At 61.4% G+C, this 41852-nt stretch carries 34 protein-coding genes (1 of these 34 only partly in view); 20 read left to right on the top strand and 14 right to left on the bottom strand.

The annotated features are described in order from the left end of the window. On the top strand, positions 1-230 hold a 230-nt coding region (locus ACILSR_RS20850; protein ID WP_395751724.1), incomplete at its 5' end, for a hypothetical protein. A 45-nt stretch (positions 231-275) separates the two neighbouring features. Here ACILSR_RS20850 and ACILSR_RS20845 read toward each other — a convergent pair. Next, positions 276-1841, bottom strand: coding sequence for a hypothetical protein (locus tag ACILSR_RS20845; protein ID WP_395751723.1), 1566 nt, complete (start codon positions 1839-1841; stop codon positions 276-278). A 136-nt stretch (positions 1842-1977) separates the two neighbouring features. Between ACILSR_RS20845 and ACILSR_RS20840 the strand changes: the two genes are divergently transcribed. Beyond that, positions 1978-2436 (top strand): YhcH/YjgK/YiaL family protein, encoded by a 459-nt coding sequence (locus ACILSR_RS20840; RefSeq protein ID WP_395751722.1) that lies wholly within the window; start codon positions 1978-1980, stop codon positions 2434-2436. Between the two features lie 6 nt (positions 2437-2442). On the opposite strand, the gene ACILSR_RS20835 is transcribed toward ACILSR_RS20840, so the two are convergent. Next, positions 2443-3711: a DUF1501 domain-containing protein gene (locus tag ACILSR_RS20835; RefSeq protein WP_395751721.1), complete on the bottom strand. Its 1269-nt coding sequence runs from the start codon at positions 3709-3711 to the stop codon at positions 2443-2445. 6 nt (positions 3712-3717) lie between these two features. Beyond that, the gene (locus ACILSR_RS20830; protein ID WP_395751720.1) at positions 3718-5958 is read right to left on the bottom strand and encodes a hypothetical protein; all 2241 of its coding nucleotides are present in this window, start codon (positions 5956-5958) and stop codon (positions 3718-3720) included. An 89-nt stretch (positions 5959-6047) separates the two neighbouring features. On the opposite strand from ACILSR_RS20830, the gene ACILSR_RS20825 reads away from it, so the two are divergent. The 5 genes from ACILSR_RS20825 to ACILSR_RS20805 all read left to right on the top strand — a co-directional run bounded on the left by ACILSR_RS20825 (position 6048) and on the right by ACILSR_RS20805 (position 14057). Beyond that, positions 6048-8660 carry a PSD1 and planctomycete cytochrome C domain-containing protein gene (locus tag ACILSR_RS20825; RefSeq protein WP_395751719.1) on the top strand — a complete coding sequence of 871 codons (2613 nt, stop codon included), beginning with the start codon at positions 6048-6050 and terminating at the stop codon, positions 8658-8660. Next, the gene (locus ACILSR_RS20820) at positions 8660-10111 is read left to right on the top strand and encodes a DUF1501 domain-containing protein (protein WP_395751718.1); all 1452 of its coding nucleotides are present in this window, start codon (positions 8660-8662) and stop codon (positions 10109-10111) included. The genes ACILSR_RS20825 and ACILSR_RS20820 overlap by 1 nt, the downstream gene beginning before the upstream one ends. Before the next feature lie 23 nt (positions 10112-10134). Then, a complete protein-coding gene (locus tag ACILSR_RS20815; RefSeq protein WP_395751717.1) occupies positions 10135-11394 on the top strand; it encodes an MFS transporter in 1260 nt (419 codons plus the stop codon). Next, a complete protein-coding gene (locus ACILSR_RS20810) occupies positions 11391-12647 on the top strand; it encodes a hypothetical protein (protein WP_395751716.1) in 1257 nt (418 codons plus the stop codon). The genes ACILSR_RS20815 and ACILSR_RS20810 overlap by 4 nt, the downstream gene beginning before the upstream one ends. A gap of 129 nt (positions 12648-12776) precedes the next feature. Further along, positions 12777-14057, top strand: coding sequence for a PP2C family protein-serine/threonine phosphatase (locus tag ACILSR_RS20805; protein WP_395751715.1), 1281 nt, complete (start codon positions 12777-12779; stop codon positions 14055-14057). Here the strand turns inward: ACILSR_RS20805 and ACILSR_RS20800 are convergent. The 6 genes from ACILSR_RS20800 to ACILSR_RS20775 all read right to left on the bottom strand — a co-directional run bounded on the left by ACILSR_RS20800 (position 14026) and on the right by ACILSR_RS20775 (position 20604). After that, positions 14026-14775, bottom strand: a complete 750-nt coding sequence (locus ACILSR_RS20800; RefSeq protein WP_395751714.1) for an anti-sigma factor antagonist — start codon at positions 14773-14775, stop codon at positions 14026-14028. The two genes, ACILSR_RS20805 and ACILSR_RS20800, sit on opposite strands and share 32 nt — an antisense overlap. Positions 14776-14787: 12 nt before the next feature. Then, complete coding sequence (locus ACILSR_RS20795) at positions 14788-15600, bottom strand: ABC transporter ATP-binding protein (RefSeq protein ID WP_395751713.1); 813 nt, start codon at positions 15598-15600, stop codon at positions 14788-14790. An 11-nt stretch (positions 15601-15611) separates the two neighbouring features. Next, the gene (locus tag ACILSR_RS20790; protein ID WP_395751712.1) at positions 15612-16544 is read right to left on the bottom strand and encodes an ABC transporter permease; all 933 of its coding nucleotides are present in this window, start codon (positions 16542-16544) and stop codon (positions 15612-15614) included. Between the two features lie 3 nt (positions 16545-16547). Then, positions 16548-17762 (bottom strand): STAS domain-containing protein, encoded by a 1215-nt coding sequence (locus ACILSR_RS20785; protein ID WP_395751711.1) that lies wholly within the window; start codon positions 17760-17762, stop codon positions 16548-16550. A 7-nt stretch (positions 17763-17769) separates the two neighbouring features. Next, positions 17770-19707 carry an ABC transporter substrate-binding protein gene (locus ACILSR_RS20780; protein WP_395751710.1) on the bottom strand — a complete coding sequence of 646 codons (1938 nt, stop codon included), beginning with the start codon at positions 19705-19707 and terminating at the stop codon, positions 17770-17772. A 93-nt stretch (positions 19708-19800) separates the two neighbouring features. Next, a complete protein-coding gene (locus ACILSR_RS20775; RefSeq protein WP_395751727.1) occupies positions 19801-20604 on the bottom strand; it encodes a helix-turn-helix domain-containing protein in 804 nt (267 codons plus the stop codon). 114 nt (positions 20605-20718) lie between these two features. On the opposite strand from ACILSR_RS20775, the gene ACILSR_RS20770 reads away from it, so the two are divergent. The 4 genes from ACILSR_RS20770 to ACILSR_RS20755 are packed head-to-tail and all read left to right on the top strand — an operon-like array spanning position 20719 to position 27565. Then, positions 20719-23862 carry a PSD1 and planctomycete cytochrome C domain-containing protein gene (locus tag ACILSR_RS20770; RefSeq protein ID WP_395751709.1) on the top strand — a complete coding sequence of 1048 codons (3144 nt, stop codon included), beginning with the start codon at positions 20719-20721 and terminating at the stop codon, positions 23860-23862. Between the two features lies 1 nt (position 23863). Then, complete coding sequence (locus ACILSR_RS20765; RefSeq protein WP_395751708.1) at positions 23864-25261, top strand: DUF1501 domain-containing protein; 1398 nt, start codon at positions 23864-23866, stop codon at positions 25259-25261. A 33-nt stretch (positions 25262-25294) separates the two neighbouring features. Beyond that, complete coding sequence (locus ACILSR_RS20760) at positions 25295-26455, top strand: hypothetical protein (protein WP_395751707.1); 1161 nt, start codon at positions 25295-25297, stop codon at positions 26453-26455. Positions 26456-26485: 30 nt separating this feature from the next. Beyond that, positions 26486-27565: a sialidase family protein gene (locus ACILSR_RS20755; protein WP_395751706.1), complete on the top strand. Its 1080-nt coding sequence runs from the start codon at positions 26486-26488 to the stop codon at positions 27563-27565. A 122-nt stretch (positions 27566-27687) separates the two neighbouring features. Here ACILSR_RS20755 and ACILSR_RS20750 read toward each other — a convergent pair whose 3' ends face one another. Then, positions 27688-28689, bottom strand: coding sequence for a hypothetical protein (locus ACILSR_RS20750; RefSeq protein WP_395751705.1), 1002 nt, complete (start codon positions 28687-28689; stop codon positions 27688-27690). Here ACILSR_RS20750 and ACILSR_RS20745 point away from each other — a divergent pair. The 4 genes from ACILSR_RS20745 to ACILSR_RS20730 are packed head-to-tail and all read left to right on the top strand — an operon-like array spanning position 28669 to position 32120. Continuing rightward, complete coding sequence (locus tag ACILSR_RS20745; protein ID WP_395751704.1) at positions 28669-29049, top strand: BlaI/MecI/CopY family transcriptional regulator; 381 nt, start codon at positions 28669-28671, stop codon at positions 29047-29049. The two genes, ACILSR_RS20750 and ACILSR_RS20745, sit on opposite strands and share 21 nt — an antisense overlap. Positions 29050-29073: 24 nt before the next feature. Beyond that, positions 29074-30018 (top strand): M56 family metallopeptidase, encoded by a 945-nt coding sequence (locus tag ACILSR_RS20740; RefSeq protein WP_395751703.1) that lies wholly within the window; start codon positions 29074-29076, stop codon positions 30016-30018. 45 nt (positions 30019-30063) lie between these two features. Next, positions 30064-31455: a sulfatase gene (locus tag ACILSR_RS20735; protein ID WP_395751702.1), complete on the top strand. Its 1392-nt coding sequence runs from the start codon at positions 30064-30066 to the stop codon at positions 31453-31455. Beyond that, positions 31452-32120, top strand: coding sequence for a TVP38/TMEM64 family protein (locus tag ACILSR_RS20730; protein ID WP_395751701.1), 669 nt, complete (start codon positions 31452-31454; stop codon positions 32118-32120). Before ACILSR_RS20735 ends, ACILSR_RS20730 begins: the two co-directional genes overlap by 4 nt. A 9-nt stretch (positions 32121-32129) precedes the next feature. On the opposite strand, the gene ACILSR_RS20725 is transcribed toward ACILSR_RS20730, so the two are convergent. The 4 genes from ACILSR_RS20725 to ACILSR_RS20710 all read right to left on the bottom strand — a co-directional run bounded on the left by ACILSR_RS20725 (position 32130) and on the right by ACILSR_RS20710 (position 38201). After that, positions 32130-34643: a glycosyltransferase gene (locus ACILSR_RS20725; RefSeq protein WP_395751700.1), complete on the bottom strand. Its 2514-nt coding sequence runs from the start codon at positions 34641-34643 to the stop codon at positions 32130-32132. 69 nt (positions 34644-34712) lie between these two features. After that, positions 34713-35054, bottom strand: a complete 342-nt coding sequence (locus ACILSR_RS20720) for a hypothetical protein (RefSeq protein WP_395751699.1) — start codon at positions 35052-35054, stop codon at positions 34713-34715. Positions 35055-35060: 6 nt separating this feature from the next. Beyond that, positions 35061-35666, bottom strand: coding sequence for a helix-turn-helix domain-containing protein (locus tag ACILSR_RS20715; RefSeq protein ID WP_395751698.1), 606 nt, complete (start codon positions 35664-35666; stop codon positions 35061-35063). Between the two features lie 198 nt (positions 35667-35864). Continuing rightward, positions 35865-38201: a hypothetical protein gene (locus ACILSR_RS20710; protein ID WP_395751697.1), complete on the bottom strand. Its 2337-nt coding sequence runs from the start codon at positions 38199-38201 to the stop codon at positions 35865-35867. Between the two features lie 88 nt (positions 38202-38289). On the opposite strand from ACILSR_RS20710, the gene ACILSR_RS20705 reads away from it, so the two are divergent. The 5 genes from ACILSR_RS20705 to ACILSR_RS20685 all read left to right on the top strand — a co-directional run. Beyond that, positions 38290-39159, top strand: a complete 870-nt coding sequence (locus tag ACILSR_RS20705; RefSeq protein WP_395751696.1) for a helix-turn-helix transcriptional regulator — start codon at positions 38290-38292, stop codon at positions 39157-39159. A gap of 62 nt (positions 39160-39221) precedes the next feature. After that, positions 39222-40211 (top strand): glycosyltransferase, encoded by a 990-nt coding sequence (locus ACILSR_RS20700; protein WP_395751695.1) that lies wholly within the window; start codon positions 39222-39224, stop codon positions 40209-40211. Positions 40212-40505: 294 nt separating this feature from the next. Next, on the top strand, positions 40506-40823 hold the full coding sequence (locus tag ACILSR_RS20695) for an ArsR/SmtB family transcription factor (RefSeq protein ID WP_395751694.1): 318 nt from the start codon (positions 40506-40508) through the stop codon (positions 40821-40823). A gap of 4 nt (positions 40824-40827) precedes the next feature. Beyond that, a complete protein-coding gene (locus tag ACILSR_RS20690) occupies positions 40828-41310 on the top strand; it encodes a DUF6428 family protein (RefSeq protein WP_395751693.1) in 483 nt (160 codons plus the stop codon). A 10-nt stretch (positions 41311-41320) separates the two neighbouring features. After that, a protein-coding gene (locus tag ACILSR_RS20685; RefSeq protein ID WP_395751692.1) for an MIP/aquaporin family protein crosses the window boundary here: on the top strand, positions 41321-41852 show its 5' portion. It continues 140 nt past the right edge of the window; 532 of the gene's 672 nt are visible here — the first part of the coding sequence; its start codon is at positions 41321-41323; its stop codon lies beyond the right edge, outside the window.

The following is a 41852-nucleotide window of genomic DNA, read 5'->3' as shown; positions in this document are numbered from 1 at the left end:
TGGCGGGAGTTGAAAACGGGGTGCAATGTCCCCTGCATCGTTTGGTGCATGGTCGTCGGGTGCTTTTTGTGTCGCAACTCCAAGTAACCACGCTCTCAGCTCCAAACGATGCTTCTTTTAACTTCGGTATCCGGGTTGAAGCTCGCCTGTCCATCCGCCGTTGTCTGACCCTAAGCCGCCAAAGCAAGGTGGCAGGCTCCAAGAAACAGGCCGAAAAAGATGAGCTTTAGATCAATCGGTTCATAATCACCGCAGAAGCGCGGCAGATTCGGATTTCATTCGTCCCATGACTGCGTGTTTTGCGTGAACCAGTAGCCATGGCTGGACACCAGGCGGCCTTTGGTTCCGCCACCGGCCAGGAAGCCACGCGTTTGGCGGACCGAGTAGCTCCAACTACCATCTTTCTCCGGGCTGATCTTGATCTCGATCTTGGTGCCATTCTTCTGGGTGGATTTCAGCTGGTAGCTGCTGCCGTAAACCTCGTCCTTTCCCTGTTTGAAGGCACCGCTCACAGCCTCCGAAAAGGGCACCGCAGTAGGCAGGCTCTTTTGGATCTGCGCCATCACCTCCTTTTCGGGATCGGCATCGTTGAGTTCAAAGAAGAGCGGCTCCTTGGAATCCAGAACATTCTCACTGACCAGATCATTGATCATTTCGACCGGAAAGTCCCCCGCTTTAACTCCGGACAAAGGTCTTTCCAGTGAGGCAAGGGCCGCTTCATTGCCTCTGCCAAATGCGCGCTGCGCTGCTTTCCGGATCAGGCCATGGTTTGCCCGTAGTGAAGGCTTCTTTTCGAGCATGGCGGCCATGAATCTTGGATTGCTTGACGTCGCAGCGCGTTCCAGCAGCGTGTCAGTATAATCATCTCCGGGATTGATGGCGGCGGCGGGGTCCACCCCTGCATCCATCATTGCCGTCATCAGGCTGATGTTCCCCACCCAGCATGTTTCTGCCGCGAGCGGCATCAGGTCCGCCTGGCGAAGTTCCGCCTTTGGCGGCGCTGGGACTGGGTTGCGCAGGGCTGGCTGCCGGCCCTCCAGCACCCACCAGCCATGGCGTTGAATCAATCTGCCCGTGATTTTCTCCACCGGCATTGGGACAGCTTCCACCCCTGAAGTCACTTTCACCGGACGTCCTTCGAGCTTGCATACCACTTCCCATCCATTTTGGGCGGGAAGTGGTTTCGTGGTCACCCCAAGACGCACGCCCATCTCATCGGAGATCCGGTTGGAAAACCACACGCGGGTGTCACCATGAGTCACCATGCGCGTCGGATCGTGCTTCGCCATCGACATCGGGAATGTTTGGTCACGCCTTCTTGCGATCGCTTGAGTAAACCCATCCGGCGGCTCCGCATCGTTCAGGGATACAAACACCTGCAGCGGTTCAGGGATGCTGAATAAATCACCCAGAAAGTCGATGGCAGCGCGAGGCATTTTTTCGCCCTCTTCTGGAGGATCAGTGGGCACTTGCAGCATTTTCGCCAGGTCGTCCCGATTCAGGGCCAGCGCCAGATCAATAGGGCGGACATTCTCCGCAGAGGCGACGGCCGGAATTGCTCCACGGTCTCTCAGCCAGGCGATCATCTCGTCTTTGCCCCAGGCGACGGCAAACATTAGACCGGTGAAACCAGGGTCGGATTCATTCTCATCCACATCCGCGATACTTTGATCAATCTCCAAACCCGATTGCAACAAAGCAGCATACAGGGAAGTGTTGCCATCCGCGAGCGCTCGTCTTGCCGCTCGCCTTAACTCAAGCGAATCTGCCGCACGAGCCATCCCGCTCATATCTGTGATGATCGACACAAGAAATATGCAAACGATGCATGCGGCTCTCATGGGCGGAGGATGCGCAGCCTCGCAGGCATAGTCAATATGAACTCTTCTTACGTCATATGAGGCGCCTTGGACAGATGCGTTGTCTCCGAGATTGAAAGGTTGCTTCAGGAATGATGTTCCGATACAGCATAGGGCCATGATCCTCGACACCCTCGAAAACTCCGCCCGGTACGAGTCCCTGAACTCCCGCTTCGCCAAAGCCTTCGCCTACCTCCGCACCGTGGACGGCACCCAGCCTCTCGGTCGTTTTGACATTGATGGAGACCATTGCTTTGCCCTCGTGCAGACCTACGAAACGAAGCCACAGGACAAGGCCAAGTTCGAGGCGCACCGCAAATACATCGACATCCAGTTCATCCACAGCGGCCGCGAGACCATCCTCTGGGCACCGCTCGCCGCCATGCTGGAGGAAACCATGGCTTACAATGAGGAAAAAGAGGCCGCCCTCTGGAAGCTCATCCCCGATGTCACCCCGCTCCACATCAGCGGCGGTCACTTCGCCATTCTTTATCCGCAGGACGCCCACGCTCCCTGCGTCGAGTGGGACAAGCCGGAGCAGGTGTTTAAGGTCGTCATCAAAGTCGCCGTGGAGTGACGCGCATCAGCCCCACAGGCCCTGCAGTACTTCTTCTTTCTTCACGCCGAGCGGAAATTTTTTGCTGAACGGGTGATCCTCGATCCCCGCAAACTGCCTCAGCGCGTGGTGAATGTGCTCGGGGCGCACTCGAATCCCCCGGTCCTTGTCGATGGCGAGTGATTGAGCGTTCAGCGGCACATGCAGCTGCCCATCATCCGTGGCACCGATCACCCGGTTCCCTCGAATGCCAGCACCCAGGAACTGGATGGAACCCACGGACCAGTGGTCTTTTCCGTTGCCTTTGTTGTAGGTGGGCGTGCGGCCCATCTCGCTTTGAATGATCACCACCAGATTGTCGCGAATTTTGAGCTCCTCGGCACGCCGCAGCAGGTAGGCGATGCCCGCGAGAAACTCCGGAATCAGCTTCATCTGGTCCGCGTCATTGTTCGCATGACTGTCAAACTGGCCGATGCTGAGATTTGCGGAAACGCAGACGCCCGCCTTGAATGAAGCCAGCGTGATCTCGGCCTGCTGTGACAGCCGCTCCTTCGGAATGTTCTTGGGAATGTAAGGCGTCACGCGTTGCATCGCCTTCGAGTTGATCTGCGCCGAGTAGAGCATGCTCTGCGCGCGCTCCACACGCGGGAGACGTGGCTGGGAGGCGCGGCCTGCCTGCTGTTCATCCAGCGCCTGGTTGATGCTCTCCAGCACAAAGTCCTCATGGTAGGGAGATCGGACATTGCCATCCACAAAGTCTGCGTTGGCGATGCGCTGCAGCGACTGCGGATATGGCACGCGCGACATCGCCACCACGTTCCCGGTGTTCGAGTAGTTGCCGAACGTCAGGTAGGAGATCGGACACGCAGGGCCTTTGCACGCCGCCACCAGCGCGGCAAAGGTGGGATAGGCGAGACTGTCCAGCTTGCCGGTGGCCATGTAGCGCGCGCCGGGCGCGTGATTGTTCACGGAGTAGTCGAGACCGTTGAGCGTGACCAGTTCGCTGCCAAACTCCTTGTAAAAATCCTCGTTGCTCATCCCCGCGGCAATATGTTTCGCCGTGGGCGCAAACTTGTGCGCTCCCTGCGTGAGAATGTCTCCTTCCTGATAGAGGCGGTTGATTTCATGGATGCCCTTCGGGTCCATCAGGTAAGTCGTGTCCCAGCCGCCGGAGGCGTTGAACACAACGTAGTACGGCCCTTCATACGCTTCGCCTTCCTTCGTTGCGGCGCGCCCACCGGGGCAGGCCAGTCCCAGTCCCGCCAGCGTGCAGCATTTCAAAAAGTCGCGTCTCATGGTGGGTTATTCGTAGAGGAAGTCGTACTGGCGCAGCAGGTAGGTCACCACGGCACGCCAGGCCCGCACGGTGTAGTGCGGATCGGCCACGGGCTGCTCCAGGCCTTGGCGGCAAAAGTAGTTTTCCTCGGCGGCATGGCGCTGCTCCGCCGCATCTTTGACGATCCCGGCGAAGAGCTGAAAGCTGCGCTCCACCTCCGCCTCATCCACCCGCCCCAGCAGGCGCTCATGCAGATGCGTGAGGGTGCGGCGGATTCGTGCATCAGCATCGGCGGTGCCAGGCACCACATCGGGTTCCATGTTTGCAAAGAGCAGCCGCTTCCCTGCGGGCCGGCTGAAATCCAGCGCGGTTTCCTTGCACGCCACGTCATTGGCGATGATGCGCTGGAGCGATCCCATCGCTCCGCTCGGGTCCGCTGCTCGTTCCGTGACCTCCTTCGAATCAATGCCGCCATACAGCATCGCCAGCTGATCGTTCAGTCTGCCCCACGGGCGGCCAAACACAGCGGCGATTTTCCGCTCCAGCTGTTCGGGGGCGAGCATGCGCACGATGCCCACATCATCCAGCTCGGCCTGTCGTTCGGGTTTCAGAGCAGCGGTGGTGAGCCCGTTTGCACGGTAGAAGTCCGTCGCCACCCAGTCCTTGAACACCTGTTTCAGATTAAAACCGGTTTTAGCAAACTTCCTGGCGATGGTCTCAATCACAGCCCGCTGTTCCTGATGGGCGCGGTATTTTGCGGCGAAGCCGGGATCATCCAGATCCTTGGGCGGCAGCAGCACTTTGCGTCCGGTGAGAATGTAATAAACATGCTCGACCATCGCGACGGCAAAGCGCGGATCTTTGGCGGTATGCTCGCCGAGCCACTGCAGGGCCCGCCAGCGCTCGCCTTCAGGCAGTATCTCTCCCTCGCACCCGGCGCCAAACATATCCGTGAACCATCCCTCCTTGCGCTTCCCATACACGCCTTCAAACCGCCAGTAGTCCTGAAACATCCCCGCGATCGGATCGAGCGTCTTGTGGCACACCACGCATTCAGCCGCTTCCATGGTCGGCACCTTGTACTTGGCGGTCGTGGCAGCAGCGTCAGACACCCGGGCCGCCAGCTCCAGCACATCCACTCCCAGAAAATGCTGGAAATACATGCGAGCACGCAGGCGGTTGCGGTTCGTCTCAGTCGTCGGGTAGCGGCGCAGGTACTGAAAAGTGCTGAGCAGGCCCGCATGCGGATAAAATCCCGTAGCGCTGTCCTGGTTGTCCGCCTTGTTGCGCCCTACCAGCGCATTCAGCTTCACCGGAATGTATTCAAAGGGGTCTTCGGCATTTTTAAACCGCGCTTTGATCTCCTCGAAGTTGCCATAGCCACGGGAAGTGTAGGGCGTGACCATGATGTAGTCTGCCGTCACGATTTCCGTGAAGGGCCGGTCGTTGCGCACGATATGCTCGATCAGCTTCATCGGTTCGCCCAGCAGCGCTTCACGATACTGCCGCGCGAGTTTGTAGCCCGCCTGCCGCCGTTCCTTTTCATCCTGGATGTGGCTCAGGTCGTAGGTTTGAAACCAGTTCCGCGTCTTGCTGAAGTGATCGTAGGAAAGTATGTTGCTGTCTCCGCCGTCCGCGCCCAGAGTTAGGAAGATGTCGTTGAAGCCTTCGCGCAACCGGTCGTAAAAGGCGTCCTCCTTCATCACGGCATCCAGGATCTCGGAAAACGCCCCTGGCTTGTTCAGACGTTTCAGTTCCGCCTCCGTAGGCAGCCTTCCTGACAGCGACAAAGTCACCCTGCGCAGAAGGCGTGCATCATCCAGCATGGAGACACCTGCGAAAAACGGTGGCGCTTCTTTTGCCGGCGTGGGGGACTGTGGCAGGTCCACTTTTTTCACAAACGATTCCAGAATGCGGAACCCCGTGGATCCCGGCTTGAGCACCTCTTCGCCTTCGTGCTCCAGCTTGCCGGTGGCTTTCAGCAGCAGCCGAGACTCGCCATCCTTCAGCAACTTCGCCATGCGGCTGAATGCGGCCTCGTTGTGAATTAGAGAGGCGTGACGCCCCGGCGTTTGGTCCCGCGCCGGGTCCTGCAGCACAAACCGGCTCTCCTCGGCGTCGCCTCCTGCTTTGTGGCATTTCAGGCAGGCCTGCACTCCCACCTTGGGCCAGACTTCGTCGGAAAAATAGGTGCCGGCCTGCGCTGGAGAGATCAGGGCCAGGGTCAGCAGGCCCAGCGCTGGAGCTCGGCTGGTGGAAAGTTTCATCGCGGCAGGTGTCAAACGCGCCGCGATTGGGGGTACTTTCCCTGGCAATACATCCCGTTTCCACTGCGTAGGTTATTACCCCCCCCTCAATGAAGCTGTCGTCTGCCGTTTTTCTTTGCTCTCTCGCCGTCACCGCCCGTGGTGCGGAGCGCCTGCTCACGTTTGAGAAAGACGTGCGGCCCATCGTCAAAGCGCACTGCACCCACTGCCATGGCGAGGAGGAGAAACCCGAGGGTGGCGTGGATCTGCGCCTGCGCCGCTTCATGGATCAGAAGCTGGATGGCGGCAGCCAGGTCATCGTGGCAGGGCGTCCGGAGCAGAGCGAGCTGGTGCGCCTGATCAAAAACGGCGAAATGCCCAAGAAGGGCAAGCAGCTCTCCGCGGCCGAGCTGGCGACTATCGAGCAATGGATTGCCCAGGGGGCTAAGACGGCCAAGCCGGAGCCACTGGCGCTCGCGCCGGGGCCAATCATTTCGGACGATGACCGCGAATACTGGGCCTTTCAGCCGGTGAAGCGCCCTGCCGTGCCCAAGGAGGTGGACAACCGCAAGGTGCGCACGCCGGTGGACGCCTTCCTGCTCAAGTCGATGACCAAGCAGGGCCTTACCTTTGCCCCTGAGGCTGACCGCCGCACGCTCATCCGCCGCGTGACGCTGGATCTCACCGGCCTGCTGCCCACGCCGCAGGAGGTGGAGGACTTTGTGAATGATAAGTCCCCGCTGGCCTACGAGCAGCTGGTGGAGCGGCTGCTGGCCTCCAAAAACTACGGCGAGCGCTGGGCGCGCCACTGGCTGGATGTGGTGGGCTACGCCGACTCCAACGGCTACTCTGAAGCCGACTCCGTTCGCCCACAGGCCTGGCGCTACCGCGACTACGTCATCCGCGCCATAAATGCGGACAAGCCCTGGGATGAATTCATCCAGGAGCAGCTGGCCGGAGATGAGCTGGCAGGCGCCACGCATGCGGACTATCAGCAGGCGGTGCTGGATCCGCATCGCACGGACCAGCTTATCGCCACTGCCTTTCTGCGCATGGCTCCGGATGGCACCGGGGACGCACCGGATGATGCCAAGCTGGCGAAGAACCAGGTCATTGCCGAGCAGATGAAGGTCATGACTTCGTCGCTCATGGGGCTCACGGTGGCCTGCGCGCAGTGCCATGACCACCGCTATGACCCCATCACGCAGGTGGACTACTACCGCCTGCGCGCTGTGCTGGATCCTGCCTACAACTGGGAGTCTTGGCGTGCGCCAGCGCAGCGCCTGTATTCGCTGTATTCCCCGCAGGAGCGCGCCAAGGCCGCCGAGATTGAGGTGAAGGCCAAGGAGATCGAGGCCGAAGCCCGCGCGATGAGCAAAAAGTTCCTGGATGAGATTTTCGAGGTCGAGATCAAGAAGGTGCCCGAGGCCGAGCAGGCCGCCTTCCGCGTGGCCCGTGACACGCCTGTGGCCAAGCAGACGCCGGAGCAGAAGGCGCTGATCAAAAAATATCCCTCCGCGCTCGCCACCTACTCGCTGGATCTCTACGACAAGAAGAAGCAGGACATCGTGGATGCCAAGATGGCCGAGGCCAAAAAGCTGCGCGAGACGAAGCCTGCGGAAGGCTTTGTGATGGCGCTGACGGAAGTGAAGGGGCAGGTGCCGGCGACCAAGCTTTTCAATCGTGGTGATCATGACCAGCCCAAGCAGGCGCTGACTCCGGGAGAGCTCAGCATTCTTGCCAGTCCGCAGATCGAGCCCTTCAAGCCGGTGCCTGTGAGCAGCGGCTCCAGCGGACGTCGTCTGGCCTATGCGCAGTGGCTCACCAGCGGCAAGCACCCGCTCACAGCCCGCGTGCTGGTAAACCGCTTCTGGATGAATCACATGGGGCGCGGCATCGTGAATACGCCGGGAGATTTTGGCCGCCAGGGCGAGCTGCCCACGCATCCTGAACTGCTGGACTACCTGGCCGATGAGTTTGTGAAGAGCGGCTGGAAGCTCAAGCCTCTGCATCGCCTCATTCTCCTGAGCAGCGCGTACCGCCAGTCTTCCGTCAATCAGGACTCGCTGCAGGGCGATCTCGAAAACAGATTCTATGCGCGTTTCAAGCTGCGCCGACTGGATGCTGAGACACTGCGGGATTCCATGCTCGCCGTCACGGGTACGCTGGTGCAGAGCAGCTACGGTCCGCCGAGCGGCATTGGCCGCGATGCCCAGGGCCGTGTCGTCACCGGCATCGACAAGAGCACCATCACGCTCAACAAGGTCGATCCCGGCGGCTCAGATGATTTCCGCCGCTCCATCTACGTGCAGGTGCGCCGCAGCAAGCCCGTCACGGTGCTCGACACCTTTGATGCACCGATCATGTCGCCGAACTGCGAGCTGCGTGCGCAGACCACCGTGGCCCCGCAGTCCCTGCTGCTGATGAACGACACCTTTGTGCTCGACAGCTCACGCCGACTTGCCGACCTGCTGCAGGCTGCTGCTCCCGGCAACCGCACGGAGCAGATCAAGCGCGTGTGGGAGCTGCTCTTTGGCAAGCCCGCCACCCAGTCTGATGTCGCCCGTGGCATTGCCTATCTGGACGAGCAGACCAAGGCGCTCGTGCAGTATCATCATGACATCCAGCATCCAAAGGGCGTCGTGCCCAATCCGCCGCAGGAGGCCATGGCCAGCTTCTGCCAGATCCTTTGCAGCTCAAACCGCTTTCTCTACGTCGAATAATGAACCGCCCCCAGCTCTGCTCCCGCCGTCATTTCCTGCATGCCAATGGCTACAGCCTTGGCACGCTGGCGCTCGCCTCGCTGCTTGAGAAGGACGGCCTGCTCGCCGCCCCTGTGAAGCCTGAGAGCTTTACGGGCGAGGTGCGCTACGACCTCACGCCGAAGAAGCCGCACTTTGAGCCGCGTGCCAAGGCCATGATCTCCCTCTTCATGATGGGCGGCCCTTCGCAGATGGATCTCTTTGATCCCAAGCCCATGCTCACCAAGTATCACGGGCAGAAATTTCCTGGAGAGATCAAGTATGACAACCTCGCGCAGGCATCGTCGAAGTGCTTCGGCTCGCCGTGGAAGTTTGCCAAGCACGGCCAGTGCGGCATGGAGCTCAGCGAGCTGCTGCCAAACCTGAGCAAGGTGGTGGATGAGATCACGCTCATCCGCTCCATGACCTCCGGTGTGAGCAATCATGCGCAGGGGCTGTATGCCATGAATGCGGGACGCATCACCGCAGGCCGCCCTGCGCTGGGCTCATGGCTGACCTACGGTCTGGGCAGCGAGACGGACGAACTGCCCTCCTACATGGTGCTCTCCCATCCCGGTGGCCTGCCCACCTTCAGCGGCGAGCATTTTACGAATGGCTGGCTGCCGGCGCTCTTCCAGGGCACGCTGGTGCGCGCCACGGAGCCGCGCATTCTCAATCTCGATCCTCCTGCCTCGCTCGCGGGTGCACCGCAGAAGCGCCAGCTCGATCTGCTGCGCGCCTTCAACGAAGACCACCTTTCCGCCCATCCTGGCGAGCTCGACCTGCAGGCGCGCATCTCCAGCTACGAACTCGCCGCCAAGATGCAGACCGCCGCCAAGGAGGCGCTCGACATCTCCAAGGAGCCTGAGTACGTCCGCAAGCTCTACGGCGTGGACAATCCCATCACCAAGGACTACGCCACGCGTTGCATCATCGCGCGTCGCCTCGTGGAGCGCGGTGTCCGCTATGTGCAGGTGCTCAATGCCGGCCAGTCCTGGGACCAGCATGGCTCGCTCATCACGGCGCTGCCGAAAAACTGCGAGGCCACCGACCAGCCCAGCGCGGCGCTGCTCATCGACCTCAAACAGCGCGGCCTGCTGGACACCACCGTGGTCCACTGGGGCGGCGAGATGGGCCGCCTGCCCGTGCTGCAGAACGACGCCGGACGCGAGAAATGGGGCCGCGACCACAACACCTACGGCTTCAGCATGTGGATGGCTGGCGGCGGCTTCAAGAAAGGCTACGTGCATGGTGAGACCGATGAGTTTGGCCACAAGGCCATCATCGACGAAGTGAAGCACTACGACTACCACGCCACGCTGCTGAAGACCTTTGGCCTGGACCACACCAAGCTCACCTACAAGCGCAACGGCCTTGCCGCCTCGCTGACGGACAACCAAGGGGCGAAGGTGGTGGATCAGTTGCTGGCCTAGTCTTTTGCTTCTTATCATCCAGCATGAGCGCCGAAACAACGAATCCATTGCATCGTTCGGCGGCGTGGAAATGGACCATCTGCGGCCTGCTGCTGCTCGCCTCGGCGATCAACTACATGGACCGTCAGACGCTGGCGAATGCGGCGGTGCGCATCACGAAGGAGTTTCGCCTTTCGCAGGAGCAGTATGGGCACATCGAGGCCGTGTTTGCCTACGCCTTTGCGGCGGGTTCCATTGTCTTTGGCTGGGCGGCGGATCGTTTTTCTGTGCGCTGGCTTTATGCCATCGTGCTGACGATGTGGTCGCTGGCCGGGCTGGCCACGGGCTTTGTGCACAATGAGCAGGAGCTGCTCTGGTGCCGCATGGCGCTGGGTTTCTTTGAGGCCGGTCACTGGCCCTGCGGCATCCGCACCACGCGTGCGCTGCTGGACGCGCGGGAGCGCTCGTTTGGCAACAGCGTGCTGCAGAGCGGCACCTCGGTGGGAGCTATTATAACGCCGCTGATCATGAGCGCGCTCATGACGTCCGAGCTTAGCAGCTGGCGCACGGCCTTTCAGGTTGTGGGCATCACCGGCTTTGGCTGGCTGGTGCTTTGGTTTGCGCTTGTGCGCAGAGCAGATCTGCCTGCGCCTGGGCGTGATGAGAAGTCAGCACAAGCAGAAGGCGCGGGTCTTTGGAGCCCTGTCTTCATCCGCCGCATGCTCATCGTCTTCGTGGTCATTGCCTGCATCAACACCACCTGGCAGATCCTGCGTGCCTGGCTGCCGAAGATTCTTCAGGAAGGTCGTGGCTATTCGGAGGCGGAGACGCTGTGGTTCACCTCGGCGTGGTATCTTGCCACGGATGTCGGCTGCATCGGTGCCGGGGCGCTCGCTGTCTGGCTGGGGCGGGGCCGGATGTCTGTGCATGCCGCGCGGGTCATGGTCTTTGCCGTCTGCGGGCTGCTGTGCGTCACCTGCGCACTGACTCCCTGGCTGGCGCATGGCTGGGGCCTGCTGGCGGTCTTCATGCTCGCGGGAGCCGGGGCACTGGGGGTGTTTCCTTTGTATCATGCCTTCACGCAGGATCTCTCGGGACGCCATCAGGGAAAGATCACCGGGATCGCCGGAGTCGTGGCCTGGGTGCTGCCGGCGCAGGCGCAGCAGTTCTTTGGCAGGCTGGCGGATCGCACGCACTCGTTTGACCAGGGGCTGATGCTGGCCTCCTGCCTGCCGCTCATCGCGGTGCTGCCGCTTTGGTTGTTTTGGGAAAGCAAATCCGACTCACCCTCATCCTCCTCATGAGCACTCTATCCTGGACCCGTCGTTCCTTCCTCATGGCCGGTGCCGCCACTGCAGTGGCAGCGCAAGCTGCTCCCACAGCCGGCCGCAAAAAGATCGCGCTCATCGCCACGGTGATGTTCAAGAACTCGCACGCGATGCATTTCGTGGACCGCCTCGCCATGGGCTACGTGTGGGCCGGGCAGTGGCTGCCGCCGCGCACGGATCTCGTCTCGCTCTATATTGCGCAGTTCCCTGACACCGACCTCGCGCGCGGCCGCTCGGAGCGCTACCACATCCCCATCTATTCCAGCATCGCCGATGCGCTGACACTCGGCACCGGCAAGCTCGCGGTGGATGGCGTCGTTCTCATCGGTGAGCACGGTCAGTATCCTGAAAACGAAAAGGGGCAGACGCTTTACCCGCGCTACGAGTTCTTCAAAGAAATCGTCAAAGTCTTCGAGGCGAGCGGCCGTAGCGTGCCTGTCTTTAATGACAAGCACCTCTCCACGGAGTGGAGCAAATGCACCGAGATGGTGGCCGATGCGACGCGGCTCGGCTTTCCCTTCCTCGCCGGCTCTTCATTGCCCGTCACACGCCGTCTGCCTGCGGTGGACATCCCGTGGGGGGCTCCGCTGTCTGAGAGCGTGGCCGTTGGCTATGGCGGCATCGAGAAATACGACTACCACGGCCTCGAAACGGCGCAGTGCATGTCCGAGCGCCGCCGTGGTGGCGAGGCTGGAGTCAAAAGCGTGCTGGCCCTGCGTGGAGAAAAAATGTGGAAGCATGCGGCTACGCGTAAGAACACTCAGCGCCTTCTCGCCGCCGCGCTCTCCCGCAGCCACACGTGGCCTGTGGAGGGATATCCGCTGGAGCCCGTCAGCTTTGACTGGGCGCGCAAGGCCTTCCCAGACGCCTTCGCCTACTTCATCGAGCATCGCGACGGATTCCACACCACGCTCTTCATGCTGCCGGTGCGCGACTTCAACTACGCCGGCCTCAACAGCGAAACGGGAGAGATCACCTCCTGCCAGATGTTCCTGCCCATGCCGGGCTCCAGCTCCACCACGGCGGACTTTTTCAATCCGCTCATTCATCACATCGAGGACATGATTCTGGAGAACCGCGCCCCCTATCCCGTGGAGCGCACTCTCCTCACCTCCGGCATTCTCATCGCCGCCGTCGAGTCCCTCTATCGCAAAGGCGAGCTCATTCAGACTCCGGAGCTGGACGTCAAATACACCGTGCCCAAAGAGTCCCTCTTCTGGCGCGAATGAGTTGCAGCCACCCCTCACTCATGGGAAACAACCCATGTGATTCCACCCTCCCACCTCCCTTCATCCTCACTCGCGCCTTTTGCGCCAGATGAAGCGAGTCAGTGCTCTTGGATGGAATCTCTGCAAGCCGTGCTCCTCTCACCCGGCGAGGTCCTTTTTCGCGAGAGCGATGCCGCAGACGCCATGTTCCTCATCGAGTCCGGCACGCTCGCCGTGGTGCTTGAAGTCGAAGGCGCAGGCCGCTCCGAGCTCCGCCGCCTCGGCCCGGGCCAGTTCCTCGGCGAGATGGCTCTCTACCGCTCCGAACCTCGCACCGCCACTGTGGAAGCGGTGGGCGACGTCAAACTCTGGCGTCTCACCACGGAAAAACTGCGCGAAGTCGAAGCCCGCCATCCTCACCTCGCCATCGCCCTTCACCGCCATGTCGCTTCGCTGCTCGCCGAGCGCGTCTCCTTCAGCAACATGGAGCTCAAGGAACCGCTCGCTCGCCTCGCTCACGCACTCCGCGGCCTCGCCACCAGCGATTTTTCCGACACCGGCTGGAACCGTTCCGGTGTCTCACAAGAAGCGAAACGCAGCGATGAAGTCGGCGCCGTCGCGCAGGCGACGGAGTTTCTCTTCAAACACCTCCAGGAGCACATCGCCGCCCTTCAGCAGCAGACTGCCGCCCGCGAAGCCATCGAAAGCGAGCTCCGCATCGCAGGCGAAATCCAGTCCAGCCTTCTCCCACCACCGCTGAACGCAACCGAGCGCCAGCGTGTGGATTTCTCCGCCTTCATCAAACCCGCACGCGAGGCCGGTGGCGATCTCTACGACGGCTTCTTCCTCCCCGATGGCCGCTTCTTCACCCTCGTGGGCGATGTCTCCGGAAAAGGCGTCTCAGCCGCCGTCTTCATGGCCCTCGCCGCCATGGCCGTACGAACGCTGGCTCCCGAAGTCAACGATCCCGGAGCACTCCTCGCGCAGGTAAACCGCCTCCTCTGCGAACGCAATGAGACCATGCAGTTCGTCACCGCCTGTGCCGTCTTTTTCGATCCCTCTACCGGCGAGCTCACCTGGGCCAATGCCGGCCACCCGCTCGCCGCAGTCATCTCCGCCACTGGCAGTCTTACCTGGCTCGACGGCCCGCGCGCCGCACCGCTCGGCGTGTTTGAAGAAACTCAGTTCGCCACTCAGCGCCACCTGCTCGCTCCGCTGGAAACTCTTCTCGTATACTCAGACGGCGTCTCGGAATCCATGGATGCGAAAGGTGCCCTGTTCGGCGGCGGCCGTATTCAAGAATGCCTGACTGGAGGCTCAAACGACAGCGCTCAAACCGTGGAGCGCATCGTCGCCGCAGTGCTGGCTCATCAGGCTGAAGCACCCCAGGCAGACGACATCACTCTCGTGGCACTACGCCGAGTGCCATAAGCAGGCCCGAGACATGGAAGACCTCATGCACCGCCGGTGTGAGCGACCTGAAATGCGCTGCCCCGCCAGCCGCTTTCAGCTTCTTTGCCGCGATGATGAAAACCCGCAGCCCCGCGCTGCTCACATACTCAAGATTTGCCAGATCAAACACCAGTGTGCGCACGCCGGAAGCGATCAGCCCAGCCACTTGCTGCTCCAGCTCCGGACTCGAAAGCCCGTCGAGTCTTCCTGAGAGCGAAAGCGTGGCCGAAGACTCCAGCCTTGAGGTGGCGATGTGAACTGTCGCCGCGCTTCCCGCCCCGCTGCTCAGCTTCCGTTCAATAGAGAAAATGTTCTTTCCATCGCTGTGCTCATACTGGCACACATCCATCAGCTTCTTCACCAGATGCACCCCCAGTCCGCCCACCGGCCGCGCTTCCAGTGGCAGTTGGGTATCCAACTCCGGCCGTGCCAGCGGATCATAAGCCGGCGCATCATCCGTCACCACCGCACGGATGCGATCCGCCGCAGTCGACTCCAGCCTCACCGTGAATGACCGCGAAGCATCACACCCATAGCCATGCGTGATCACATTCGTCACGATCTCCTCCAGCGCCAGATGCAGCGACGACACATCCGCCGCACTCCCCGGTGTGCCCGCGCAAAAAGAATCAATCATCTGCATGACCCGCGCCAGTTCGGCGAGATCAGCGGCAATAGTGAGAGTCTCAGATTTCACGGGCACAGCAGATCAAATATAGAGCTCGCTTAGCATCGCCGCCGCGCTTTCATCCAGCAGTTCACGACGGCGCACTTCATCAAAGCGGTCCAGCAGATCCTCAGGCCGCAGGCGCTTCTTCTCGGCACCACGAATGTCATGCAGCACGCGCCCGCGATGCATCATGATGATGCGGTCGCCCAGGCTCACCGCCTGCTGCATTGAGTGCGTCACCATCAGCGTGGTCAGCTTGTCGCGTTGGATCACCTCATCACTAAGCTGGATCACTTGATCCGCGCTCTTCGGGTCCAGCGCCGCCGTGTGTTCATCCAGCAGCAGCAGCTCCGGCTTCAGCCATGTCGCCATCAGCAGCGTCAGCGCCTGCCGCTGCCCCCCGGACAGCGACCCGATCGCATTATCCAGCCGACCCTCCAGCCCCATCTTCAGCGTGGCAATCCGTTCCCGCAGCGGCTTCATCAAATTCGGTGCCAGCGCCCACCCCAGCCCGCGTGTATGACCACGCTTGCTCGCGAGTGCAAAATTCTCCGCAATCGACATCGTCGGTGCTGTGCCGCTGAACGGATTTTGAAACACCCGGCCAATCAGCTTCGCCCGCTTGTGCTCCGGCCACTTCGTCACGTCATGCCCCGCCAGCTCAATCTTCCCTTCATCCACATAAAACGATCCCGCCACCGCATTCAGCAGCGTGGATTTGCCAGAGCCGTTCATGCCCAGCACGATCACAAATGACCCCGGCTCGATCATCAGATCAACACCTTGCAGCGCACGGACTTCGTTGACCGTGCCTGGATTGAAAGTTTTGCGGATGCCGGAGAGCGCAAGCATGACGGTTCAGTTCAGGTGGCAGAGGAGGTGGGCCGGCGTTTCATCTTTTCCAGCAGCCCCGGCAAAATCAAAGCGGCGAGAACAAACAGCGCTGTAATGAGTTTGAGATTGTTTGGATTCAGCCCCCACCGCAGCGCGATCGCCACCAAAAGCCGAAACAACACCGAGCCCATGACAGTGCCGATGATCGTGAGGCCAAGGCTTCGTGTGTTGGTGAGTGCTTCACCAATGATGACGCTCGCAAGACCCCACACAATCATGCCGATGCCCATCTGAGCATCGGCGAAGCCTTGATACTGGGCGAGCAGGGCGCCGGAAAGCGCGACGAGGCCGTTCGAGAGCCCAAGACCGAGAATGATATTGCGCTCCACATTGGCGCCTAGAGCACGGATCATCTGCGGATTGTCGCCCGTGGCGCGCATCGCCGTGCCGAGTTGCGTGCGAAAAAAAGCGAACATCACGCCTCCTGCAGCGGCCGTAAAACCAAACGCCAGGATCAGCACCGCCGCATCTGCAGCGGCCACTGGCCATCCCAGGATATGAATCGTTTTTCCACCTGCCAGCCATTCGCCAAGTTTTTCGCCATAGCTCGTAACAGTCGTGGCTTGCATGAGGGGTACATTGCTGCGTCCCATGACATTCAGATTCACCGAGTAGAGCGCCGTCATCACCAGGATGCCTGCCAGCATCGCGTTGACTTTGAATTTCGTGTGGATGAATCCCGTGGTCATTCCCGCCACCGCGCCGCCAAGCGCTCCCGCAATCGTTGCGAAGATGGGATTCGTGCCTTGAACCAGAAGAACCGCCGCAATCGATGCGCCGAGCGTGATGGAACCATCGGTGGTGAGATCGCGAATCGAGAAAATCCGAAACGACACCAGCACCCCCAGCGCCAGAAGCGACAGGATGAGTCCGATGATCAATGAGCCAATGAGAAGTGTCATGCTTCAGGAAGTGATGATGGGCGCGATCCACACCGCGCCCCGGTAAAGCTCGCTCTCGCCCGCGCCGTTGAATCCGCGTGGATCGCAGATCAGGTGCAGCACGCTTTGCAGCGACTGCCCGTCAAACAAACCCGCCACCGCAGGCTGCAAATCAATGCGTCCTTTGCGCAGCGGCCGATATGGAAACACCGCCGCATGCAGATGCCCCAGCAGTTCGTTGCCCTTAGCTAATGGCCTCAGCAGCGCCTCAAAAACAGTGCCCGGCTTCGCCACCACACCCACAATCAAAGACGTCGTGTCACGAAACGACCGCTCGCTCGTAAACGACAGCCAGTCACGAATCTGCGGAAATTCAAAGCGCTGCCCCTGCGTGCCTGCATCGGCCACCGGCGACTGCCTCAGCGTCGCCCCCACCAGCCCCGCCGTCTCCGTCACCGCCACGACCACCGCCGCATTCGCTCCGCTGGATTCCAGTGCCGTCTGCATGAGCTCCGTGATGCCAATGCGCCGGTCCTCATCATTCGCTTCAAACCGCAGCAGCGATGCGAACGCCCCCTGCGCCGAAAGTCCCAGCACAAGCTGCCCCTCCGGCACCAGCGCTCCCTCGCTCAGCATGAAGTCCGGCCTGCTCGACCCATCCGCCGGCTGAAACGCCGCCACACCCGCCACCGCCAGCATCTCACCGCAGCGTCCGGCACTTTCCGCAAAATTGCCACCCAGCGCCCCAATTCCCAGCGCCACGGTATTGCCGTCAAAGCGCCGCGTCGCCGGCTGCGTATGACTTCCCTTGGAAAGCAGGGCCGCATCACCTACGCTCTCAATCTTCATCCCGCCGCCACCCAGCGCAAAAAGCTCATACGCCGCGCTCGCCGAAGCAAACTCCTTCCCCGCATCCTCCGCGCTTTCACTCGCCGCGATCTCAGACGTGATCAGCATCTGCAATCCCGAAAGCTCCAGCACCGATCGTACCGCTTCCGATGGGCGGATCACCCCGAACAGTCCGTTGATCGCCTTCAGTTGCTTGTAGCACGCCAGCAGTACACGAATGCCCGCGGAGCTGATGTAGCTCACCGCGCTCATGTCCAGATGCAGCCGGTGCTCGCCTTCGCGCACCGCACTCGAAAGCGCGGACTCCACAGGACTGCACCAGTTCGCATCCAGTCTCCCCGCAAGATGCAGGATGATCAGGTCACCGGAGGTTTGGCGGGAGATTTCCATGGGTCACTTACTTCATCACTTTGTCCACTTCCTTCAGCAATTCCGGTGGCAGCGTCATGCCCACCGCCGCCGCATTCGCCGGGCTCGCGCTGTAAAACAAACGCGGCGGCAGCACAAAAGGCATTTTGGAGGGGTCTTCACCACGGATCACCCGCTCGATCATCTCTGTCGTCACCTCGCCGCAGTTGTGGTAATCCCGCCCCAGCGCAATCGGCGCACCGAGCGGCACCGTCGTGCTGTTCAGGCTGATCAGCGGCTTCTGCGTCTGCCGCGCCGCCTTCGCGATCGCGTTAAATCCCGTGCTGCTCAGGTTGTCCGAAATCTGCACCACCGCATCAATCGGCCGCGATACCAGCGAGAGCGAGGCATCCGCCAGATCGCTCGACGTGTTCACCGCGATGCATTCCAGCGTCAGCCCGCGCTCCTTGCACAGCTTTTCAAACGACTCCTTCAGATCCACCGAGTTCGCCTCCGCCGGACAGAACAAGGTGCCCAGTCGTTTGTACTGCGGGAAGTACTTCTGAATCATCGTCAGCGCCTCGCTCACCGGTGCCAGCACGGAGACGCCCGTCACATTCGGTTTGTGCTCCGTGAAACTCTTCCCCGCACCCGCCACCACCGGATTCGCGATCACCGAAAACACAATCGGCCGGTCGCGCACCTTTTGCAGCGCAGACTGCAGCGTCGGTGTGGAAAGCGGTACCACGATGTCCGCATTGTCCGTCAGCACTGCATCAAAAATCCCGTTCAGCGAGGCGATGTCTCCCTGCGCGCTGCGGTAGCTGATGGTGTAATCCTTCCCCTCCACCAGCTTGCTCCGCTTCCACGCCTCCTTCATCCCCGCCATCGTATCCTCCGAGGGACCCGATTCGATATAGTTCACAATGGCGATCTTCCACTTCTTCCCCGAAGGATTCGGTACCGTGGTGGAAATAATCTGCTCCGCACCATTGTCATCAATGAGCAGATTCGCGCGCTTCTTCACCTCTTCGGAAACTTGCCACGGCGTGTGCAGCCCCTTCGTCGCCTGCAGGTTCACCGCCAGCATCTCCGGCATCACATTGACGATCGGCACCTCCGCCGGTTTGCGCCCGCTTAGAATCTCACCCGCCAGCACTCCCGCCAGCCGGCCCACCTCCGGATAATCCGCGCCCAGATCAAACAGCGCTCCCTTCTTCACATTCGGCGGAATCACCGTGAACACCGGAATGCCACCCTTCTTGGCCGTGGCGATCATGCTGTCCGCCGCTGTCATCACCGTCACATCACCACCCATCCAAAACGCCTCAACGCCCCGCGCCACCAGCGCCCCCGCCGCCTCGGCCACACCCGATGAATTGTCCACCGTCGATTCCATCAGCTCGATCCCCATTTCTCCACAAACCTTGCGCGCCAGTTTCACCTGCGCCTCCGAGTTCGCCTCCGCCGCATTCCACACCACGCCCACCTTCTTCAGCGCCGGGTTCATCTCGCGCGCGATCTTAAACGCCTGCGGAATCGGCTGCATCGTCCCAAAACCGGCCAGATGCGCTGGATGTTCCAGCGGGTTCGTCTTGCTCACACCCACACCTGCCACCGATGGGTCGGACACCAGTGCAAACACATGCGGCGTCCCTCCCGCCTTGTTCGCATTCGCCACCGCCTGCAGAGACACCGTGCTGATCGTCATCAGCAGGTCATACCCGCCGCCCGCCATCTCCTTCGCGATCGTCTGAGACACCGCATTGTCACCTTCCGCATTGTACAGCTTCAGCTCCAGATTTTTCCCCAGCTCCCAGCCCTTCTCCTTCAGTCCCGCAATCATCCCCTCGCGCCCTTGATCGAGAATCGCCTGAGACGCATGCTGCAGCAGCGCCACCCGCATCGTCCGCCCGCCTTTCGGCGCCACCGCCGTCTTCACGCGAGATCCCAGATCAGACAGCAGCAGCACAGCCGCAGCGGCCATGATCAATAAGGTGCCCAGCAGGAGTCGGCGCAGAGAGTGAACCATCGGCCCCCACCAAGAGCAGGAAGCACGCGCAGTTCAACGCCATTTCGATCAATCCCTCATTCCACCGTCCTTTGGATGCGCCTCTGGCAAGGCGATTGCTCGTGCAGACTGCACCCGCGCCTGCTGCTCACGCCGGTACCGCAGCGGCGTGGTGCCGGTGAATTTTTTGAACCGCTTCACAAACGAGCTCGGATCATAAAATCCGCAGTCCAGCGCGATCTGCGCGATGCTCCTGGCGCTGTGCTGCAGCGTGTCCAGCGCATGAAACATCCGCACCTGCTCCACAAAGGCATACGGCGTCATGTTCATCCGCTGCTTGAAGATGCGCGTGAAGTGGCTCTCCGAAAAGCTGCACCTCCTCGCCAGCTGCACGACCGTGATCGTCTCGGCGAAATGCTTTGAGATGTATTCGATCGCCGGCAGCAGGCGGTTCAGTTCATCGTCCTGTCCCATCACATCATTGTATTCTTCGTTGATCGTGATGAGGCCGGCCACTTTGCCACTGCGGTCGCGCAGCGGATACTTGCTCGAATAAGCCCATTTCATCGCATGGGCGAAAAATCCCACCGCGTGCACCTCGTTTAGCAGCGGTCTGCCTTGCTTGAACACCTGCAGGTCATTCTGGCGGAAGCTCTGCGCGATGATCTTCGGAAACAAATCGAAGTCCGTCTTGCCCACCACATCCAGGTTCTCCGGCAGGTGGACCGCCCTCCGCAGCGCCTGGCTCATGTAAATATACCGGGAGTCGAGATCCTTGATCATGAACATAGCTCCCGGAATGCGTTCCAGCGGGCCCAGCAGCTGGCGCACGTCGCCCACTTCTTCGAAAAACTTCTTCTGCAGTGTCTTCATCACGAATGGTCGGATATTACCATTTTTTGAAGGGATGGCCACACAGAGGTGCGTCTCTCGCCACGTTGGTTCAGCTGCATAAGCTTTCTTCCCCTCGCCTGATTCCCAAGACTGATGAAGTCACTCGCCGTCATCGCATGCTTCCTCGCCGCCTCGGTCACGAGAGCGCAGGACATCTTCATCTCCAGGGTGGAGCCCCTTTTGAAGCTGCGCTGCTTTGAGTGCCATTCGCACGGTCAGAAAATCAAAGGCGGCCTCGCGCTCGATTCCAAGTCCGGCTGGGAAAAAGGCGGCGAGAGCGGTCCTGCCATCGTTCCCGGCAAACCGGAGGCCAGCCTGCTCATGCAGGCCCTCAGCCATGCGGAGAAGGACATCAAAATGCCGCCCAAGAAAATGCTCCCTGCATCGGAGATCGCGGTTTTTGCCGAATGGATTCAGCAAGGAGCGCCTGACCCGCGCGCCTCAGTGACTCAAACTGCCAGCGACCTCTCCGCAGATGACACCTGGGAAGTCGAGTTCCACAAACGCCTCGACTGGTGGAGCCTCAAGCCCATGCGCAAAGTCGAGCCGCCATCAGTGGACGACCCCGCATGGTCAAAGGAGCCGGTCGATCGTTTCGTGCGCTCCGCGCTTGCCACCGCCAATCTCCAGCCAGCACCGCCTGCCGATCCGGCCGTGCTCCGCAGACGGCTCGCTTTCGTCCTTACCGGTCTCCCGCCACCCACTACCACGCCCTCATCGGACGAGGCCTACGTGGACATGCTGTTGCAAAGCCCCGCTTTCGGCGAGCACTTCGCGCGCCACTGGATGGACGTGGTGCGCTACACGGACACCTACGGTTACGAATGGGACAATCCCGCCAAAGGCGCCTACGAATACCGCGACTACCTCATCCGCGCCTTCAATGACGACTTGGGTTTCGACCAGTTCCTGCGCGAGCAGCTCGCCGGAGACCTCCTGCCAAAGCCACGCATCCATCCAGCTTCGCACACCAACGAAAGCCTCATCGCTCCCATGTTCTACCATCTGGGCGAGCACCGCCACGGCAGCAGCCTCATGTTCAATGGCATTCACCAGGAAATGGTGAACAACAAAATCGACGCCTTCTCCAAGGCATTCCTCGCCACCACCGTCGCTTGCGCACGCTGTCACGATCACAAGCTCGAGGCCGTCTCCCAGCACGACTACTATGCCCTCGCCGCCCTCTTCACCACCCCGCGCTGGACCTCTCGAGTCATCGATGCACCTGAAGCGAATGCCGCCGCCATCGCAAAGCTCAAAGACTTGCGCACCGCCATCACCGCAGAGCTCGCACTCGCGTGGCGGCAGCCCTTGCAGCCATCCTTCCTCAAACAATGGGCTGGTGCGCATGCCTCCGCGTTAATTGGCACCGGTGCGCCGCTCGCGGCACCCGCGGAGCTTTCCACCAAAGCCACCGAATGGCGCAAATCCCGCGCCGCTGCACAAAAAGCCAACACCGCTTTTAAACCCCTAGCAGATCCCGCCAAAGCAAAGCTCCCCGCCGGTTGGGTGGTTGAAGGTGAGGGTCTGCAGCACGGCTTCGTCCAGGATGCCACACCCCTCATTGCCTTGGAAGGAGATGCCGTAGTGTCACGCCTTCTGCCTCGCGGCTGGCACACGCACGCCTTGTCATCAAAGCTGCCCGGCTCGCTCCGCATGCCACCTGAGCATCTCGTCCCGGGAAAATTGGTGAGCCTGGACCTCGCGGGCGGAGAGTTCGGCGGTCAGCTTGTGGTCGATGATCATGCGTTTCAGAACGAAACCATCACCCTCTACACCAACGTCACTCCCGCCTGGAAAACCTTCGCAGACGCCGCGTTGAAAAATGGCGTGCAGCAGGTCACCGTGGAGTTCGCCACTTCTTCGTTGAATCCGAATTTCCCTCCGCGCACCGGTCTCGCCAAGGGCCTCAAGAGCGACGATTTCGGCTACGACAAACGCAGCTGGCTGAGCATCTGCGGCATCGTCTCGCACGACACGCCGGGTGCCCCGCAGGATGAGCAAACTGCATTCACCGGTTTGTATGAAAATACCGTCGCTGCAGCTCCCTCCGCAGACCCCTGGGAGCGCATCGCCGCCTGGCTCAATGCCGCAGTTTCACGCTGGTGCGCCGGCAAAACACAATCCGGCGATCAGCCCGTTCTCGACTGGCTGCTTTCCAGCGGCCTGCTGCCAAACAAAGCCGAGCCCGGCAGCAAACTTGCGCACCTGCTTGCCGAATACCGCAGCATCGAGGCCTCCATCGCCTTTCCGCGAACCGTGAACAGCATGGACGAGCGCGAAACCGTCCACGCCAGCTACCCGCTGAACGTTCGGGGCAATGTGGACGTCTCCGGTGCGCTCGTGCATCCAGGATTTTTGAAAATGCTGGATGCCCGCGCTCAGGTCTCAGATCGCCGCGCTCTCGCCGAGTCCTTGCTTGCCCCCGAGCATCCCCTCACCGCCCGTGTTTATGTCAATCGCGTCTGGCAGTGGCTCTTCGGGACCGGACTCGTTGCCACCCCGGATGACTTCGGCCGTCTTGGCGACAAGCCCTCGCATCCCGAGCTGCTCGACTGGCTCGCGCGCGAGTTCATCCGCGAGGGATGGTCCACCAAGAAGCTCGTGCGCCGCCTCGTGTTAAGCCAGACCTTCCGTCAGTCCGGCCTGGTCACCGCCGCCGCGCGCGAACGCGACCCCGACAACCGCCTGCTCCACCACTACCCCACGCGGCGCCTCGAGGCCGAGGCCATTCGCGACTCGCTCTTCGCGATCTCCGGTCGTCTCGATCGTCGCCTCTATGGCCGCCCCGTCCTTCCGTTTCGCTCTGCCGAAGACGCCGCCAAGCGCCTCTTCAGCGGCCCGCTCGATGGCGGTGGCCGCCGCTCCATCTACCTGCAGATGTCCATCATGGACCCGCCAAAATTTCTCGTCGGCTTCAATCTTCCGGACCTCAAACTCCCCACCGGCAGGCGCGATGTCACCAATGTACCCTCGCAGGCCCTCATCATGCTGAATGATCCCTTGGTGAACGAAATGGCAAAGTCCTGGGCAGCTGCTTTTTCAAAGCAGTCCTCCATCGGCCGCGAAGATCGCCTGCGCCAGATGTTCAGGCAGGCCTTGAATCGCGAGCCAGATGCCGCTGAGTTGGCACGCTGGACCACCGCTCTGCAGGATTTCGGCGGAGACACGCCAGATGCATGGGAGCGCCTCGCTCATGCGTTTTTCAATACCAAGGAGTTCATCTACTACCGCTGACATGCAGCCGCCAGACCACGATCATCGCCTCTGCTCGCGCCGCCACATTCTGGCAGGTGCCTCCGCGGGCTTCGGCATGCTCGCGCTGCGTGCCATGGCGGGCATGCCCATGCAGCGTCGCGCCCGCGCAAAGAACATCATCTTCTGCTTCATGGATGGCGGTCCCAGCCACGTGGACACGTTTGATCCGAAGCCGATGCTCAAAAAGTTTGAGGGCAAGCCCATCGGCAGCGCAGCCGTGACCAAACGCTCTCAATCAAACGCGGGCCGCGTCTGGTTCGGCAGCCCTTGGGAGTTCCGCCAGCGCGGGCAGAGCGGCCTGTGGGTCAGCGAGCTTTTTCCCCACATCGCGCAGGTGGCGGACAAGCTCTGCGTCGTGCGCTCCATGGTCGGCGAGCTCCCGCTTCACGGTCAGCAAAATCTGCTGCTGCACACCGGCCGTATCATCGGACAGGCGCCCAGCTTTGGCTCCTGGGTCTCCTACGGTCTCGGCACCGAAAATCAAAACCTCCCCGGCTACGTCGTGCTCAACAACGACTGGGTGCCAAACGGCGGCCTCGAAAATTTCGGCAGCTCTTTCCTTCCCGCCAGCCATCAGGCCACCATGGTTCGCGCCAAAGGCGTGCCTGTCGATAACATCACTCCGCATGACGCCGCCCTCATCCAGCGTCGCAAACTCGCGCTGCTCGCGCAGCAGGATGCCGCCTTTGCCTCCGGTGCTTCCGACTCCTCCATCATCGAGGGCGCTATCGCCAATTACGAAACCGCCTTCCGCATGCAGAGCGCGGTGCCCGCCGTCGCAGACATCGCCGCCGAACCTGAATACATCCGCAAACTCTACGGCGTGGATTCCACCGATGAGCACCAGCGCTTCTATGCCACCCAGGCGCTTCGCGCACGTCGCCTCGTGGAGGCTGGCGTCCGCTTCGTGGAGATCACCTGCCCGAGTTTCGATGGCAACAATTCTCCCTGGGATCAGCACGGACAGATCCTTCAAAACCACGCCAAAAATGCGCGCATCACCGATCAGTCCGTCGCCGCTCTCATCAGCGATCTGGATCAGCGCGGCCTGCTGGATGAAACCATCGTCCTCTGGGCCGGCGAGATGGGCCGCACCCCTCACACACCCAAAATCAGCAGCGCCTGCGGCCGCGATCACCATGTGAATGGCTACAGCATCTTCATGGCCGGCGGGGGCTTCAAAGGCGGCATGATTTTCGGTGAAACCGACGACTTCGGCAACGCCGTCGCCAGCGATCCCGTGGACATTCACGACATCCACGCCACCCTTCTCCATCAGATGGGTGTCGATCACGAAAAACTCGTCTTCCGCCACGGCGGTCGCGATCAACGTCTCACCGATGTGCACGGCCGCGTCATGCGCGAGTTGACAGCCTGATTTGCCAGACCGTAATCACTTCCAGACACAACCATGAAATACCTCGCTGCATTCCTTCCATTGCTGGCCCTTCACGCCTTCGCTGACGATCCCGTCGCCGCCTGGTCCAAAGACGTCACCATCAAGGCCGTCTCCCCCATCGAGGGCCGCCACACCACCCACAGCTACTACCTCAACAATCCCGAAAGCCCGGACGGCACCCGCGTTCTCTTCTTCACTTCCACGGATCCTCAGGGCCAGCTCGGCGAGATCCGCATGATCGAGCGTGCCACTGGAAAAGAAACCGTCCTTGCCGACAACATCCACACCGAGGACGCCCACCGTGTCGCCTGCCAGCAGTGGATCTCCGGTGGCAAGCGAGTGGCCTATCACGAAGTCATCGACAAAAAATGGCGCGTCGTCGTCATCGATGTCGCCACCCTCGCCAAGACTGTCATCGCTGAAAATCACCAGGTCGGCTTCGGCCAGCCCGAAGGCGATCTCGTCCCCATGTACGGCTGCCATTGGAACCCCGGCCCCTATCGCGATCTCGAAGTCTGGGACGCCTCCACCGGCAAGACCACCACCTATGCCAAGATCAGCGAGGTCGAGTCCAAATACGGCGACTGGCTGAAGCAGGAGTTTGCCGGCAAGCCCTGCTCCGTCTTCTTCCCCGTCCTCAGCCCGGATCTGAAGCGCGTCTTTTTCAAAGTCGCCGCCGGCAATGGCGGAGACAATTACATGTCCAGCGGAGCCAGCCATCGCCAGGGAACCGTTGTCTATGATTTCGAAAAAGCCGCCTGCGTCTGGCAGCGCAACAAGTGGGGCCATCCCGCCTGGACACCCGACTCCAAGCACATCTTCGAGGCGGGAAACATCATCTTCAATGTCGATGACATTTCCGCCAGATACGACCGCCTCAAAGACGTCCCCGTGCTCAGCGGCACTCATCCCTCTGTCAGCCCGGACGGCACTCTCATGGTCACCGATGGCATGAGCAAGAACGTCGGCGGCAAAGGCGACGAATGGGGCATACAGGTCGCCGACATGAAGGGCGGCAAATGGGTCCTCCTGCACAGCTTTGCGCAAAACGGCGGAGCCAGATCCTGGCGTCGCAATCACCCGCACCCCATCTTCAGCGCCGACGGCAAACGCATCTACTACAATGTCAGCGACGGCCCCTTTACCCGCCTGATGGTCGCGGAACGTCCGTAATGTGCCCGGCGCTGGCAGCGTTGGTAGCGCATGAAAATCATCGCCGCAGCGCTGCTCGCATTCTCATTCGTCCCTCTGCACGCCCAGGAGGCGGAGCCCGCAAAGCTGCAGCGCGTCGTCGCCATTGAAAACGTCTGCGCCTGGCCAAACCTCACCCTCCTGCCAGACGGCACCATCGTCGCCATCCTCTTCAATCAGCCCGGCCACGGCACCTTGCAGGGAGACGTGGACTGCTATGCCAGCACCGACGGGCTGAAGTGGGAAAAGCGCAGCACCGTCACCCAGCACGAGCCGGACACCATCCGCATGAATCACGCCGCCGGTCTCGCTAAGAATGGCGACCTCCTCGTCCTCTGCTCCGGCTGGACCAATGTGAAACAACCCCTCCGCCCCAAGCAGGCGGACTTCCGCGATGCCGTCCTTCGATCCTGGGTCCTCCGCTCCAAGGACGCCGGACGCACCTGGAGCAAGAGCGATGTTTTTCCTGCCACCGAATCCGACGAATGGACCGAGCACATCCCCTTCGGTGACATCTGGACCGCACAGGACGGCACGCTGCGCACCTCCTGCTACCAGGGCCAGCTCACCGATCCCACGAAATCATCCAAGACCAAAGGCTGGCGCTCCTGGTGCTTCCGCAGCGATGACGACGGCCTCACTTGGAAACCCCAGTCCATCATCGGCCCCACGCACAACGAGACCGACATCTTCCCCCTCGGCGGCAAGAGCTGGCTCGCCGCCGCCCGCACTGCGCAGATGGACCTCTTCCGCAGCGATGACGACGGCGCCACCTGGAACTCACCGCTCAAAGTCACCGACCGCAACGAGATCAACGGCCACCTCACCCGCCTCGCCGACAAACGCCTGCTCCTCAGCTATGGCGTCCGCATCAAGGATCGCCACGGTGTCTGCGCCAAGTTCAGCAGCGACGACGGCAAAACCTGGAGCGCTCCCATCCGCCTCGCCCGCAGCGATGTCAGCGACTGCGGCTACCCCTCCAGCATCCAGCTTGCGAATGGCAAAATCGTCACCGCCTACTACTCCAAATCCGCGCCCGAGTGCGATCACTATCACACGGGCGTTGCCGTTTGGGAGGCTGCGGCACCCTAAAAATTCACGACAAAGATCGGCGCACGTTCCGCTTGGAGGAGAGGGATCATCCTGATCCCTCAATGCTCCGCTTCGTCTATAAGTTCCTCCGCAGCCACAAGGTCTCCTGCGGCTTCACATCATCACCGCGCCCCCGGAAACGCATTCGCACCCCCACGCGCCTGCTGCTCCTTCAGCAGCTCCGCTTTCACCCGCGCCTCGTCTTCTTCAAACACGGCCATCCCGATCACGCCTACATTGCCTGCTGCTCCTTTGCTTGCAGCCTTGGAGCGCGCCACGCTGCCAAACACAAACGCTCTCGCGGTCGTGCTGTTTTTTCGGAAGCCATCCACGTCATAGCTTTGCTTGGGTCCCAGCACAAAACCTGCCTGGCTTGGACTGGCTGCCTGGCCGGTAAGAACGTTCAGGCCATCCACGCTCAAGACCACCAGAATGCGCTTCTTCGTGCGGTTTTCGAGCCTGATGTCGTAGTGGCTGCCGTTCTGCCCGATCACGATGCGCTTTCCGCTGACGTCATAGTGTTGGAACACATCGCCGTAGCGCACCAGGCCCACTTTCAGACGTTCGCCCGCTGCTGAGAACAGGCCGTTGTGCTTGCTCAGGCTGCCGCCCAGGACTTCCACCATGGTTTTCGCTCCCGCCTCATCATTGTAATGAAACGAGTCCACGGCATCCGGCGTGTCGGATTTGCGGATCAACCGAGCATCCTCCAAAACGGAGTACTTCTCCTGACCCGCTGAAGTGCCCAATCCTGGACGCTCCTGGACTCGGGAGGATGCCAACTCGCTCGAGGCACGGCTTGCGCTTGCGGACTCAGGTGCATCCATGGCAGGTGCCATGACCGGCGGCGGAGGTGGCGGCGCCGGAGACATCATCGAAGAACATGACGCCATCATCGCGGCGGTGAGTGACACAGAGCAGCAAGCAAACAAACGGCGGAGTTGGGCTGGGTTCATAAATGCAGAAATATCAGCATTTGGATTTCTGGCAAGATTAAATGCTGAAAAATATGCATTTAATCCGAGAGCCTGTAAAAACCGCCTGCGTTCACAGTGTTCGCATTCCTCGCTTGCCATTCCATCCAAATGCAGCATTTTCAGCACATGGCAGCCAAAGACGATCAACTTTCCAAACGCGAGCGCCAGGCCATGGACATTGTCTTCCGCCTTGGCAAGGCCACGGCCGAGGAGATCCAGGAGGAGATGCCAGACCAGCCCTCCTACTCCGCCGTCCGCGCCCTCCTCAGCATCCTCGTCGGCAAAAAACTCCTCAAGCACACCCGCGAGTCCCGCCGCTATGTTTACGAGCCCGCCATCTCCCGCGAGAAGGCGCGGGACTCCGCCCTTCGCAAGCTCATGCGCACCTTCTTCGATGGTTCCCCCGGCAAGCTCATGGCCTCCCTTCTCGATGCCAGGGACCGCAAGCTCCCGCCCGAAGAAATCGCCGCCATCCGCAAATTGCTCGACGATCAGTCGCGTTCCTGATTCAATCCAAACACGTTCACCGTCATGACCGCCTTTTGGATCGCCATCGCTCTCAAAGCCACCCTGTGGGCGGCCCTCATGAGCACCGCCGCACTCGTGGTGCCCGCGCAGCATCCTCGGGCACGGCGTTTCCTGGCCCTGCTCGGCATGTGGGGGCTGTGGCTGGTGCCTTGGCTGCCCATGCCGTGGCCGGGCCTGTCTGTGGCTCCTATTGCAGTCGCTCCATCCGGGGCTTCTTTACCCGGCGGATGGCTCCTGCTGCTTACATTGGTCTGGGCCTTCGGCAGTTTGCTGCTGCTGCTTCGCGTGGTGCGTGACGTCAGCGGCATCCAGCGCTTGGTTCGCCACTCCACTAAGTGCACGCTGAATGCCGGCGCTGCCGTCGAGGTGCGACTCACTTCAGAAATCGAAGGCCCCTGCATGACCGGCTGGCTGCGTCCCTGCGTGCTCCTGCCATTGGAGGCTGTCTCATGGCCGGAGGACACGCTCCGTGCCACCCTGCGCCATGAATGCCAGCATGCACGCCAGCGGGACGGACTGCACCGCTTCTGCGCGGCACTCGTTCGTGCTGTCTTTTGGTGGAATCCTGCCATGCATGTCGTGTGCGGCATTTACGAGGCGGAATCAGAGATCTGTTGTGATGAAGAGGCCGTCTCATCCTGCAGCAGGCGTGAGTACGGCGAGATGCTTCTCGCCCATGCCACTTCGCAGACTCCGTCGCAAACATTCGCCATGTCCTTTGCCCGTCGTTCGGGCCTGCGCGTCCGTTTGCAGCGGCTGTTTGAGACACGCCGAGCCTCCCGTTGGGCCGTCTCCACTCGCTGGCTCACCGCATGGCTGCTCATCCTTGGCGCCACCTTTCTCATGGCTTCCATCCGCGTTATGTCGCCAGCGTTGGCCCACGGAATTTCGCTCAAAGACGAGGCTCGGCTGCGTTTAATGGCAGACCCGTTTCCGGGTGCGCCCTGATTGGCCTCATGCGCCAGTGGGAGGCGTGAATCCTGCCCTCACTCCATGAAAACTCTCTGCCTGCTTCTGTTGTTCTCGGTCAGCAGCCTCGCTGCAAAGCCAAACATCGTCTTCATCTTCGTGGACAACTTCGGCAACGGCGATCTCGGCTGCTTCGGCTCAAAGCTGCATCGCACTCCCAATGTAGATCGCCTCGCCGCTGAAGGCACCAAGTTCACCAGCTTCTACGTCGCCAGCGGCGTCTGCACCCCAAGCCGCGCCGCTCTCATGACCGGATGTTATCCTCGCCGCATCGGCATGCACATCAGCGACACCGGCGGCGCCGTCCTCCAGCCCGTCGCACGCAAAGGGCTCAATCCCTCGGAGACCACCATCGCCGAAGTTTTGAAAAGCGCAGGCTACGCCACCATGGCCATCGGCAAATGGCACCTCGGCGATCAGCCGGCCTTCCTTCCCACACGCCAGGGCTTCGATGATTTTTTTGGCATCCCCTACAGCGATGACATGACCAAGGACAAGAAGCCGGACATCTGGCCGGACCTCCCGCTCATGCGCGGAGAAAAAGTCATCGAGGCCCCTGCGGACCGCGATCATCTGGTCAAACGCTGCACCGAAGAAGCAGTTCGTTTCATCGAGCAGCACGCCGCCTCCCCCTTCTTCCTCTACCTGCCGCACACCATGCCCGGCTCCACCGCGCACCCTTTTTCCAGCGAAAACTTCCGCGGCAAAAGCGCCAATGGAGACTACGGCGACTCCGTGGAGGAGCTCGACTGGAGCACCGGCCAGATCATGGCCGCTCTGCAGCGTCTTAAGCTCGCGGACAACACCCTCGTCGTCTGGACCTCCGACAACGGCGCCGTCAGACGCACTCCACCCCAGGGCAGCAATGCCCCCTACCGCGGCTTCGGCTATGACACTTCAGAAGGAGCCATGCGAATGCCCTGCATCATGCGCTGGCCTGGCAAAATCCCCGGCGGAGCCGTCAACGACGCCCTGTGTTCGACCATGGACATGCTGCCGACCTTCGCCAGTCTCGCGGGTGCCGCCCTCCCGCCGCATAAGATCGATGGGCACGACATCACGGCGCTTCTCTCGGATGCAAAAAGCACCCGCTCCCCCTGGGATGAGGACGGCTTCTTCTACTACCGCATGCAGCAGCTTCAGGCCGTGCGCGCGGGCGACTGGAAGCTCTACCTGCCCCTCGATGGCAAATTCAAAAACCTCAGTCCCAAACGTGAACCCTTCCCGCTTCAGCTCTTCGATGTCCGCCATGATGTCAGCGAAGAGCACGAAGTCTCCGCGCAGCATCCTGAAGTCGTGCAGCGCCTCACTCAGCTCGCGGAAAAAGCCCGCGCCGACCTCGGAGACGTCGATCGCCCCGGCTCCGGCCAGCGCGAGGCAGGCATGGTTGGGAAAGCCGCGCCGCTCTTGCCATGAGGCTATTGCCTGCTGTGTTAGTCCGCATGACCCGTGGCAGCCGCTCGCTCCTCCTACTCACTCTCATCATCCTCGCCGGGATCATCATTCCCTTCATGATCTGGGGAGATCAGTTTGATCAAACCCTCAGTCTCAAAGGCGCTCGCACGTGGATGGAAAGCTACGGCTCCTGGGCCTGGGCGGCGGGCATCCTCCTGCTCATTGCGGACATCATTCTGCCCGTGCCCTCCACCGTCGTCATGTCCGCCCTCGGCTGGATGTACGGCTGGTTGCTCGGCGGCCTCATCAGCGCGGCTGGCTCCATGCTCTCAGGCATCATCGCCTACGCCGCCTGCCGCTGGCTTGGTCGCGGTGCTGCTCGCTGGATCGCTGGTGCGGAGGGCCTGCGCAAAGGCGAGGAAATCTTTGAGCGCCGCGGCGGCTGGCTCGTCGCTCTCTCCCGCTGGATGCCCGTTCTGCCGGAGGCCATCGCCTGCCTCGCCGGACTCTCCAGCATGCGCTGGCGCGTCTTCCTCCCTGCTCTCGCCTGCGGCTCCATTCCCACCGGCTTCGTCTTTGCCGCCATCGGCCACCTCGGCCAGAGCGAGCCCGCCTGGGCCTTTGCCCTCAGCGCCATCGTCCCCATCGTCCTATGGCTCGGCGCCGCGCGTGTGATGAAGCGCTAGCTCTACTTCCTACCGCATCTCCTCCAGCCCCGCTCTCTTTGCCGCCAGCCGCGCAAGCCGGTGCATGTCCCGGCGCATCACCCACACTCCCAGCGGCAGCAGCAGGCCGATGGCCAGGGCTGCCAGAGCACCCAGCACCAGCAGCGCATGCAGTCCCGCCACCATCAAAATCGTCGCCACCATCAGCCACAGCAGCAGGTTCCATCCCAGGCTGCGCCGTGCGCGTAGCAGCAGCCGCACCCGCGTGAGGCAGCGCCCGTCGGCATGAAACTCCGTCACACTCAGAAAGGCCCGTGACACTTCGGCCCATGGCCACGCCTCCACGTCAAACCAGCGCCAGCCGTCGTCATCCCGGAAAATCACGTGCGCCGTTCGAAATTCCTTCCGCAGTTCCTGCAGCCAGGCTTCGCGGGTCGTTCCCTTCTCACTCCAGAAACTCAGCGTGCCCAGGTTGAGCGTGATCTTATGCGGCCGCGTCGGGGGCATGATGTTCGGCAGCAGCGGGTGCCGGCTCGGCCTCGCCCCCAGGGCCACCATGCCACGGAGCCGCGCCCATTCCCGCACCATGGGCTGCAGAAAGCTCAGCCACCACAGCAGCAGACGGTCTTCCATGCGCCGGAGATTTGCAGCAGCAGCATTGCGCACACTCATCTGCCACGCCGACCACAGGGCAAAGCTCAGAAGCCCCGCCGCCACCCATGGCAGCCGGCACAGCAGCGCCAGCAGCAGCAGCGCCACCCAGAGCAGGCCGGTGAACCACTCCCACCAGCGAAAACTCGAAGAGGAGTAGATCACCTGAAACGCCCCCAGCCCAAACGGCCCGTGAAAAATGCTGCCTTCCACCGGATGATCCGCCGGGTGTTCATCTCCGTAGATGCCTCCGCGCCACCGCGCGCCTCCGAGAAATCCAAAGCGCTCGGCATGGTGCTTCATCAGCAGCGCCTCCGCTTGTCCGTAGCCGCGCTGCTGGGCCAGATAGGCCTGCAGCGTGAAGCGCCGGTGATGCCACACCATGGCCCCCGGCACAAACAGCAGCCTGCCCCCTGCTTCCCGCAGCCGCCAGCACACATCCACGTCATCTCCTGCCGTCTTAAATTCCGCCCGGAACCCGCCGATGCCCTCCAGCGCATTCTTCCGAATGGCAAGATTGCAGCCCGGCAGATGTTCCGCCTCCGTGTCATCCAGCAGCACATGCGCCGGCGCGCCCGGTGCCGCCGCCACCACTCGCTCGATCCGGTTGCGCGGCGGCGGTGGTATGTTCGGCCCTCCCGCCGCGACCACGTTTTCTTCCATAAACGCATGGCTCAGGTGCAGCAGCCAGTTCGCATGCACCATGCAGTCATCATCCGTATAGGCCAGGATCTCTCCCGTGGCCAGCTGCGCCCCCAGATTGCGCGCCGCACTCAGCCCCGAATGTTCCTGGTGGTGATAGCCCGCCCTTTCAAAACCCTTCACGATCTCAGCCGTGGCATCCTTTGATCCATCATCAATCACCAGCACCTCAAAATCCGGATAATTCAGCGCCACCAAGGATTCCAGGCACTGGCGCAAAGTGGCGCCTCCATTCCTTGTGCAAACCACCACCGAAATGCGCGGCGGCACCGCAGGCGGCGCCCAGCTCGCTTTCAGCTCTTTCTGCACCGCGCACGCGGGCCGTTCCTTCCTCTCACCATCCACCAGGCCAAACTTCCACCCTGCCACTTCCTTCCCTCCTCGGTGCCACTCGTCAGTGTACGCGAACCACACCCCGCCTGCGCACCCTCCCTTCAGCAGGCATTCATGCTGCCAGCGCAGCACCTCCGTCTGCCTCTCCACGCCATGCGTTGCCACATCCAGCCCAAACTCCGTGATCAGCAGCGGCTGGTTGCCGGCAAGATTTTGCAAGCTCGCGAGGTAGGCGCTGAATGCAGCCGCAGATTCCAGGTACACATTCACCGCCAGAAAGTCCGCATTGCGCGGCACCAGATATCCGGTGGACGGGTACGTCGCATAGCTCACCAGTGTCTGCGGAGCATTGCGTCGCGCTGTCTCGATCAGTCTCTCGATGAATGCACGCACGCGCCCCGGCTTCATCCAGCGCACCAGTGTTTTCTCGATCTCATTGCCCACCAGAAACGCGGTGATGCAGGCATGCTCTCCCAGCCGGGCCGTCGCAGCACTGACCCGATTCTCGATGTCACGGCAAAGAGAGGCGCTCGCCAAAAAATCCACGTGCTCGCTCCACGGTATGCCCACGATCAGCCGCAGCCCCAGCGCCTCCACCTCGCGCAGTACAGCCTCGGTCGGGAGCTCATACAGCCGCACCGTGTTAAACCCCAGCGCAACGATGTGGCGCAGGTCCGCGGTCAGCTGGGCGTCTTCAGGAAAAGGCTCGCTTCGGGAGTTCGGCTTGAACGGCCCATAGCTGACCCCTCGCATGAAGTGTGGAGTGCCATCCTCCAGTCGCAGAAACTTCCCCGCCGCCATCACACGCTGCCCGTGAGACACAGGCGGAAGTGTGGAAGTCGGTGGAGCAAAAGTCATGCAGAGGCGTAAGTTTCACGTTCGGAGGGCCCGAACTGTGAACAGGTACGTGACTGAGGCCAGTTAGATTCAGGCCTCGGAAGCTTTCTCGGCAGAAGTCTGGCCCGGGGTGGTGCTTTCCACCGTGTCTGGCTCCGTGATCTCCATTTCCACCCAGCCGTCGCCTTCACGCTCAAGACGCCGGTTGTTGATGAACATCACAATGCAAAGTCCCAGGAAGGCCGTGCTGGTTTCCAGCACAAACGGAGTCGAAAAAAATGCGAACAGATAGGCCAGTCCCTGCGCCACGATTTCACGCGCCGTCTCGTTCACATACGCGGCAATGCCGACGGCAAGGATGATCCCGAGAGAGCCCAGCAGCGACTCGAGCCACCACGGGGATTTGGAAGGAGAGTTTTTTGGAGCAGGCATCGTGGATCAGTTGGCGGGCGTGACCTTATTCGTAGCAGGCGGAAAATCCACCGGTTTCGGTTTCACATTCGCCATCTCCACTTTGCCTTCGGGAGTCACCAGCGGAGCGGGTGCCGGGGGTTCATCATCATCCACGGGCAGCGCCTTCAGCGCGGCAGGCTCCTCCTGGTTGTGCAGATCAGCCACATGCTTTCCCCACATGGCAGTGCCAATCAGAATGAATGCAAAAACCCCCAGAGCCGCAGGCAGCGGCGATTGAATGGACCTCACCCGGCCGCCGCCTGCTGCAGGAGCGGCACCGCGCTCCGCGTAGGGGTCGTTCTCACGCAGCCAGGGCCCCTGTGTCTGGGTCAGGTAACGGTAATCACGCTCTCCACCCAGCGCTCCTTCAGGAAGTTCCTCCAGCACCTCGGACGCATCCACGCCGAGGAAGTCGGCATACTGACGGAGGAACGAACGCGCATACGTCAGACTCCCAAAAGCCGCGATATTCCCAGCCTCCAGATAACGCAGGCGCTGTACTGGAATTCGTGTTTCATGCGCGGTGTCCTCAATGGACAGGCCGCGTTTTTCACGCGCGGCGTTGAGGATCTGTCCGAAGGCGGCGGTCATGGTCGTTTGTGATACGGCGATTGTGACATCGCCGGATGTGGAAGCGATGAATTATTTTATAAACCGCAGTGGCGGCAAGGGAGGCATCCCGGACGTTGATGACCAGTGTTCCAGTAATCAAAGCAAGGATTACTAAAAAACCGTGCCATCCTGTCACATCAGGCCGCACACCCACACCATTTTAGGACCAAACCGCCCTCACTCATACTTCAGCTGCGCCGTCGCTTCGCATGCTGCATTCGCAGTCACCCGCACCCAGCGTGCCTGCACCGCTGGTTCAAACTCCAGCTTCAGCTCCGCCCCTTTCGCCACCGCCGCCTCCCGGTACGTCACCCACAAACCGGTCCCCGTCAGATCCAGCTCCACCTTCATCTTCACATCATTTGCAGCATCATGGCTCAGCGTCAGCGTCCGCTTGTCATAGCCCCACATCAGATACGGATCGCTCGCCTGTCCCTCCTTCACCTTCGTGTTCTTCCACGGCCCGCCCTCGCCTCGCGGCTTGCCCAGCTTCCATAGATCATCGATCGCCCCCGCCCACAGCGCCGCCTTGCCGTCGTCACTGCGCAGGATGTGTTCGCTTGCGGGCGCATCCGTCTTCACACCGCTCATCAGAAACAAACCGCGATACCCGCCGAAATCCGTCACCCGCAGATCATGCGAGGCCACCGGCCGGATCTTCGCGAAGCCATCCGCATTCTCCGCAGGCAGCTCAAAGAAAGTGCCGCAAGCGCTCAGCATGTCGCGCTCGGTGGCCACCTCACGGCACACCCGCAGTTCGCCCGCATTCGTTGCGGCATCCAGCGCCGTTGTCGCACGCGGCAGCCTCCACCGGCGTCCGCGATCATCCACCACCAGCACACTCGCCTCGTCCAGTGTGATGACCTGCTTTGGAATCGCCACTTTCGTTTTCACATACGCCTCTGCTTTCGCATCCTCCACCCGCTTCAGCTTCAGGTTCGCATCCAGCTCATAGTAGCCTGCATCCGCCGCGAAGCTCAGCGTTCGCGTATTCTCACCACGCGCACGGAACACTCCCGTCTGCATCTTCTTGTCTCCGGCCCGTGCCACGCCCTCAAACATCGCATCTGCTTCGTTGCTTCGCGCATCGCCGTTCGTCAGTGTGATGATGACGCTCATATCCTTGCTGTCATGGTCGGCCGCCAGTTGCAGCCACTCAACGTTGCTGGTGTCGATGTCTTCACGCTGGGCGCTTCCGCTCGCGTGATCCACCCGCCACACGCTGCCGTGCTTCCATCCCGCCACTAGAAACGGGTCCGCCTTGTCACCCGCTTTCACACTCTCATGCAGCCACACCGCACCGCTCGCATGCGCAGGCCCCAGCTTGTCCGGTGTCTCGGTGCTCGTGAACCACAAGTTCGACTGCGACTGCCCCACACTGTCGATCCCGCCCTTCACCTTGCGCTTGTTCAGAAACTCCGACTTCGCCGAATCATCGCAGCCAAACACCAGTCGTTCATTCCATCGGCTGAAATCACCGATCACCTTCATGTACGCACTGCGCACCCGGATGCCCTTCGTGTTCTCGGCTGAAAACGTCCGCGGAAATCTCCAGAACGCCCCGTGCATCGTCATCAGCAGATCATCCTCGCCGATGTCACGGATGCGCGGCCACTCCGTGTTCCATCCATGCGCGCCGTCATAGCTGTGGCTCACCTTCGGCAGCCGAAACGACTGCCATTTCCCACCATCCAGCAGCATCAAGATCAGCGACTTCGCATCCCACCCGATGCTCCACACCGGTGCGTTCACATCACTGCCCTGGATGCCGCCCGGCCCCGTCACTTCTGTAAATTGATTCCGCCTCACCAGCTGCCAGTCTTCACCCGGTTTGTACCATTCACCCAGCGCACCGCTTGGCGTCGTCGGGTCCGTCAGCACTCGTTTGTCGCGGTCGCCGTTGTTCGCGTAAATGAGCCGCCCCTGCGCCGAATACAGCCCTTTGCCATGATATCCCGGCAGCTGCGACTCCAGCTTGGTCAGCGGTGTCTCAACCGTAAAACCCTTCTTCAAAGGATTGCCATCACGAATCAGAGACGTCACCGCCAGCGAGTCCACATCCACTTCATAGAGCCCCTCCTCCATCGTCGCATAATAAATCTTTCCCGCCGGATCGCTCAGATGCCGCGCATTGCCCGTCAGTCGCCCCGGCATCTTGTGTGGCGAGATCACCCGCACCTTGCGCTCCGCGTCGATCACATACGGCCCGATGAAAAGCTGCTTCGACTCCGCATGGATCATCCGGTTCGCCGGGGTTCCACCCACGCTCTCCGGTCTCACCACCTGCTGCAGCTCCGGCGTGATCTCATACAGCTTGTCGCTCGAGCCAAACGGAAGATGCGGGCCATACGTGACCACCCACAGCCGGTCTGCCCATGGCACCACCGCGCCAGTGCCGCACTCCCCTTCGTTGTTAAACATCGCCAGGCCCGGATAGATGCCGCTCACGCGGCGCGGTTCTTCAGCAGCAAGAATGCCGGTGCATGCCACCAGCAGCAGAAGGTTGGATTTCATGCCCGGATCAAACCCACGCCTGCTTCCCTGGCAACCGTCGTCAGTTATGCCGCATTGAAATCCCTTACATCCCCCGCAAAGCTACACCATGCCCAAACCGCAGGCCCTCTCACTCCCCGCCGATGTCTGGCGCACTCTTCGCCATGAGTGGCTGTGGGTGTATCGCGGCCCGGTGCCGCAGTGCGGCGTTTGGTCTCCCGAGATCCCCGTGCCAGCGGGTGTCTTCTTCGTGGAGCGCGGCGAGGTCCGCATCCAGGCCGATGGCAAAGAAATCCTCGTGCCGCTCGGCCACGCCTTTTTTTCTTCGCCTCATCTGCGTCGTCATTGGTTTGCGCCCGGCACGCGTCTGCTCTCCGTTGGCCTTCGCAGCCAGTGGCCGGATGGCACCTCCCTCTTTCGCAATGCGCTCAACTTCGCCGCTGCTGCCCCGGCATTGCAAAAAGCCACCCAGCAGCTCTTCGCCAGCATTCACGGCGCGCGAAAAACCGTCACCTACCGCCAGGCCATCGAGCCCGCGTCCCATTCCGCTACCGCATGGGCCGCGCGCGAGGCCGCATTCACCACCTGGTTTTCTGCATGGATGGAAACCTTGCAGCAGTTCCAGGTGCAGCCCGTTCCCCAGGCCCGCTCACGCCGCCGTGTCGATCAACTCATCGCCTGGCTGCAGGCGCTGCCGCTTGATCACACCACCCCGAGTCTCCCGCCCGATTTCCCCATCGGCACCCGTCGGGCCGAGCAGCTCCTGCACCAGCACCTCGGCCTCGGCCTGCGCACCTTCATGGAACGCCGCCGCCTCGATGTCGCGCGCGAGCGCGTCATGGCAGGTCAGGACACCCTCAAGGAAATCGCTTTCGGCCTCGGCTTTCGTCACGCCTCCCATTTCACCGCCTGGTTTCGTCGCCACACCGGCGTTTCCCCTTCTCAGTATCGCCTGAGCGGAATCGGGCAGGCCGCCTGACCAGGAAAGTCGATTGCTGGACTCGTTCCCATGGCCTCTCTTACCGGCCGCCCCAACCCTGCATGCAACCAGACGTCTCCCTCATCATCCCCGTTTTCAACAACGAGTCGTATCTGGATGAATCTCTCTCCGCCGCGCGTGCTCAGGAAGGTCTGTCACTGGAAATCATCATCATCGACGACGGCTCCACCGATGCCTCGTTGAGCAAGATCAAGGCTCATGCCGAAAAGGATCCCCGCATCGTCGTAATCGCGCAGCCCAATCAAGGCGTCTCCGCCGCACGCAATGCCGGACTCGGCCGCGCCTCCGGCAAGTGGGTCGCTTTCCTCGATGGAGACGACTGGCTCGCTCCCGGCTCTCTCGCTGCGTGGCATCAGCAGGCAGAGCAGGGGACTCTCGACTGCCTCCTTTGCAACGGCTTCAGCTTCAAGACCGACCCCCAGGCCTTCCTCGATACCAAGCCTCTCGCCATTCTCCGCAAGCAGCCCTGGGACAGCACTCTCACCGGTGCCGAGTGGATGGTGCAGAGTGTCAAAACACGCGAATGGCCCCACTACGTCTGGCTGCAATTTTGCCGCCGCAGCGTCCTTGAGTCAGCCCAGCTTCGCTTCCGCCGGGACATGATCCACGAGGACATTCCCTGGACCATCCAGCTCGCCCTCGCCGTCAAACGCCTCGCCTTCTCCCAGCCTCCCCGCTACGGTTACCGTCGCAATCCCTCCTCACTTACTCAATCGCGCGATGCCGCCAAAGTCCACCATCGTATCGCCAGCTATCTCAAAGTCGGCGCACTGTTAAAAGAACTCGCCACTGGCCAGCCACCCCCCGTGCGCAAAGCCTTGCACAAACAGATCCTCCGCGAGATGGGCCACTTCCTCGGCCTCATGCGCAAAGGCAATGTCTCCCGTGCCGACCGCAGCCAGTTCGCCGCCCAGTTCCTCGCCGCAGGCCTTCCCGGCATGATGTTCAAAAGCTGCTCCAACTACCGCGAAGCCGCCGCCACCCTCAAAGCCTGGTACCTCTGCCACATCTGGAAGCGCCAGAAAGCCTGACGAAATCCACGGCGGCCGAAAAGAGGTCTCCCTCTCCCCGCCCCTGACTCACAAACGGCTACGAAGAAACTTCCCTCCGGGGAGAGGGCTGGGGTGAGGGGCCGCGCTTTATTGCCGCGCGATACTCTGACACTCCGCTGTCGCAAACACCACAGCCCACCTCTCCGGCGTCCCTTCCGTCCTTTGAGTCCTTTCTGTCCTTCAGAACTCCCGCCGCCTTCTTCCCCTACGCCCCCCATCAAAACCGCTTGCCTCCGACCAACTGCTTGGCTAAATGACCAAATAACCAAACAGATGCCCGCCAGCAAAGCCACCGTCACCAAACGCGCCGCCGTCATCAAGGCCCTCGCTCATCCCTCCCGTCTTCTCATCGCCGAGTCCCTCATGGAGGGCGAGATGTGTGTCTGCGATTTGAAGGACCTCGTCGGTGCGGACATGTCCACCGTCTCCAAGCATCTCACCCTCATGCGCGAGGCCGGCGTGCTCGTCTGCGAAAAGCGCGGCCTCAACATCTACTACCGCCTCGTTTGCGACTGCCTCGGCGACTTCCTCCGCTGCGTCGATCAGCTCTCTCGCCGATCACCCAAACCGAAAGCCAAAACCTGCTGCTAGTCTCATGAACATCACCGCATTCCTCGCCGCACTCCGTTCAAACCCGGACAAGCCCGTCTCACTCCTCCTGCCAGACGGCGGCTTCGTTCCCGCGCACTTCCACATCACCGAAGTCGGCCACGTCATGAAGCGCTTCATCGACTGCGGCGGCACGCGCCGCACCCTGGAAACCTGCCTCCTGCAAACCTGGGTGCATGAGGATGTGGACCATCGCCTTCTGGCCGGAAAACTCGCCGCCATCTTCGACAAATCGGGCGATGTGCTTCCGCATCACGACCTTCCCGTCGAAATCGAATACGAAGACTACGTCGTCGCACAGTTCCCCGTGGAAGGCTCCGAGATCCTTGACGGCGCTCTCACCTTCCGCCTCGGCCTGAAGCACACCGACTGCCTCGCCCGCGGCATCTGCCTTCCCGGGGAGTGTGCTCCCGCGCCAAAGGCGGCCCTGCCTGCGACCTGCTGCACTCCCGGCTCCAAATGCTGCTGATCTCCCACCCATGAAAAAGAAGCTCCTCGCCGAATGCCTCGGTACCTTCACCCTCGTCTTCGCGGGCACCGGCGCCATCGTCATCAATGCCGCCAGCCACGGCTCCATCACACACATGGGTGTCGCCCTCACCTTCGGCCTCGTCGTGCTCGCCATGGTCCACACCTTTGGCGATGTCAGCGGCGCGCATTTGAATCCCGCCGTCACCCTCGCCTTCGCCGCTGCCCGCCGCTTCTCCTGGCATGAAGTCCCCGGTTACCTCGCGGCGCAAATCGTCGGTGCATGCACCGCCAGCTTTTTGCTGCACACACTCTTTCCACAGGACGCCACGCTCGGCGCCACTTTGCCCGCTGGTTCAGACAGCCAGAGCTTCATCATGGAGCTGGTTCTCACCTCCATCCTCATGCTCACCATCCTGAGCGTCTCCACCGGCGCGAAGGAAAAGGGCATCACCGCAGCCATCACCATCGGTGGTGTCATCGCCCTTGAAGCCCTCTTTGCAGGCCCCGTCAGCGGTGCCTCCATGAACCCCGCCCGCTCCC

The sequence above is a fragment of the Prosthecobacter sp. genome, assembly GCF_044222565.1.
Lineage (GTDB): Bacteria > Verrucomicrobiota > Verrucomicrobiia > Verrucomicrobiales > Verrucomicrobiaceae > Prosthecobacter.
The sequence above is the reverse complement of the archived record's forward strand: the minus strand, read 5'-3'. Positions and strand labels throughout refer to the sequence as shown.

Excerpts from the sequence above, each read along its gene's own strand:
- ACILSR_RS20810 (WP_395751716.1), top strand. The coding sequence starts at position 11,391 with ATGAGCACTCTATCCTGGACCCGTCGTTCCTTCCTCATGGCCGGTGCC.
- ACILSR_RS20845 (WP_395751723.1), bottom strand. The coding sequence starts at position 1,841 with ATGAGAGCCGCATGCATCGTTTGCATATTTCTTGTGTCGATCATCACA.
- ACILSR_RS20785 (WP_395751711.1), bottom strand. The coding sequence starts at position 17,762 with ATGGAAATCTCCCGCCAAACCTCCGGTGACCTGATCATCCTGCATCTT.
- ACILSR_RS20780 (WP_395751710.1), bottom strand. The coding sequence starts at position 19,707 with ATGGCCGCTGCGGCTGTGCTGCTGCTGTCTGATCTGGGATCTCGCGTG.
- ACILSR_RS20830 (WP_395751720.1), bottom strand. The coding sequence starts at position 5,958 with ATGAAACTTTCCACCAGCCGAGCTCCAGCGCTGGGCCTGCTGACCCTG.
- ACILSR_RS20695 (WP_395751694.1), top strand. The coding sequence starts at position 40,506 with ATGCCCGCCAGCAAAGCCACCGTCACCAAACGCGCCGCCGTCATCAAG.
- ACILSR_RS20835 (WP_395751721.1), bottom strand. The coding sequence starts at position 3,711 with ATGAGACGCGACTTTTTGAAATGCTGCACGCTGGCGGGACTGGGACTG.
- ACILSR_RS20715 (WP_395751698.1), bottom strand. The coding sequence starts at position 35,666 with ATGACCGCCGCCTTCGGACAGATCCTCAACGCCGCGCGTGAAAAACGC.
- ACILSR_RS20795 (WP_395751713.1), bottom strand. The coding sequence starts at position 15,600 with ATGCTTGCGCTCTCCGGCATCCGCAAAACTTTCAATCCAGGCACGGTC.
- ACILSR_RS20815 (WP_395751717.1), top strand. The coding sequence starts at position 10,135 with ATGAGCGCCGAAACAACGAATCCATTGCATCGTTCGGCGGCGTGGAAA.
- ACILSR_RS20840 (WP_395751722.1), top strand. The coding sequence starts at position 1,978 with ATGATCCTCGACACCCTCGAAAACTCCGCCCGGTACGAGTCCCTGAAC.
- ACILSR_RS20790 (WP_395751712.1), bottom strand. The coding sequence starts at position 16,544 with ATGACACTTCTCATTGGCTCATTGATCATCGGACTCATCCTGTCGCTT.
- ACILSR_RS20730 (WP_395751701.1), top strand. The coding sequence starts at position 31,452 with ATGAGGCTATTGCCTGCTGTGTTAGTCCGCATGACCCGTGGCAGCCGC.
- ACILSR_RS20770 (WP_395751709.1), top strand. The coding sequence starts at position 20,719 with ATGAAGTCACTCGCCGTCATCGCATGCTTCCTCGCCGCCTCGGTCACG.
- ACILSR_RS20740 (WP_395751703.1), top strand. The coding sequence starts at position 29,074 with ATGACCGCCTTTTGGATCGCCATCGCTCTCAAAGCCACCCTGTGGGCG.
- ACILSR_RS20725 (WP_395751700.1), bottom strand. The coding sequence starts at position 34,643 with ATGACTTTTGCTCCACCGACTTCCACACTTCCGCCTGTGTCTCACGGG.
- ACILSR_RS20710 (WP_395751697.1), bottom strand. The coding sequence starts at position 38,201 with ATGAAATCCAACCTTCTGCTGCTGGTGGCATGCACCGGCATTCTTGCT.
- ACILSR_RS20705 (WP_395751696.1), top strand. The coding sequence starts at position 38,290 with ATGCCCAAACCGCAGGCCCTCTCACTCCCCGCCGATGTCTGGCGCACT.
- ACILSR_RS20775 (WP_395751727.1), bottom strand. The coding sequence starts at position 20,604 with ATGAAGACACTGCAGAAGAAGTTTTTCGAAGAAGTGGGCGACGTGCGC.
- ACILSR_RS20735 (WP_395751702.1), top strand. The coding sequence starts at position 30,064 with ATGAAAACTCTCTGCCTGCTTCTGTTGTTCTCGGTCAGCAGCCTCGCT.
- ACILSR_RS20825 (WP_395751719.1), top strand. The coding sequence starts at position 6,048 with ATGAAGCTGTCGTCTGCCGTTTTTCTTTGCTCTCTCGCCGTCACCGCC.
- ACILSR_RS20755 (WP_395751706.1), top strand. The coding sequence starts at position 26,486 with ATGAAAATCATCGCCGCAGCGCTGCTCGCATTCTCATTCGTCCCTCTG.
- ACILSR_RS20745 (WP_395751704.1), top strand. The coding sequence starts at position 28,669 with ATGGCAGCCAAAGACGATCAACTTTCCAAACGCGAGCGCCAGGCCATG.
- ACILSR_RS20765 (WP_395751708.1), top strand. The coding sequence starts at position 23,864 with ATGCAGCCGCCAGACCACGATCATCGCCTCTGCTCGCGCCGCCACATT.
- ACILSR_RS20760 (WP_395751707.1), top strand. The coding sequence starts at position 25,295 with ATGAAATACCTCGCTGCATTCCTTCCATTGCTGGCCCTTCACGCCTTC.
- ACILSR_RS20820 (WP_395751718.1), top strand. The coding sequence starts at position 8,660 with ATGAACCGCCCCCAGCTCTGCTCCCGCCGTCATTTCCTGCATGCCAAT.
- ACILSR_RS20700 (WP_395751695.1), top strand. The coding sequence starts at position 39,222 with ATGCAACCAGACGTCTCCCTCATCATCCCCGTTTTCAACAACGAGTCG.
- ACILSR_RS20720 (WP_395751699.1), bottom strand. The coding sequence starts at position 35,054 with ATGCCTGCTCCAAAAAACTCTCCTTCCAAATCCCCGTGGTGGCTCGAG.
- ACILSR_RS20690 (WP_395751693.1), top strand. The coding sequence starts at position 40,828 with ATGAACATCACCGCATTCCTCGCCGCACTCCGTTCAAACCCGGACAAG.